Source organism: Sinorhizobium sp. 22678, assembly GCF_052044265.1.
In the GTDB taxonomy this organism is placed as follows: Bacteria; Pseudomonadota; Alphaproteobacteria; order Rhizobiales; family Rhizobiaceae; genus Sinorhizobium; species Sinorhizobium meliloti_A.
Window position 1 is genome coordinate 21,708 of the sequence record NZ_JBQEMS010000006.1, and the last position, 41,754, is coordinate 63,461.

A 41,754-nucleotide genomic window follows, 5' to 3' on the forward strand; every position below is an offset into this window, starting at 1 on the left:
CGCGTCGCCTCAGTTCGTTATTCGGCGATGCTCAGGAACTTGCTCAGATGCGCATTCGGCGCATTGTCCTGCCAGCCCTTGACCCGTTCCGAAACGAGCCAGAGGTCCGCCTGGGTCAGGAACGGCGCGATCGGCTGCTCCTTCATCAGCAGAGTTTCAGCCTCGTGCATGATCTTCGATCGTGCCGCCGGATCCTGTTCCTCATAGGACTTCTTCATCAGCGCATCGAATTCGGCGTTTTCGAAATGGCCGTAGTTGAAGGTCTTGTTGGTGCTGAGGCTCAGTGCCAGGAAGTTCTCGGCATCGGCGTAATCGGCGACCCAGCCGGCACGCGCGACGTTGAACTTGCCGCCCTCCTGCAGGTAGGCATAGTGCGACGACACGTCGAGATTCACCAGCGAGACCTTGGCGCCGAAGGTGTTCTTCCACATGTCGGCGACCGCCGTCGCGACACGCTCATGATTGGGATTGGTGTTGTAGCGGATTTCGATGTTGAGCGGCTTGCCGCCCTCGCCGTAACCGGCTTCCTTCATCAACTCGATCGCCTTGTCCTCGCGGTCGAGTTGCGACATGTCGGCAAAGTCGGCCTTGGCGGGATCGCCGTAGCTCTCGATGCCCGGCGGGACCATCGAATAGGACGGCAGCTGCGAACCGCTGTAGATTTCCTTGGCAAGGAAGTCGCGGTCGACCGCCATCGAAAGTGCCCGGCGGACGCGGACATCGCTATAGGGCTCCTGGCGGGTGTCGAAAGCGTAGTAGTAGGTGGCAAGCGTCGGGGAAACGTGCACCTGCTCTCCATAGGACGTGCGCAGGCGCTCGATCTGGTCGGCGGAGAAGTTGTAGGCGAGATCCATTTCCTTCGCTTCGAAACGACGGACAGAGGCCGCCTGATCGTCGATCGGATAGAAGATCACCTTGTCGAGCTTGACATTGGCGGCATCCCAATAATTGGTGTTCTTCTCCACCGTCAGGCTGTCGTTCGGCACATGCGCCGTCAGCTTGAATGCGCCATTCGAAACCATCACACCCGGTTTGACGAAGTCCGCGCCGTTCTTTTCGACGCTCGCCTTGCTGACCGGAAGCGCCGTCTGGTGTGCGAGCAGTTCCAGGAAGAAGGGCGTCGGCCGTTCGAGGGTAACCTCCAGGGTCTTTTCGTCGACGGCCTTCACGCCGAGCTGGTCGACCGGCACTTCGCCCTTGTTGACCTTTTCGGCGTTCTTGATCGGGAAGAGGATGTTGGCGTATTCGGCCGCGGTCTTCGGATCCTCCACGCGGCGGAAGGAGAAGGCGAAATCCTCTGCCGTCACCGGCGATCCGTCCGACCACTTGGCATCGGCACGCAGTTTGAACGTGTAGACGGTACCGTCGTCCGAAAGCTCCCAGGTTTCGGCGGCGCCCGGAACGATCTTGCCCGCGGCATCGTAGATCGTCAGGCCTTCATAGAGGTCCTTGAGGATGAACTCCTCGATGTTGATGGAGGTGTGGGCCTGGTCGAGCGTCTGCGGTTCGCCGGCATTGCCGCGGTGAAGTACCGCCTCGGCGAGCGCGGGGCTTGCCCCGATGAGCAGCGAGCCTATGAGCGCAGCGGCCCTGAGATTGAGTTTCAGTGAAGCCATTTTTCTTCTCCTTCCCCTCGTTTTGGGTTCATTGATCGCAGGAGAGAAGTGCAAATTTTCAGCGAACGCAAGCGATCTGCCCGGAAAATTGCAGCCTTCTCTTTAAAACGCGAACGCCGATAATCGCTCAGGTTGTATAGGCGTTTCCGACGAATTTCCTCCCTTTCACGACGCAGGTCTGCCGGCCGGCCCCGGCGCGTGGAGATCCACCTGCAACGTTGTAGATCGCTTCGGCATGTTGCGCTTCGTTACGGAAGAATGCTCCGAAAGAGCAGTCATGCAACCTTCATGAATTGTAGCGGCACTTTACGTAATATGCATAAAAAATTGCCCCAATCGCTGCAATCTTTTTGCACATCGGCTCCCCCTCACGCGGACGCCGAACGCCGCCACGTTCCGGACCGAACCTGCCGCCGGCCGCGAAAACCCGCGGCTGCTCTGCGGGCACAACTGAGATTGGCAACACCACCAGAGGGCGAAAGTAGCGATTTCTGGCAGGGGGATTTCTCATCCACAGCAATTTGTCTGACGCACGTCCATCAAGCGACCGGCACGACCGCCGGCCCGGTTGCCAAACGCCCCGCATGAATTATTGTGCGCTTGAACTGGCGCCTGGAGTGGCGCGGAGCATCAGGGAGTTAAGAATGGCATTGATCACATTGCGGCAACTGCTCGACCACGCGGCAGAGAACAATTACGCACTGCCGGCCTTCAATGTGAACAATCTCGAATATATCCAGGCCGTCATGAGGGCCGCGGATGCGACCGACTCTCCTGTCATCCTGCAGGCAAGCCGCGGCGCGCGGGCCTATGCCGGCGATGCGTTTCTGCGCCATCTGATCCTCGGCGCTGCGGAAGAATATCCGCATATCCCCGTCTGCCTCCACCTCGACCATGGCGACCAGCCGTCGACCTGCATCTCGGCGATTACCAACGGCTTCACCTCCGTGATGATGGACGGCTCGCTGGAGAAGGACGGCAAGAGCGTCGCGAGCTACGAATATAATGTCGCCGTCACCGCGGAAGTCGTGAAGATCGCCCATGCTGCCGGCGTTTCCGTCGAAGGGGAACTCGGCTGCCTCGGCAATCTGGAAACGGGTGCCGGCGACAAGGAGGACGGCCATGGATTTGAAGGCAAGCTCTCACGCGAGGAACTGCTGACCGACCCCGAGCAGGCCCTCGACTTCGTTTCGAAGACCGGCGTCGACGCTCTTGCGGTCGCCATCGGCACCAGCCACGGCGCCTACAAGTTCACCCGCGAACCCGACGGCGAGATCCTCTCGATCGAGACGATCGCCAAGATCAACAAGCGTCTGCCGAACACCCACCTCGTCATGCACGGTTCCTCGAGCGTCCCCGCCGATCTCCAGGAACTCTTCAACGCCTATGGCGGCAAGATGAAGAAGACCTGGGGCGTTCCGGTGTCCGAGATTCAGAAGGCCATTCCGCTCGGCGTGCGCAAGGTCAATATCGACACGGATCTCCGCCTCGCCTTCACCGGCGAGATCCGCAAGCACCATATCGAGCATCCGGATAATTTCGATCCGCGCAACTATCTGAAGCCGGCAATTGCCCACATGACCGAGGTCTGCAAGGAGCGCTTCGAGGCCTTCCACGCCGCCGGCCAGGCATCGAAGATCCGGGTGCTGCGGTTGCCGGAGATGGCCAAGCGCTACGCCGCCGCATAATTTTCAGATCAGAGGCCCCTATCCGCCTGCCGGCCCCTTCTCCCCGTCCAAACGGGGAGGTCGCGGCAGCGGGTAGAGGGGCCGCGCGTCTGCGCCCGCAACCAGGGTCGATGGACAAGCAGCCGGGGTCCTCGCGCGCCCTGCATCCGGCAGTCTGCGCCGGTGCCGCAAACCTCTACCCTCCGCCCCCCGTGCCGGTCTCATGCTCGTAGAGCTGGTCCATGCTGAGCGACGCGACGTCCGCCAGCGCGGCCTGGCCCTTGACGCGCCCGGAGCCGAGGACCACGACGTCGTCGCAAAAAGAGATCGTGCTCCGGTGATGGCTGATCACGATCGTCGTGCGCCTGCCGGCCCTCGATCTCAACGTCTCGACGATCGCCGCCTCCGACAGGCCGTCCACCGCATTCGTCGCCTCGTCGAGGATCAGGATCGCCGGATCGCGCACCAGCGCTCTGGCAAGCGCGATGCGCTGGCGTTGGCCTGCCGAGAGGCTTGCACCCCTGTAGCCGACGAGCGTCTCATAGCCTTGCGGCAGCTGCTCGATGAAACCGTGCGCTTCGGCAAGCTTCGCGGCGCGTTCCGCTTCTGCAGGTGTGGCGCTTTGACCGTAGGTGATGTTTTCCAGGATGGTGCCGTCCACCAGTTCGAGGTCCTGGCTGGCGACCGCGATCTGGCGCCGCCACTGAACGGGATCGAGCTCGTCGAGCGGCACGCCATCGACGAGGATGCGTCCTTCATCCGGCTCGACGAAACGGCAGAGGAGATTGACGATCGTCGTCTTTCCGGCGCCGGAACGGCCGATGATTGCGGTGGAACGGCCGCTGCGGATTTCGAAGCTTGCGGAATGCAGCACCAGGGGACGCACCTCGGAACCGGGATACCTGAAGGTCACCCGGTCGAATTTCATGCCCTCGTGCAGGCCGTCGACCGGGGCATTGCCCTGAGGAGGCTTCGGCTTGTCGGAGGAGTCGAGAAGCCAACGCACCTCTTCGAGCGATCCGCTCCAGCCCTGAATCTGGCTCCAGGACATCTGCAGGGCGCGCATATGCGGCTGCAGTCGATATAGCAGCACGACGAAGGCGACGATCACCGGAAAGCTGACGCCGACGGACCAGGCGCTTACCACCACGGCCAGAAACAACGCCGAGTGGAGCACCTCGGTCAGCGGCGGCAGCGCCCCCTGTCGTGACTGGAGCGCAAAGCCGGCACGGCGAACGGCGTCGGACGCGGAATCGAATGCATCCTTCTCGCGTGTTTCCTGGCCGAACACGCGGATCAGCCTTCCGGCATGAACGAGATGCAGCATTCTGGCGGCAAGCTCGCTGTTGAAGGAGGTCACATGGCGGCTTGGGCCCTTGAGCGTCGCGGAGAGCGCTGCATGCGCAAGCTGGACAAGGACGAGGCCGAGCGCCACGAACAGCGTCATCTGCCAGGACATGAGCAAGAGAAAGGCGAGCAGGATGACCGCCGCCGAGCCGTGCACGATAGACGAAAGGACCGTCTGGATCGCGTCGGACGCGCGCCATGACTCGTTGGAGATGATGTTGAGCAGCCGGCCGGGACTTTGCTGCATGAAGAACGGATATCCAATCCGCAGGAGCTGATCCGAAAGCGCGCTGCGGATGGCGTGGCTGGCCTTGCCGTAGATGAAGGTCGTGAGCAGCGTGTTAGCGAAGGCGAGGATATTCTTGAGCACGATCAGCGCGAGCACGGCGGCCGCAATGACCAGCAGGCGTTCGCCGTCTCCCAAGCCCGCTCCTACCGCCTGAAAGTAAGCGGAAATGCCGCTCAAGCCGTTGGCTTGTCCATCTCCTGCGATGATGCCCAGCATCGGAATGATGAGGCCGATGCCGGCGCCTTCGAGCGCGGCGCTGGCAAGGCCGAGAATGACGACGACCGGCAGCAGGCGTAGTTGCCGCCCCAGCGCGCCGCGCAGGACCTCCAGTCCCGGCAATAGGAATCTACGCATATGCGGTCCTCACCTGAGCTTCGGTGCTGCTTGTTCGGGCTGGCGCCGTTCGGTCGGCTGCGCCGCGTTTGCCATGGCAATCCGCGCGAAGCGCGCGGCGCCGACAATGTTCATCGAAACGATCGGCCAATGTGACAGTTGCAGCTTTGGGTCGAAGCGGGCGCCTCCGAAAACTTCGCCGCATGCGGACCTGACGGTCCAGCCGAAATGCTTGAGGAGCCAGGGCGCGCCGAGCAGGTGCTTCAGACAGAGCCCGCCATTGCCGAGGCTGTAATTACGATGCAGTTCTTCGATCGCCGCACGAAAACGGCGCCCGTGATGATGATGGACGATCATGTCCGGCACGTATTCGACCGGAATGCCGAGCCGAAATGCCCGGACCAGGTAATCCGTATCTTCCGCGGCCTTCAGCGGCGCGCCTGCGCCGAAGCGCTCGTCGAAAGGACCGATGCGTGCCGCGACGTCGCGATGCATGGTCATGTTGCAGCCGAGCACGAAGCCGCCGGGGTGGACGTCGCGGGTCAGACGTGCCGCGACTTTCGACCGCTTGATGGTGAACGGCAGGTCGGCAGGGTCGCCGAGTTCCACGCGTCCTCCGCGGATGACCCGCGCGTCGCCACTGGCGTAGTGCCGTTGGAGGTCGGCGAGATAGTTCCTGTCCACCTCGCAGTCGTCGTCGATGAAGACGAAAATCCGGCCCCGCGCGCGCGCCATCCCTGTATTGCGTGCCGCGGCGAGGCCCGGGCGAGGCTCGGTGGCGAGCGTGATCGGCATTGTCGAGGCTGCTGCCATGCGTGCGAGTTCTTCCGGGGTGCCGTCCGTGGAGCCGTTGTCGACGACGACGAGTTCGCTCCTGTTCGCCGCATGGGCATGGCATGCGGCCTCGATCGATCGGATCGAGGCGCCAAGCGCCCGGACGCGGTTGCGCGTGCAGACGATGAAACTGACGAACGGCTCCGACGCTTCGGACAATGAAGCGACCACCGAGTGCCGAGCAGCCGGTGCTCTTGGAGGTTTCTGCGCTTTTGCAGGCAGTTCGACGGCCATGTCAGGTCCAGCCATGTCCGGAAAGCACGCTGGCGGCGGGCACCGACTGCAGGTGGCGCGCGAGCCGATCCACCCGCTTGCTCGCGGCGAGCGAAATCCGGCTGCACCAGGGTGCGCGAGCGGCCGCAAGCAGCCCGTATCGCTCGCGGCGGCGGATGAGGCCCCATTTCCCGGTCCGCGTCAGGAACTCATGGGTCAGTCGCGGCTGCTCCTCGTCGGCGATGAGCTGGTAGAGGAAGTAGAAGAAGCAAAGGGCGCCGTCCTCATAGGCACACCGAACCTCGCCCGGCTGGGCCGAAATCTCACCCTCTAGCGCCAGGACCCAGTCGGCAAGACGTGCCACCGTCTCGCTCGTCACCGCGGCGCCGATCGCTTCGAGGGCTGCGGATTCTCCGAGAAGGGCATCCCGCGCCAGGTTCTCGGCGACGATGGTCAAATGGGTTCGGCGCATCTGCCGCTTGTGCTTGCTGGTCACGCTATCCTCATGGATGCGATAGGCGACCAGCGCCTCGTCGATCATGTGGACTGGGAAACGATCCGCGATCCGCCTGAAGAGATCGAAATCTTCCGCATGCACATAGTTCGGGTCGTAGCGGAGCATCTCTTCCGGGATGACGTTACGGTTATAGACGACGGTCGAGTGCATGAAGATGGTGAAGAACATCGACAGGATTCGCAGGCTTCCCGGGCGGTATATGGGATTGGGCTTGCCGCGGATGATCCGATTGCCAATCAGCATGTCGATGCCCGTGCCGGAAAGGGCGAGCCGGGGCTCTGCGGAAAACAATGCGACCTGACGCGACAGGCGCGACGGATAGGCGATGTCGTCGGCATCCATTCGCGCGACAAGCTCGCCCTTTGCAAGCGCGAGGCCTTCATTCAGTGTCGCTATGAGGCCGCGGTTCTCGCGGGAAATGATGGAAACGCGAGAATCGCTCTTGCGATAGCGTTCGAGAATGTCCCGCGACCGATCCGTCGACCCGTCGTCGATCGCGATTACCTCCAGACGCTCGTAGTCCTGGCGCAACACGCTCTCGATAGCTGCGGCGATGTACGGCTCCGCATTGTAGACAGGCAGGACGATGGAGACGAGGGGCGTCGGCATGGTTCGGCTCGTGAGCTTATCGAAGGTTCTGGGGCTGCAGGGCTTCGTCACGACCGGCGCCAGGGATCGCGACTGCCGCCCCGGCTCCGCCGTCGGAACGAATATACGGAAAGTGCCGCTTCAGCCCGTTGAGCGGCTTTTCGAAGAACAGCCAGGAAACCGAGGCGAGCATCAGGGTCAGGGAGCCCGCAACGACGAACCGCCCTGCCCCCTGATCCGAGACATTGACCGGGATGAAAGGCTGCGCTTGAACGACCAGGGCCAGCACGACCGCGTGGAAAAGATAGACGCCATAGCTGATCCGGCCGAGCGCCGCCAAAGGCGAAAGCGCGACGAGCCGACCGGCAAGCCCGCCGATCCCCTTCGAACAGCCGCCGACCAGCATGGCGAGCGGCAGGAGCGGGAGGACCTCCAGGCAAATCCAGGCGAACCACGCGACGACCGGTGACATGGCAACGGGCTTCGACCACACGAGGACGAGCGAAGCGAGCGAAGCGAGCGAAAACGGCATCCAGCTCAGTTTTGCCCATGCCGGCCAACAGACTCGCCAGGATGGGCGGGCGGCGAGCAGCGCGCCCACGGCCAGCGCATCCATCGACGCCGGCGGCAAAAGATCCCGCGCGAGTGATGGAGTACCGGTGAGCGGCCAGTAAAAGCGGTAGGCGAGCGAGCAAACGATAACGCCGATGCAAACCCCGGCAACCGACCGGCGCGGCACGAGCAGCACGATCAATGGCCATACGAGGTAGAACTGCTCCTCGATGCTCAGACTCCACGTATGACAGAGAACCCACGGCGTCCATTCGTTCTGCAGCGCGTACCAGAAATTGGACAGATAGAGGGCGTGCCACGCCATGACCTCCTTCGATCGTTCCAGATCAAGGAAAAAGACGGCGGCGAGGACGGCGAAGTAAGGGGGGAAGATGCGAAGTGCGCGGCGCGCGTAGAAGGATTTGAGTGCCGTCGCCGGCTCGAAACGGGCAGTGTCGCGCGCATCGAGCAGCAGCCGCGTTATCAGGAAGCCACTCAATACGAAAAACAGCCGAACGCCGAGATGGCCCCAATGGGATCCATCAGCCGCGAAGAAATGCGCGTAGAGCACCATTGTGACCGCTACGGCTCTCAGGCCGTCCAGCTGCTGGTCGCGCACCATCTGCATCAACACTCCCTCTCCGTTCGAGCTTTCTTCCGTCGAATCGCGAACAGGTGCATCGTCTGCAATCAGGTTCGTTGAACGCTTGGCGACGGAAGCAAGCAGTCGGGCAGGCTAAAGAACTGTTCGAGGCTGAACGGGGGAATCGGGCCAAACTTTGTTCCGCCCTTCATCAACATAGTCGGCCGATCCCAAAGACGCCGGGAGTGTGTCTTGCGCGCAATATTCAGCGTCGGCGCGATCGAGTAGGCGTTGTGGTTGGCAGCGGCCCGACTCATTACGTCGGAATACATCTGTCAGCACATAAACATCTAAATTATTTTCAAGCTCTAAGTGCCGATGTTTTCTATCAAAACGTCGGCGGCGTGTTGATCCACAACAACACGGTTTCGCCGTCGTGCCTGTTCGACCAGGCATGGCGGCGGCGGCTCTCGAAATAAAGGGAGTCGCCCGGGTGGAGATCGTAGAACTGATCCGAATCCAGCACGAACTCCACGCGTCCGGAAAGGACGTAGACGAATTCCTCCCCCTCATGCCGGTAGGCGCCCTCGCTCGAGGCGCCTGGTGCCAGAACGAAGCGATGGCAATCCATCTGGTTCTTGCCTTCGGCCAGCAACTGCACCGTCACCCCCGGTGTCGTGCGCGGCCAGTTGCGCCATTCGCCGGCCCGCACGAGCGCGCGCGCTCTTGTCTCCCCTTCGCCGGAGAGGCTCGATACGGTGGTTCCGAAATATTCGGCGAGGTTGTGCAGAACGGCGACGGAGACGCCCTGCGACGTCCGCTCCAGGGTCGAGAGCACGGATGCCGCGATGCCGATGTCGCCGGCCACCTGCTCCAGCGTCTTGCCTGCGGCATGTCTCAGACTGCGCAGCTTCCGCCCGACCTGCAGGTCGCCATTGTCGTCGGTCGGCGTGGCGGAGCCATTTTCGTCTTCGGTAAAGGGGCTTTCAGCCTCCAGAGCCTCCCTGATCGCTGCGGGGTTGAGGCCGCGTTCGGAGCGGAACCAGGAAATGCGCTTCAGCCGGGCGAGATCGGCAGCTGTATATTGTCTATGCCCCGTCACCGAACGCTCCGGCACGACGAGACCTTGCGTTTCCCAAAGCCTGAGCGTCGATGCGGACACGCCCGCTAGCCTTGCCGCCTCGGCAACCTTGTAGCGAATGGTGCCAATACCGCCCATCAATTCATATCCTCATCACCGTGCCGGATCCGTGCCGCCGATCGCTGGCGGCTATCTAGCCGCGAGCGCGGCGGCTGCACAAGAAGCGCCCATCAATCCGGGTGTTGTCTCGATCAGCAAATTTGATTTGCAATCCATCCTGAAAAATGTACCTCTTCCTGAGAAAAGTTGCAGAAAAAATGCAATATATTCCCTCTCGACCAGGACGACAACGATGACGAGCCTCACAGATCGCAAGAATGCAGCCATCTCCCGCGGTGTCGGAATGACCACGCAGGTCTATGCCGAGCGCGCGGAAAACGCGGAGATCTTCGACAAGGAAGGCAACCGCTACATCGACTTTGCCGCCGGCATCGCCGTGGTCAATACCGGCCACCGCCACCCGAAGGTGATCGCTGCCGTCAAGGCGCAGCTCGATCGCTTCACCCACACCTGCCACCAGGTGGTGCCCTATGAAAACTACGTGCATCTGGCGGAGCGCCTGAACGCGATCGTGCCAGGCGAGTTCGCGAAGAAGACCATCTTCGTCACGACCGGCGCGGAAGCCGTCGAGAACGCCGTCAAGATCGCGCGCGCCGCGACGGGCCGCCAGGCGGTTGTCGCCTTCGGGGGCGGTTTCCACGGCCGCACCTTCATGGGCATGGCGCTGACGGGCAAGGTCGTTCCGTACAAGGTCGGTTTCGGCGCGATGCCGGCAGACGTCTTTCACGCCCCCTTCCCGATCGAGCTTCACGGCGTGACTGTCGAGCAGTCGCTTTCGGCGCTGAAGAAGCTCTTCGCGGCCGATGTCGATCCGGCCCGTGTCGCGGCGATCATCATCGAGCCGGTTCAGGGAGAAGGCGGCTTCTACCCGGTCCCGACCGCCTTCATGAAGGCGCTTCGCGAGATCTGCGACCAGCACCGCATCCTGCTGATCGCCGACGAGGTGCAGACCGGCTTTGCCCGCACCGGCAAGCTCTTCGCCATGGAACATCACGGTGTCGCGCCGGATCTGACGACGATGGCGAAGAGCCTCGCCGGCGGCTTCCCGCTTGCGGCCGTCACCGGCCGAGCCGAGATCATGGACGCGCCCGGGCCGGGCGGCCTCGGCGGCACCTATGGCGGCAATCCGCTCGGCATCGCCGCCGCGCATGCGGTCCTCGACGTGATTGCCGAGGAGAACCTCTGCGAGCGGGCGAACCAGCTCGGCAACCGGCTGAAGCAGCGCCTTGCGGCCATCCGCGAGAAAGCACCGGAAATCGTCGACATCCGCGGACCCGGCTTCATGAACGCCGTCGAATTCAACGACGTGAGGACGAACCTGCCGAGCGCCGAATTCGCAAACAAGGTCCGCCTCCTTGCCCTCGAAAAGGGGCTGATCCTGCTGACCTGCGGCGTCCATGGCAATGTCATCCGCTTCCTGGCGCCGATAACGATCCAGGACGAGGTCTTCGCAGAAGCCCTCGACATTATCGAGGCATCGATCCTCGAAGCACGCGGTTGACGGCTGCCGGACCGGCCGCTATCGCGCTCGTCCAAGCCGGGGCGCATGATCCGCGCCCTCACAAGGAATAGAAGCGAAGCCTGCGGTCGCCGCAGGCATCGCGGGAGGACGCCCATGGCCCTGACGCCCGCACTTACCAGACACATCCGGCGACCGAAGGTCTTCGCCTCCCTCGGCGAAGTCACGCGGTCTTCCGGACAGCCGGCCGGCCCCACCTTCGATGTTTCCAACCCATCGACCGGCGAACTGCTCGCGACGCTTCCGGACATGGGAATCGATGACGCACGCGCGGCTATCGACGCGGCCGCCCTCGCCCAGCCTCTGTGGGCCGGCAAGCCGGCCAAGGATCGCAGCATCATCCTGCGCCGCTGGCACGACCTGCTCGTCGAGCATGCCGACGACCTCGCCTCTATCCTGACTGCCGAAATGGGCAAGCCCGTCGGCGAGGCAAAGGGCGAAGTGCTGCACGCCGCATCCTATGTCGAATGGTACGCGGAGGAAGCCAAGCGCGTCTACGGAGAGACCTTCCCGGCACCCGCCAACGATCGGCGTATGCTCGTGATCAAGCAGCCGGTCGGCGTGGTCGGCACGATCACGCCCTGGAATTTCCCGGCTTCGATGGTCGCGCGCAAGATTTCCCCGGCGCTTGCCGCCGGCTGCACGATCGTCCTGAAGCCCGCCGAACAGACGCCGCTGGTAGCCGGCGCGATGTTCGCGCTTGCCGAGAAGGCGGGCTTTCCCGAAGGCGTGCTCAATCTTCTCTACGCCTCCGAAGGCGCCCCGATCGGGCGCGAACTCTGCAGCAATCCCAAAGTTCGCAAGATCAGCTTCACCGGATCGACGGAGGTCGGAAGGCTCCTGATGCGGCAATGCTCCGACCAGATCAAGAAGGTAAGCCTCGAGCTCGGCGGCAACGCCCCGTTCATCGTCTTCGACGACGCCGATATCGACGAGGCGGTGGACGGCGCGCTCCAGGCGAAATTCCGCAATGCCGGCCAGACCTGCGTTTCGGCGAACCGCATCTATGTGCAATCCGCGGTGCATGACGCGTTTGCCGACAAGTTCGTCGCGCGCGTGCGCGAACTCACGGTCGGTGACGGTTTTGCTCCCGACGTCGCCATCGGTCCGATGATCGACGTCCACGCGATCGACAAGATCGAAGCGCATGTGGCCGACGCGGTAGCCAAGGGAGCGCAAGTGCGCTCGGGCGGCAGCCGGATCGGAACGACCGGCACCTTCTTCGAACCGACGGTGCTTACCGGCATCTCGCACGACATGCGCATCGCCCAGGAAGAGACATTCGGGCCGATCGCCCCGATTATCCGCTTCGAGACCGCCGAACAGGTGGTGGCCGAGGCGAACGATACGATCTACGGTCTTGCTGCCTATTTCTACGCCGAGAACCTCAAGCGGGTCTGGCATGTCGCCGAGGCTCTGGAGTACGGCATGGTCGGCATCAATACGGGCCGCATGTCTTCTGAGGCCGCTCCCTTCGGCGGCATCAAGCAATCCGGCATCGGCCGGGAAGGCTCTCGCCACGGTCTCGAGGACTATCTCGAGATGAAATATCTCTGCATGGGCAACATCTGACCGGGCGCCTGCCGACCGCCAGGACGCCCCCTCTGGCCTGCAGGCCATCTCCCCACAAGGGGGAGACGATTTGCGGCACGGGTCACGCTTCAGCCGAAGCTGCCACATGTAGAGGCGTTCCGTATTGCGAGGGGAACTGTCGGAACGACAAGATTTCGGGCCGGCTCTTCAAGGAGCACGGATGATCGCAAGCGTATGGCGGGCGATCATCAGCTCCTCGTCGGTGGGCATGACGTGGAGCGCGACGCGGCTTCCTGCCTTCGAGATGATCGAGGCATCTGCATCGTTTGCGGCCGGATCGAGCTGCGCGCCGAGCCAGGCCAGGCCTTCGGAAATACGGGCCCGGATCGGCGCCGCGTTTTCGCCGATACCGGCGGTAAACACAAAAGCGTCGAGGCCTCCCAAGGCTGCGGCCAGCATGCCGGCGTTGAGCGCGCAGCGGTGCACGAAATGGTCTATCGCGAAGGAAGCGCGCGGGTCCTCGCTCTCCAGAAGCTCGCGCATGTCGTTCGATATGCCGGAGAGACCTTTCAGGCCGGACTGGTGGTAGAGCAGGTCCGACACAGCTTGTGCACTCATGTCCTGGAGCAGGTGGAGAACGACGCCGGGATCCAATTGGCCCGGCCGCGTGCCCATCGGCAGCCCGTCAAGTGCGGTAAAGCCCATCGTCGTTTCGACGCTGCGTCCGTCGTTCAGCGCGCACATCGACGCGCCGCTGCCGAGATGGGCGACGATCACCCGGCCGCGGGCGACCTCCGGCGCCACCTCGCGCAGTCGACCGGCGATATATTCATAGGAAATCCCGTGAAAGCCATAGCGCCGCACACCCTGCTCATAGAAGGCGCGCGGCAGGGCATAGCAATCGGTATGCTCGGCGCGCCCTCGATGGAAGGCCGTGTCGAAACAGGCGACCTGCGGCACGTCGGGTTTGATTTCCATAGCGAGCCGGATCGGCGCGAGATTGTTGGGCTGGTGCAGCGGTGCGAGGTCCTGATAGCTTGACAGACGGTCGAGCACCGTCGGGTCGATCAGCACCGGCCGGACGTAATCCGGACCGCCATGCACCACCCTATGGCCGATCGCCCGGAGGTCGAAGCCGCGAAGCGTCGCCAGCCAGTCGCGTGCGACCGACAGGGCCGCGGGAAGGTCGCGAACGTCGGTCCTGTCCAAGCTTCGATCGATGAGCTCGGTGCCGTCGGCTGCCGTCGCCTTCAGGCGCGGCCGGGTTCCGATGCCGTCCAGTTTCGCACGAACCTGCCGCTCGAGCCCCGCCGTGGCGATCCCGAATATCTGGAACTTCAGGCTGGACGAGCCGGCATTGATGACGAGCAGCGCTTCCATCTGACAGGAGCTTCGCACCGAAGCGGGGCTGCCGCAAGACGACCCTTGAAATTCAGGCCGCGGCTTGCCAATTGGGAGCAAACGTCAACGAGGTCCGAAAACGCAATGAGTGAAGTCGAAACGTCCGTAGAGAAACATGTCTTCGAAGCCGACGTGGCGAAGCTGCTGCACCTGATGGTGCACTCCGTCTATTCCGATAAGAACGTCTTTCTCCGCGAGCTGATTTCGAATGCGGCCGACGCCTGCGAGAAGCTGCGCTACGAAGCGATCGTCGCCCCCGAGCTCCTCGGCAGCGATCCCGCCTCGCGCATCACTCTGACGCTCGACGAGGAGAATGCCCGCCTGGTCATCGAGGACAACGGCATCGGCATGGGCCGCGACGAGCTTGTCGAATCGCTGGGCACGATTGCACGCTCCGGCACGCGTGCCTTCATGGAGCGGGTTGAAGCAGCGCAGAACAAGGACGGCGCCCAGCTCATCGGCCAGTTCGGTGTCGGCTTCTATTCGGCCTTCATGGTCGCCGACAACGTCGATGTCGTTTCCCGCCGCGCCGGCACCGACAAGGCCTGGCACTGGGCATCCGACGGCAAGGGCAGCTACACGGTTTCGGCGGTCAATCTCGCGGACGCGCCGTCGCGCGGTACGCGCATCACGCTGCATCTGATGGACGACGCCAAGACCTACACCTCGCGCTGGACGGTCGAGCGCATCATCAAGGAGCAGTCCGGTCACGTGCCGGTTCCGATCTCGATCGTCGAGAAGCCCGGTGCAGAACCGGCACAGGTAGCAGACGGCACGGCGCTCTGGACGAAGCAGAAAAGCGAGATCAGCAAGGACGATTATACCGATTTCTACCGCGGCGTTGCCGGGCAGTACGACGATCCGGCGCTGACGGTTCATTTCCGCGCCGAGGGGCGCCACGAATATACCGCGCTTGCCTTCGTGCCCGGCTCGAAGCCGTTCGATCTTTTCGACCCCGATCGCAAGGGCCGGATGAAGCTCTACGTCAAGCGCGTCTTCATCACCGACGAGGCGGAACTGCTGCCGCGATACCTGCGCTTCGTGCGCGGCCTCGTCGACACGGCGGACCTGCCGCTCAACGTCTCGCGGGAAATGATTCAGGAAAGTCCTCTTCTCGCAAATATCCGCAAGGGGCTGACGAACCGCGTGCTGACCAGCATCGAAAAGCTTGCGGAAAGCGATCCCGAGGCCTTCGCCAAGATCTGGGAAAACTTCGGCAGCGTGATCAAGGAGGGCATTTACGAGGATTTCGAGCGGCGGGGCCAGCTCCTGGCGCTGTCGCGCTTCCGCACGACCGCGGATGACGACAAGCCGCGCGGTTTGAGCGACTACGTCAAGGAGATGAAGGACGGCCAGTCGGCCATCTACTACCTGACCGGCGACAACCTCGCCCAGCTGAAGGCGTCGCCCCAGCTCGAAGGTTTTCGCGCCCGCGGCATCGAGGTGCTGCTCCTGACATGCCCCGTCGACAGCTTCTGGGTGACGACCGCTCCCGATTTCGAAGGAAAGCCGTTCAAGTCGATCACCCAGGGTGCGGCCGATCTCGCCGCCATCGCCAAAAAGGACGATGCGGCCGGCGCTTCGACGGAAGCGGGCGCCGCCGTCACCGACTTCGTGGCCTTCGCGAGGGAGACGCTCGGCGAGGTGGTTTCGGACGTCCGAACCTCCGACCGCCTCACGGAAAGCGCCGTCTGCCTTGTTGCGCCCGAACAGGGGCCTGACCTTCAGCTCCAGAAAATGCTCCAAGGCGCCGGACGCATGGAGGGGGCTCCCAAGCCAGTCCTCGAGATCAATCCCGGCCATAACCTGATCGCCGCGCTTGCCGCCTGCTCCGCGGAGGACAAGGGCTTCCGGGAGGACGCGGTCAGACTTCTCCTCGACCAGGCCCGCGTTCTCGACGGCGACAAGCCCGAAAATCCCCGCGCCTTTGCAGAGCGGCTTTCCCGCGTGTTCGATCGGGCCTTGAAGGTTTAGGCTCAAGAGAAAGGCTCCTTCGTCCCGCAGGCGGGGCGAAGGAGATTGAGGCCGACCTGACTTACCGGTCTTTCGACAAGACCATTCCGATCTCCGCCAGCACCTCATCCGTATGTTCCCCGAGCCGGGGCACGCCGCGCTCGAGCGAAAGCGTTGCACCGGAGAAGCGGATCGGCGTGCGGACGCCCGGCGACGTTCCTGCCGCCGCGCCGGTATGGGGTGTCTCCACCCGCATCTGCCGGTGGACGACCTGCGGATCGGCGAAAACGTCGGCGACGGAGTTGATCGGGCCACCGGGGACGCCTGCGGCTTCGAGCCGGGCGAGCAACGTATCCCGCTCGAACTTCGCTGTTTCCGCCGCGAGCTCCGGTGTCAGGCTCTCGCGGTGCTGCACGCGGTCTGCATTCGTGTGGTAGCGGGCATCCGAGGCGAGATCCGGCCGGCCGAGGAGTTCGCAGAATTTCACGAATTGGCGGTCGTTGCCGACTGCGACGATCAGATGCCCGTCGGCGGTCGGAAACACCTGATAGGGTGCGATATTCGGATGGGCATTGCCGAGCCGCCGCGGTGCCTTGCCGGAAACGAGAAAGTTCAGCGCCTGGTTGGCGAGCACGCCCGTCATGCAGTCGAGCAACGCCATGTCGATCTGCTGGCCATCGCCCGTGCGTTCCCGCTGTGCCAGGGCCGCCTGCACCGCGATAACACCATAGAGCCCGGTGAAAATATCTGCGAAGGCAACGCCGATCTTTTGCGGTTCACGATCCGGCTCGCCCGTCAGGTCCATGATGCCGCTCATGCCCTGGACGATGTAGTCGTAGCCGGCGCGGTGAGCATAGGGCCCGTCCTGCCCGAAGCCGGTGACCGAGCAATAGATGAGCCGCGGATTGACTTTCCTCAGGCTTTCATAATCGAGACCGTATTTGGCGAGGCCGCCGACCTTGAAGTTCTCGAGCAAGACGTCGGATTGCGCGGCAAGCCGGCGCACCGCCTCCTGCCCCTCTGCGGTCGTAAAGTCGAGAACGACAGACCTCTTGCCGCGGTTGCACGCGTGAAAATAGGCGGCATCCAGCCTTTCGTCGTCTTCGCCTTTCACGAAGGGAGGTCCCCAGGTCCGGGTGTCGTCTCCGGCCGGGCTCTCGACCTTGACGACGTCGGCGCCGAGATCGGCAAGGGTCTGCCCGATCCAGGGGCCCGCCAGTATGCGGGCAAGTTCGAGCACCCGGATGCCCTTGAGCGGCGCTTCCATGGCGGCGCTCAGAAGAAGGCCTGCAGCCCGGTCTGGGCGCGGCCGAGGATCAGCGCATGCACGTCGTGCGTGCCCTCATAGGTGTTGACGGTCTCGAGGTTCATCATGTGGCGCATGACCTGATATTCCTCGGAAATGCCGTTGCCGCCATGCATGTCGCGGGCCATGCGCGCAATATCGAGTGCCTTGCCGCAATTGTTGCGCTTGACGATCGAGATCATCTCCGGGGCCATGCGGCCCTCGTCCATCAGCCGTCCGACCCTGAGCGAGCCCTGCAGCCCGAGCGCGATCTCGGTCTGCATGTCGGCGAGCTTCTTCTGGAAAAGCTGGGTCTGGGCGAGCGGTCGGTTGAACTGCTTGCGGTCGAGACCGTACTGACGGGCCGCATGCCAGCAGAATTCGGCCGCGCCGAGCGCCCCCCAGGAAATTCCGTAGCGAGCACGGTTGAGGCAGCCGAATGGTCCCTTCAGCCCCTCGACATTCGGCAGCAGCGCGTCGTCTGCGACCTCGACATTGTCGAGGACGATTTCGCCGGTGATCGAGGCGCGCAGCGAGAGCTTGCCTGCGATCTTCGGTGCGGAAAGGCCTTTCGCGCCTTTTTCCAGCACGAAGCCCCGGATGGCATTGTCATGCGCTTCCGACTTCGCCCAGACGACGAAGACATCGGCGAGCGGCGCATTGGAGATCCACATCTTGGAGCCGACGAGACGGTAGCCGCCTTCGGTCTTGATCGCCCGGGTCTTCATGCCCGCCGGATCGGAGCCGGCGTCCGGCTCGGTCAGCCCGAAGCAGCCGATCCACTCACCGCTGATAAGCTTCGGAAGGAACTTCCGCTTCTGCTCTTCCGAGCCGTAGGCGAAAATCGGATAGATGACGAGCGACGATTGCACGCTCATCATCGAGCGATAGCCGGAATCGACGCGCTCCACCTCGCGTGCGACGAGACCGTAGGCGACGTAGGACGCGCCGACACCGCCATAGGTGTCGGGAACGGTCACGCCGAGCAGGCCGAGGTCGCCCATCTCGCGGAAGATCGCCGGGTCCGTCGTCTCCTCGCGGTAAGCTTCGATCACGCGCGGCTGCAGCTTTTCCTGGGCATAGGCGCGCGCCGTATCGCGGATCATCCGCTCGTCTTCGCTCAGTTGATCTTCGAGGAGGAACGGATCGTCCCACTGGAATTGGCTTTTGCCGGCCATCTCTATCTCCCGTCGCATTGTCGCGCCTGTGTTATGACAAGCCGGGTCAAGGCTTTCAAACGAAATTGAGACACTGGCTCATGCGCCTGCTGCATGATTCATCTGATCGGCCCCGTGGCGATTGGCCTTGTGCAAGCGACCATTCTTCTGAATATGCATAAAGTACATCATCGCTCCGCCGGCCACCATGACCAACAACCGCCTTGAACGTTTCGCCCACAATCTCGATTGGAACCTGTTGCGCACCTTCGTCGTGGTCGTCGAGGAAGGCAGCATCACGGCGGCCGCAAACCGGCTGCTCCTGCAGCAGCCCGCCGTCAGCATGGCCCTCAAACGGCTCGAGCAGACCATCGGGCAGAAACTGATCGACCGTCGCCCGGGGCGTTTCGATCTGACGGAAGCAGGTGAGAAACTGCACCTCCAGTGCCGCGATATCTTCGCGGCCGTCATTCGCCTGCCCCATGTTCTGGAAACGGCGGGCGAGGAGATCACCGGTCATCTCAACATCCATGCGGTGAGCCACGCCCACAATCCCGCCTGGGACCGGAAACTCGGCAGCTTCTTTCGCATGCATCCGAAGGTGACGATATCGATGACCGTGGCAACGACCGTCGACGTGTTGAGCGCCGTCGAACGCAACATTGCGACGATGGGCCTCTGCGACGGCATCATACCGGAGGGCTTGAACAAGAGCTTCCACATACGCGAGCGCTACGCGCTCTACTGCGGCCGCGGCCACCGGCTTTTCGGCGTCGAGGGCGTTGATTTCCACGATCTGCGCGGCGATCCTTACATCGCCTTCATAGCCGATGTACTCGGCGGTCAGCACATGAATTCCGTGACCGCAGTCCGCGCCGTAGGCTCCTTCGGCCAGCAGGTTCGGGGCGTCTCCTGCAATGTCGAGGAGGTCATGCGGCTGATCGCCGCCGATGTCGGCATCGGCATGCTGCCCGATCATATCGCCCGCGAGGCCGTCGCGGCGGGTGATTTGTGGCAGTTGCCCCCCTATCGCGACCTGCCGACGACCGACGTGTTCCGCATTTCCAATCCGAATTCCATCCTCAATCCGGCCGAAGCCGCCTTCCTCGCCCACGTCGCCGACACCGAAGCGCTGGATCATTGCGACCATCAGCAGGATTGATAGCGACATTTACCACTATAAATTTGAGCGGCACCCGCACCGTCCCTATTCTCCGCCGTCAAGTTGCGGGAGCGGTACATGCCAGACTACGACGTTGTGATTATCGGGGGCGGGATCGCCGGCTTGTCGCTCGCCTATTTCCTGAGCCCGCATCGTTCGGTCGCCGTCCTGGAACGGGAGGAGGCGCTCGGCTATCACAGCACCGGCCGCTCGGCCGCCGAGTTCGTGCTCAGATACAACGCGCCGGAAATCTGCAAACTTGCGACGATATCGAAGGCCTTTTTCGATCGGCCGCCGGAAGGCTTCAGCGACGTGCCGCTGTTAAGGCAACGCGGCGGCGTGATGATCGCGGGTGCCGGGAAACTCGACCGATTTGAAAAGCTGCTCGCCGAAGAACGCGAATTCACGCCTGAAATCGAACGGCTCACGAAAGACGAGGCGCTTGCCCGCGTTCCGATCCTCAAGCCCGACTATGTCGCAGCCGCCTTCCACGACCCGAATTTCTGGGACATCGAGGTTGAGAACCTGCTCCAGGGCTACGTCAAGGGCGCCCGCCGCAACGGCTGCGACATCCTCGAGCGCCATGAAATCCTCACCGCTCGGCATCATGGATCGGGCTGGCTGCTGGGCACGGCGGCCGGTGAGATCGGAGCCAGGATCGTCGTCAACGCGGCCGGTGCCTGGGCGGACCCGGTTGCTGCGGTCTTCGGCGTAAGGCCGAGCGGCATCGTCCCGCATCGGCGCACCGCCATCACCGTTGACCTTCCGGCAGGCATCGATGCAGCAAAGCTTCCTGAAATCAACGAGATAGATGAAGATTTTTACATGAAGCCCGAGGGAGGGAGGCTGCTCGCCTCGCCCGCCGACGCGACGCCGTGCGAAGCATCGGACGTTCAGCCGGAGGAGATCGACGTCGCCTGGGCCGCACACTACGTCGAAGAGGCGACGACGGTCCCGGTAAGAAGAATCTTCAAGAGCTGGGCGGGTCTGCGCAGCTTTTCCCCTGACCGGCTGCCGGTCATCGGTTTTGCGCCAGGCTGCCCGGATTTCTTCTGGCTGGCCGCCCAGGGAGGCTATGGAATTCTCACCTCGCCTGCGCTGGGCGCTCTGGCGGCTGCCCTTCTGAGCGACACCGCACCGCCCGCAGCCTTCCGGGCCGAGGAGCTCGATCCCCGACAGTTCGACCCGCGTCGCCTGCCGAGCTGAAGCAATTTTGCGAGCCTGGCCGCAATCGCGACAAATTCCAAAACCACAGGCCACAACTCCATTTATCGTCGTCGAACAGCCGTCACGCGACTGAGGAGCCGTTCCTGACATCGATCAGGCTGCCCACGTTCGCATCGTTCGCGAAGTGCCGATCCTTTCGGTGTTCAAGCTCTCAACGAAATCACCCCGGAAAGGCGCGTAGCGAGGAGGGTTCCTGCTGTGCAACGGCCACAAAAGATCTGCGTCTGCGCGCGCAATGTTGAACTCCGTTAAATCCGAGCTCTTAGGCGGCGCCATGGGCGAAGCTCCGGGGGCGATCAGCCGCTGATCGGACAATGGAAACGTGTGGCAGTTCAATTTTCGATTGACAGCCACCGCTTATCCAATATTCTTTTATAAGAACACATATAACATAATAGTGGAACAAGGGGAACTTCAACGTGAGAAAAGTGACTGCACTTCTGCTGGGAACTGCACTGACAATCCTTCCTTCCGGCCTTTTCGCTCAAGAAAAGGGCGGCATTGTCAATGTCGCCACGATCGGTGAGCCGCCGACGCTTGATCCGATGTCATCGACGGCCGATCTCGTCGGTATCGTTACGCAGCATATTTTCGAGACCCTCTACACATTCGACAAGAACTGGAACGTCACGCCGCTTCTGGCCGATAGCCTGCCGGACATCAGCGCCGACGGTAAAACCTACACAATCAAGCTGCGTACCGGCATCAAATTCCACGATGATACGGACATGACATCCGAGGATGTTGTCGCCTCTCTTGCCCGCTGGGAAAAGATTGCCTCGCGGGGCAAGCAGGCAGCAGGCTTCATTGCTTCCATCGAAGCTGCCGATCCGGCAACGGTGAAGATCACCCTGACGCAGCCCTACGCGCCGCTGGCGTCCCTGCTCGCCTTCAACAATTCGGCAGCCATCATCATCCCGTCGGAAAAGCAGGATGACGTGATGAAGGACTTCATCGGTACAGGTCCCTACATGCTCAAGGAGCGCAAGGCCGACCAATATATCCAGCTGACCCGTTTCGAGGGCTACAAGTCCCGGGCCGGCGAGAGCGATGGCTACGGCGGCGCGCGACACCAGTATCTCGACGAAATCCGCTTTGTCCCCGTTCCTGATCCCAACACGCGCGTCGAAGCGGCAGTATCCGGCCAGTATGACTATGTGGATTCCATCCCGGTCGAATCTTTCGACAAGGTCAAGGCTTCGGCCTCGACGCAGCCGATCATGCTCAAGCCATTCGGCTATCCGGTTTTTGTCTTCAATACGGCCGAGGGGCTGAACAAGGACGTCGCCGTGCGCAAGGCCATCCGCCAGGCGCTCAGCATGGAAGACATGATGGCTGCGGCCTTCGGCAGCCCGGACTTCTTTTCCCTCGATGGCGCGATCTACCCGGAGGCCTATTCCTGGCATACCGAAGCGGGCACTGACGGAGCCTACAATGTGGCGGACCCGGAAGGCGCGGCGGCAGCGCTGAAGTCCGCCGGTTACAATGGCGAGCCACTGCGGATTCTCACCAGCCGCCAATATGAATTTCATTACAAGATGGCCCAGGTCGCGGCGGAATATCTCAAGCTTGCCGGCTTTACCGTCGATATGCAGGTGGTCGACTGGGCAACGCTGACGCAGCGCCGGGCCGATCCCAAGCTTTGGGACGTCTATATCACCCACAGCCCGTTCCTGCCGGAGCCGGCTCTGATCGGCTCGCTTTCGACCAGTTCGCCGGGCTGGTGGAACACCCCCGCCCGCAAGGCAGCCGTGGATGCATTCACTTCTGAGGTCGATCCAAACAGGCGTGTTGCGCTCTTCGCCGATGTCCAAAAGGCGATCTATGACGACGCGGCCTTCATGAAGATCGGTAATTTCAACGCGGTGGCTGCCAAGTCGACAAAACTGGAAGGCGTCGATCCGGCCCCTTGGCCATTTTTCTGGAACGCGTCGATTACGAAATGATCATTCCTCGGTCGGAGACATCGGCTCGCTCGAGCCGGTGTCCTTTGCAGACCTGCGCGCTCTCCGGAGCATGAGGATCAGGCTTTCATGATACGGTATATTCTCCAGCGCCTCTTCGGCATGATCGTCGTGATGTTCCTTGTCGTCACGATCGTCTTCGTGATCGTACGGGTGACGCCCGGCGATCCGGCAGCGGTCATGCTCGGGCCGGACGCCAGCGCCCAGGATATCGCGGAGCTGCGCATGCGGCTGGGCCTCGACCGTTCGCTGGGCGTTCAATACATCTATTATATGGGGCAACTGCTGAAGGGCGATCTCGGCCAATCGATCTTCCTCAACATGCCGGTCGCATCGGCCCTGCTCGAGCGGGCCGAGCCGACCTTTTTCCTTACGTTGTTCTCGCTCCTCATCGCCAGCGCCATCGCCTTGCCGATCGGGATCTATGCGGCCTATCGGCGTGGTTCGCTCTTCGACCAGGCAGCAACAGCGCTGGCGATGCTGGCTGCCAGCATTCCGAGCTTCTGGCTTGGCCTGATCATGATGCAGGTCTTTGCCGTCCGTCTCGATCTGTTCCCCGTGTCGGGCTACGGCGGACCGGGATCGACGTTTGCTGAGCGGATGTATCATCTGACGCTGCCGGCGTTTGCGCTCGGCATCGTCTCCTCGGCGCTGGTCCTGCGCTTCACCCGCGCCTCGATGCTCGATGTGCTCGGAGATGACTATATCCGGACTGCCCGCGCCAAGGGTCTGATCGAGCGGCGTGTCATCCTCAAGCATGCGTTGAAGAATGCGCTGGTTCCGATCCTCACGGTGATCGGCCTGACTGCGGCGGTTCTCGTCTCAGGCGCCGTCGTGACCGAGACCGTGTTCGGCCTGCCCGGCGTCGGCAACCTGGTGGTATCCGCCGTGCTCAGGCGCGATTATCCGGTCATCCAGGGGGCGTTGCTGGTCATTGCCGCACTCTATGTCCTGATCAATTTTGCCATCGACATGCTCTACCTGCTGGTCGATCCGAGGGTGCGTTACTGATGACAGCAATCGTCTCGAAACCGGCGCTCAGTGAGCGCAACAAATTCATCCGGCGCCTGCTGAAGCGCAAGACCGTGGCCTTCGGACTGATCGTTCTGACGATCTTCGTGCTGCTTGCCATCTTTGCCCCGCTGATCGCGCCTTATGCGCCGTCAAAACTGTCCATCGTCAACCGGTTGAAACCGCCGGGCGGCACGTTCATCTTCGGTACCGATGAGTTCGGCCGCGACGTGTTTTCGCGGACCATCTATTCGGCGCGGCTGTCATTATTGGTCGGCGCCGCCGTCGTGACATTGTCCGCGATCATCGGTGTGACGCTCGGGCTGATCGCCGGATTCTTCAAGCAATTCGATGCGCCGATCGCCCGGCTGATCGACGCGATGATGGCCTTTCCGGACATTCTTCTTGCCATCGCGCTTGTGGCCGCGCTGGGGCCATCGCTGACCACCGTCATCATCGCCCTCAGCATCGTCTACGCGCCGCGCCTGGCGCGTATCGTCCGTGCGTCGACCCTGGTGATCCGCGAGCTTCCCTATATCGAGGCCGCCCGGGCGCTTGGCATTTCGACGCGCCACATCATTACGCGGCATGTGCTGCGCAACCTGCTGTCGCCGATCCTCGTGCAGGGGACATTTCTCTTTGCCAGCGCCATGCTGGCCGAAGCGGGACTTTCGTTTCTCGGGCTTGGCGTCAGCCCGGAAATCCCGACCTGGGGCACGATGATCTCCGCCGGGCGGCAATATATCGGCCAAGCCGACTGGATGACGCTGTTTCCTGGCTTCGCCATCATTCTCTCCGTGCTGTCGCTGCAGATGGTCGGCGACGGATTGCGCGATCTTCTCGATCCAAGGCTTCGAAAGGACTTATGAAACATGTCTTATCGATATGAGGCGAAGGGGCCTGTGCTCCTCGCCAATGTCAAACCCATTGCCTTCGGCGCCAGCACACCAAACGGCCCGATCGATATCCTGATCAATGCTGACGGCCGCATCGCCGAAGTCGGCCCGTCGCTTGCCGTATCCACTGAGGTGCAGCGCATCGATGGCAACGGCGCGTGGATCTCGCCCGGCTGGATCGATCTGCACGTGCACATCTGGCACGGCGGCACGGATATTTCCCTGCGCCCGTCCGAATGCGGCGCGGAGCGTGGCGTCACGACCCTGGTGGATGCCGGCTCTGCCGGCGAAGCCAATTTCCATGGTTTTCGCGAATATATCATCGAGCCGTCACGCGAGCGTATCAAGGCTTTCATCAATCTCGGCTCCATCGGTCTTGTCGCCTGCAACCGTGTGCCGGAACTCAGAAGCATTCAGGACATCAATCTCGACCGCATTCTTGAGGTCTACGCCGAAAACAGCGAGCATATTGTCGGCATCAAGGTCCGAGCGAGCCACGTCATCACCGGATCCTGGGGCGTGACGCCGGTCAAGCTCGGAAAGAAAATCGCCAAGATCCTCAAGATACCGATGATGGTGCATGTCGGTGAACCTCCGGCGCTCTATGACGAAGTGCTGGAAATCCTCGGCCCAGGCGACATCGTCACCCATTGCTTCAACGGCAAGGCCGGCTCGAGCATCATGGAAGACGAGGATCTGTTCGATCTCGCCGAGCGATGTGCCGGCGACGGTATCCGGCTGGATATCGGCCATGGCGGGGCGTCCTTCTCGTTCAAGGTTGCCGAGGCGGCAATCAAGCGGGGTCTTCTGCCATTCTCTATCTCGACCGATCTGCACGACCACTCGATGAACTTCCCGGTCTGGGATCTGGCGACGACCATGTCAAAACTGCTGGTGGTCGGCATGCCGTTCGACAAGGTCGTGGAGGCAGTTACTCAGGCGCCGGCGTCCGTTATCAAGCTGCCGATGGAAAACCGCCTCGCCGTTGGCGAGCGGGCCGACTTCACCGTTTTCGATCTGGTCGATGCCGATATCGAGGCGACCGATTCGAATGGTGACGTCTCGGTGCTCACCCGCATTTTCGAACCGCGCTACGCCATCATCGGCGCGGAAGCTGTGTCAGCCAGCCGCTATATCCCGCGCGCGCGAAAACTCGTGCGTCACAGCCACGGCTATTCATACCGTTAAGCCGGGGCCACTCTCATTTTTACAGGACACAGGAGTTCGCGTGAACAGTTCCACGGCAACCGCCGCCGACAGGACGGGTTCGCCTGCCGAGCGGCTGACGTCGCTCGGCATCGTGTTGCCGCCCCCCCCGCCGCCGATAGCCAATTTCGTGACGCATGTGCGCGAAGGCAATCTGATCTATCTTTCCGGCCAGGGCCCGCGTGAGGCCGATGGTTTCATGCATACCGGCAAGGTGGGATCGGGCGGCGTCGATGTCGCCGATGCCTATAGCCACGCGCGACTGACAGGCATCAACCTGCTGGCCGTCCTGCAGGAGGCACTGGGAGACCTTTCTCGGGTACGGCGCGTCGTCAAGCTGCTCGGCATGGTCAATGCGACACCAGACTTCGAGGATCATCCCGGCGTCATCAATGGGTGCTCGGATCTTTTTGTCGAGGTCTTCGGCGATGCCGGGCAGCATGCCCGGTCCGCCGTCGGCTTCGGGTCGTTGCCCGGCAATATCACCGTCGAGATCGAAGCGATCGTCGCCCTGCACGGTTAAGAAAAAGCATGTCAGTGACCGCGCCAGCCCATCAGTTTTTCGATCCTGTCCGCGGAAGCGCGCGCATGCGAAGTGTAATGCGTTTCGTCGGAAAAGGCCTTCTGCTCCGGCAGAACGATCGAGATGGTCGCGACGCACCGGCCATCGCGGTCGCAGATCGGCGACGCGATGCAGGCAACGGCATAGTCGGATTCGCCCGCCTGAATGGAAAGTCGCGCCTTCATCGCATCCACGGCCGCGGCAGACAGCTTGGCCGGATCGACATCGGCGCGTCCGGTCGGCGAGGAGCGGGCGCATCGCCTGAAGAGCTCGAGCCGTTCATCGTCCGGCAGATGACCCACCAGAAGCCGGCCGGACGCGGTCCAGTTCAGCGGCACACGGGTTCCAACGCGCGAGGCGACCTGGAAATGGCTTGGACCTTCCGCCATCGCAAGCACAAGCATATGGTCGCCGTCACGGCCACAAAGCTGGACGGTTTCACCGACCTGGCGACAGAGATCGTGCATTTCATGGGTGGCGACACTCATGAAATCCAGCGAGCGGGCATAGGCAAGACCGAAGTGGTAAAGCCGCGCTCCAAGCCAGATCAAGCCATCGGCACCGCGCGTCAAAAGGTTCTTTTCCACCAGATCATCGACGATCACGTAGACCGTGGAAAGCGGCGCGCCAATTGCCTTGGCAATAGCATAGGCACTACAGGGCGCGCCGGTCTCGTAGAGGTGATCAAGAACCTGCAGGGCCCGGTCTATGCCGCTGACCCGAGAGCGTTTTCCGCTTTTCACGCTGTCCTCATCGATCACGGAAATGGGGTGGATTTTGGCGTTCAAGACACGAACTCACATGATGATTTTGGACTGTTATTACATTGTAATGGCATAGCTGTCGATGATCGGAAGGCAATCCCCTCCGTTTTCGGCCGCAATAATTTCGGAGAGCACAATGCCCAGTGAAGACATTCGCACATCCCTCGGACTGCGTCCGGTCATCAATGTTTCAGGCACGATGACAAGCCTGGGGGCATCGATCGTGGTTCCGGAAGCGATTGCCGCTATGACATCCATCCTGCCGCAATTCGTCGAGATGAATGACCTGCAGCGAAAAGCAAGTGCCGTGATCGCGCGGCTGACCGGCGGCGAAGCCGGTTTCGTGACGGCATCGTGCGCGGCAGGCATCACCCTTGCCATTGCCGGAACGATCACCGGCAGCGATCTGCTCGCCATCGAGAAACTGCCCGGCGTCAGCACAGAAAAAAATGAGGTCCTTGTGCAGATGGGCCATATCGTCAGTTACGGCGCGCCGGTCGATCAGTCCATTCGTCTGGCGGGCGCCAAGACCGTGATGATCGGGCAGGCGACCTCGACCCATCGGCACCACATGGAGAACGCGATCACGGAAAAGACGGCTGCGGCCCTTTACGTCGTCTCGCATCACGTCGTCGACTACGGCCTGCTGAAGCTGACGGAATTCGTGGAAATCGCCCGCGCGAAATCAGTGCCCGTCATCGTTGATGCGGCATCGGAATACGATCTGCGTAGCTTTCTCGAGCAGGGAGCGGACATCGTGCTTTATTCCGGTCACAAATTTCTGGGCGGCCCGACTTCCGGCATCGTGGCTGGCAGGAAGGACCTCGTGCGCAACGCCTTCCTTCAGAATATGGGGATTGGGCGGGGCATGAAAGTCGGCAAGGAGAGCGTCTTCGGCCTCATGGCGGCCCTGGAAGCCTGGGAAAAGCGCGATCATGACGGTATCCGCGCCCGCGAGACCAGCTATCTCCATCTCTGGCGCGACACGCTGGAGAACCGACCAGGCATCACAGCGCTGATCGAGCCCGATCCGACCGGCAATCCACTCGACAGGCTGCGGGTGATCGTGAGCGCGCACGAAGCCCATATCACGGCGTGGGATCTTGCCGATGCGCTGGCGCGCGGTACGCCGCCTGTCATCGTGCGCGACCACGAGGTCGAGCATCACTATTTCTACCTCGATCCCTGCAACCTGCATCCGGGTCAGGAGACCATCGTTGCCAACCGTCTGGCCGAGGAACTCGACAAGGCCAGCGCCTCGAACGACATCATCGCCACACCGCTGGAAAACCGCAGCAAGCACCGTTTCGATGGCGCACTGCGCTGGCCGGATTGAACCCGACGGCTGAAACCGAAGAAGGATCCCGACATGGCAACCCTCCCCGCCCTACAAACAGAACCCGTGCCGCCGATCCTGTCCGTGGAGAACCTGACGACGTCGTTCATCGTCGACGGGGAGTGGAGGTCCGTTGTGCGGGATATGTCGTTCACGGTGGCCCCTGGCGAGACCGTGGCGATCGTCGGAGAATCCGGCTCCGGCAAGAGCGTCACCTCGCTGTCGATCATGCGACTGCTCCCGGCCGATACCAGCCGTATCGCGGGAAGGGTCGCGCTCGACGGCCGCGATATTCTGCAACTGCCTGAGACCACGATGCGGCAGGTGCGCGGAAACGATGTTGCGATGATCTTTCAGGAGCCTATGACAAGCCTCAATCCGCTCTTCACTATCGGCGACCAGATCTCCGAAGCGCTTCTCTGCCACTCGCAGATGAGCAAGCGGGATGCCAGGGCCGAGACCATCCGGTTGTTGGAAAAGGTGCGCATTCCATCCGCCGCCTCCCGTTTCGATGAATATCCGCACCGGTTTTCGGGTGGTATGCGCCAGCGCGTAATGATTGCCATGGCACTTGCCTCACGACCAAAGCTGCTGATTGCCGACGAGCCGACGACAGCACTTGACGTCACCATCCAGGGACAGATCCTCGATCTCATCAAAACGCTGCAGGAGGAAGAGGGAACCTCCGTGCTCTTCATCACGCACGATATGGGCGTCGTTGCCGAAATTGCCGACCGGACGGTGGTAATGTACCGCGGCGAGCAGGTGGAATCAGGCCCAACGAGCGATATCTTCTTCCGCGCCAAACACCCGTATACGCGTGCGCTTCTGTCCGCCGTTCCTGTCCTTGGCTCGATGGGCGGCAGGGATCGGCCCATGCGCTTTCCTGTCGTCGATACGGCGACCGGGCTCTCCGATATTCCGGTCGAGACGGCAGATACGGTTGCACTCGGGAAACGCCCGGTGCTCGAAGTCAGGAACCTCACTAAGCATTTCGATATCCATTCCGGCCTGTTCAGCCGCTTGAGTGGCCGCGTCCATGCGGTCGAAAACGTTTCCTTCGACCTCCATGCCGGAGAGACTCTATCTCTGGTCGGTGAATCCGGTTGCGGCAAGTCGACGACCGGTCGTGCGATTATGCGCCTGATCGAGCCGCAGGCCGGCTCCGTTCTGGTGGATGGAACCGAGATCTTGACGCTTGATGCAAGCGGAATGCGCGAGATGCGCAAGACCGTCCAGATGATCTTCCAGGATCCCTTCGCGAGCCTCAACCCACGCATGCGGATAGGTGCTGCAATCGCCGAACCCTATCTCGAACACGAGATGGGAACCGCCAAACAGGCACGTGATCTGGTGGCCGATCTCCTGGTCAAGGTCGGACTGACAGCCGACATGGCTTCGCGCTACCCGCATGAGTTTTCCGGAGGCCAGCGTCAGCGCATCTGTATCGCCCGGGCGCTGGCGCTCGATCCGAAGGTGATCGTCGCCGACGAGAGCGTCTCGGCTCTCGACGTTTCGATCAAGGCGCAGGTGATCAATCTGCTGCTGGATTTGCAACAGAGCCTCAATCTTGCTTTCCTCTTCATTTCCCACGATATGGCCGTCGTCGAGCGCGTCAGCCATCGCGTTGCAGTCATGTACCTTGGTGAAATCGTTGAGGTGGGCCCTCGCGCTGCGGTCTTCGGCAATCCGCAGCACGCTTATACGAAGAAACTGATTTCCGCGGTGCCGATCCCCGACCCGGATCGCCGCCGGGGAAAGGGCCAAATCGGCAATGAGGAGATAAAAAGCCCGATCCGTCCGGTCGATTACAAGACTGTACCAATCCAGTACCACGAGGTTTCGCCAGGGCACTTCGTCGCCGCGTGATCTCAACGCGTTGATTGGGCCTCTCCTCGCATCAGGCTGTTTCCCGAGGCTTCGTCTATGACGTGCCCAGCTCGGAGTTCGAATGAGGACCTTTGGTGCACGTCGGAAAGCTACGGCTTCGGCACCGACCATTCCGCACTTCCGCTGCCGTTCGATCCGCGGCTGGAAGCCGACCTGCGCTGCTGGCTGCGGGGGTGACGGGTGTCACCTGTCACGATGACTTCGGCCGGTGCGTTCGAGGTTGATGAACCGCACCTGTGCACTGTTACAGAACCTACACGAAACTGACACTGCGCCTTCATGTAGCGCGGATATGGCAGGGTCATACCGATGACCGGTCTCCCCGAAAGAGGAACTGCTGCCCATGTTTCAGTTGAAGAACGTAACCCGCCAGTTCGGCAAGAAGACAGCCGTCAGCTCGGTTACCTTCGACATTCCGCAGGGCCAGATGGTTGGCATTATCGGCCGCTCCGGCGCCGGCAAGTCGACACTCCTGCGCATGATAAACCGTCTGGTGGACCCCTCCTCCGGCTCGATCGAATTCGCGGGCGTACAGGTCTCCTCGATCAAGGGGGCGGCCCTGCGCGAGTGGCAGCGCGACTGCGCCATGATCTTCCAGCAGTTCAATCTGGTGCCTCGCCTCGACGTGCTGACCAATGTTCTCCTCGGGCGGCTCAACCATCGATCCACCGTACTGAGCGTCCTCAACATGTTCAGCCGCGAAGAGCGCATCATGGCGATCGGTGCACTGGAGCGGCTGGGGATCGAACAGACCGCCCTTCAGCCGGCCGGCACGCTCTCGGGTGGGCAGCAGCAGCGCGTCGCAATCGCCCGCGCGCTGATGCAGCAGCCGAAGATGCTGCTCGCCGATGAGCCGATCGCGTCGCTCGACCCGCTCAACGCCAAGATCGTGATGGACGCGATGCGCGACATCAACGAGCGCGACGGCATCACCGTGATCACCAACCTGCATACGCTCGATACCGCGCGGAACTATTGCGAGCGGATTATCGGCATGGCGCATGGACGAGTCGTCTTCGACGGACAGCCGAAGGATCTGACGGCCGCCGCAGTCGCGGCGATCTACGGCGCGGAAACGGCGATCGAAGAGTCGATGACCTCGACCAGCATCAACATCCCCGCGGAAGCACCGCAGGAAACAGCATCGGCCGGCTTGAAGCCGCTGGCACTGGCCGGCCCTTAAGGTCCGCCGCGATCGAATGCCCGCGTCAAGGGCGCCTTTTCGAAACCGAGAAAGACCCGGCGCGTCCGGGAAACGGGAGAACGAACCCAATGCTTAAAAAAGCTCTTCTGAGCGCGGTCGCGCTTTTCGCCCTCGTCGGCCACGCACAGGCCGAAGACCTGAAGGAATTCCGCGTCGGCATCATCGGCGGCGAAAACGAAGCCGACCGCCTGCGCAACTACCAGTGCCTCGTCGATCAGCTCCCGGCAGCCATCGGCGTCGAGAAGGTCTCCCTCTTTCCGGCGGCCGACTATGACGGCGTGATCCAGGGCCTTCTCGGCGGCACGCTCGATTACGCCGAACTCGGCGCCTCCGGCTATGCCAAGATCTATCTCGCCAAGGCTGACGCCGTCGAGCCGATCCTGACGACCGTCCAGACCGACGGCTCCACGGGCTATCATTCGATCATGGTCGCCCGCAAGGACTCCGGCATCACAAAGCTCGAAGACCTGAAGGGCAAGAAGCTCGGCTTCGCCGATCCGGACTCGACCTCGGGCTATCTCGTTCCCCTCGTCACGCTGCCGGAAGTGATCGGCGCGCCGATCAAGGAATATTTCGGTGAAACCGGCTTCGGCGGCGGCCACGAGAACCTCGTGCTTGAAGTCGTTAAGGGCACCTTCGATGCCGGCACGACCTTCGGCTCTGGCGTCGGCGAGTTCAAGGACGGCTACACCTCGGGCAACCTGCGCAAGATGGTCGACAAGGGTATCGTCGACATGAACGATCTCGTCGAACTGTGGAAGTCGCCGCTGATCCCGAACGGCCCGATCGTCGTGCGTACCGCATTGAACGACGACATGAAGGCCAAATTCAAGCAATTCATGATGGATCTGCCGAAGACCGACGCCGCCTGCTTCTCCGCCATCCAGGGCGGCGACTTCACCGGTTTCGTCGAGGTCAATAGCGATTTCTACAAGCCGATCATCGACGCCCGCAAGGCGACGATCGGCGGCTGATCGCCGAACGCGTCATCCTGCGCCGGCCGCCAAGCTGCGGCCGGCGTTCGACTATCGGGCAGCTGCAGCCGCCCGCTCCCGGATCGTCTCGATCAAGCGATCCTACTTTTCGAAACGACGCACTTCCTCTTCCCGGAAGCGCTCTAGAGGCCGGCCCCTGGCCGGAAACCCAATGGCCACTTCCGTGTCAACACGACACCTCAGCGAGAACGGCGCCCTTATCGAGCGTCACTGGCAGGAGCTCAACAATCGCCGGCGTCTCTATACCTGGCTCGGTCTCGCATTTCTCGCGTTGACGCTTGTCGGTTCGCTCTGGTTCGCGAACGAGTCGAACGCGGGCAAGTTCTTCGACCGGCTGCCGCACTTCTTCGATTTCGTCGGCCATCTCATGCCGCGCGATCCGATAGAGATCGTTCGCGCCCTCTTCGATCTGCCTTCGCCCTATGACGACGGCAGCTTCAAATACAATTACCCGGATGGGCGCCTCTACGTGACGGAGAGCTTCTACATCCCGGAATATGTTCACAAGATGCTGGAGACCGTGAACATTGCCATCTTTTCGACTGTTATCGGCGTCTTCTTCGGCTTCATCCTGTGCTTCCTCGCCGCGCGAAATCTGATGCCCAATCCCTGGATCAGGGGCATCGTACGCCGGCTGATGGAAATCCTGCGCGCCTTTCCGGAAGTCGTCATCGCCGGCTTTTTCCTGGCAATCCTTTCGCTTGGGCCTATTCCCGCCATCGCTGCGGTCTCGATCCACACGATCGGCGCGCTCGGCAAGCTGTTCTTCGAAGTGGTCGAGAATGCCGACATGAAACCGGAGGAAGGTCTGCGTGCCGTCGGCGCCAACTGGATCGAGCGGGTCTGGTTCGGCATGGTCCCCCAGGTGCTGCCCAACTTCACCAGCTATTTTCTGCTCCGGCTCGAAATCAACGTGCGCGCCTCGACGATCATCGGTGCCGTCGGCGGAGGCGGCATCGGCGAACTCCTGCGCCTGTCGATCGGCCAGGGCCATGAAGCAAAGACGCTCGCGATCGTCCTCCTGCTCTTCGCCACGATCTTCGCAGTCGATCAGTTCTCCGCCTGGCTTCGCCGCCGCCTCGTCGGCGACCAGGCCTTTCAGCTTGCGCAATAGGACCGCATCATGATTGCCTCGACCAACCTCGACGCGCGCGAAATGGAAGCTATCGCAGCGCGCCATCCGCATCTTCTGCAGTCGTCGGCCGCCAAGCGGCGCAGCAAGGCACTGATAACGGCGGGCGTCGTTCTTTACATGATCTTCAGCTGGTGGTTCTTCTCGATCGGGCACGTGCTCGCCAATGCCAATTGGGGGATTGCCGGTACCTATCTCGCCGACTGGGTATCCTACGAAGTGCGGCCGGAGATCGCCGTCGCGCCCGATGGAACGATGAGCATCTCATACGGACGCAATTCGCCGCTTGGAGACAATCCGAGCCCCGAATGGGTCACGCTCGAAAAGCAAACGGTCACGCGCACCGTTGAAACGTCGACGGCCCCGACGCAGGCCCCGAAGCCGAAGACCGCCTCCTCTTTCAGCTTTATGGCGCCGAACGCGGCGCGCGGCGGCGACACGAACGAGACGCCGCAGAAAGATCTCGCCACGACCCGCACCGAAGAAGTCGTCACGCACGCCGTGGTGAACTTCGATAGCTCGACGCGTATCGACGTCGCCGAAAAGCTGGTCACAGTCACACATTCCGGCGAGACGCTCCTGCTTCAGGTCGACGGCGCCGACAATGTAACGCCGGAGGGACCCCTTCCCTCCTGGGCGCTCCAGAAGCGGCCGGGCGAGAAGGTGACGCTGTCCTTCGGCGCCACCGGCTGGGCCGAGGTGGAGGGCGACGAGGTCTCCATCCGCAACCGCTTCTTCGGCTGGGCGAATTTCCTCTTCGACACCAACTCGCCCTTCTTCGGGAAGTCCTACAGCGACGTCGCCTCCTTGATCGTTTCCGGAGAGCGGATCGATCCGGCGCGCTCAAACCTCTCGCTTGCCTGGAACAACGTCCTCTACAATGCGGAATGGCAGCATCTGGATGTTTGGACCAAGCTCCTGCAGACGATCGTCATGGCTTTCGTCGGAACGCTCTTCGCATCCTTCATCGCCTTCCCGCTTTGCTTCCTCGCGGCGCGCAACATCACGCCGAGCCGCCTCACCAATCAGTTCGTGAAGCGCTTCTTCGACTTCCTGCGGTCGGTCGACATGTTCATCTGGGCGCTGTTCTTCACCCGCGCCTTCGGGCCCGGACCGCTCGCGGGCATCTCGGCGATCTTCTTCACCGACACGGGCACGCTCGGCAAGCTCTACTCCGAAGCCCTCGAGAACATCGACGACAAGCAGCGTGAGGGCGTCAAGTCGGTCGGCGCCGCGCCGGTCGCCGTGCAGCGCTTCGGCGTGCTCCCGCAGGTCCTGCCGGTCTTTGCCAGCCAGGCTCTCTACTTCTGGGAGTCGAACACGCGTTCGGCCACCATTATCGGCGCCGTCGGCGCCGGCGGGATCGGCCTGAAGCTGTGGGAGGCGATGCGCACAAATTCGGATTGGGAAAATGTCGCCTATATGGTGCTGCTGATCTTGATGGTCGTCTTCGTTTTCGACAGCATCTCCAATCTTTGCCGATCGCGTCTCATGGGCCGCACACGCTAACGCGCGTTGAGATTCATTTCGAATTTTTGACGGCTGCTGCGAGATGGATGATGCCGTTGAAGCTCTGGTCGGTCTTGTCGGCGCATGGCGATGCGCTTGAATTCCTTGAGTACCGAGCGTGCGCCCATTGCATGTTTCGATTGGTCGTAGCCGATCAATGGACAAAAACATGCAGCAGATCGTCTCATAAGACGCGCGGCGCTGTAGGAAACGTATCGGAGGACTGCAATCTCTCCTTCTGCCTCATCCCTGTGCTCGTCACAGGGATCCAGCAGCGCCGCGTCTGCGGCGCGGAAAGAGCTCTTTCAGCCCAAGGACTTGGTCTGGCTGGATTCCTGTGACAAGCACAGGAATGAGGAACCGGGGATGATGAGGAAAAGTGTGTGCGGTTTTTCCTCCGCTCATGATTTCAGGTTGATCCGACCTAAAATCATCATGGTCTAGAAACGGACCGGTCGATTCGGATAATGATGACTGATTCCGATCACTGGCGCGGGAGCAGGCGAAGCTGCAAACAAATCCATCCCGCCCCGAACCGATTTGCGTTCTGGGCCGATGTCATCATGATGTTGTCATGCAAATCGGCTAGCTGCGCATTTCATCCCGGAAACCGTCGACTCGGGGCAACTGCGTCGAAGCGACTGATGAAGAAAGTGTGAATTCGTGCGCTATGCAATCTACTTCGCGCCGCCGTCCGATGACCGGCTGTCGCAGACCGCTTCCCGTTGGCTGGGACGCGACGCGTTCACCGGCGGCGCCCTGGACTGCCCGGAAAATCCGGCAGTAGGACGTGAAGAGCAGATGGCATTGACGACCGAGCCCCGCCGTTACGGCTTCCACGGGACCCTGAAAGCACCGTTCGAGCTTACCTCCGGCCGCGGTGAAGCCGACTTGATCGCGGCTTTCGACGAGTTCGCCGCGGAGATCGAGCCGTTCGAAGTGCCGGAGATCGCCTTGCATCAGATCGGCCCCTTCTTCGCGCTCGTCTCGGCCGACCCTTGCCCGCCTCTGCAGCGCCTTGCGGAGCAGGCGGTTCGTCGTTTCGAGCCATTCCGGGCGCCGCTTTCGGAAGCCGATCTCGCCCGCCGCAATCCGGACAGGCTTACGCAGCGTCAGCGCGAGTACCTGGCGGCATGGGGCTACCCATACGTCTTCGAGGAGTTCCAGTTCCATCTGACGCTGACTGGGCCGGTGCCGGAAGACATGCAGCGGCCCATGAGAAAGGCGCTCGAAACGGTCTTCGCCGAATTCATCGGCAAGCCGCTTGCCGTCTCGACGATTGCCCTTTTCGCCGAAGAGCGCCGCGGCGCTCCTTTCACCGTCCATTCCCTGCTGCCGCTTGGCGGCGCATCCGAACGAAAGATTGCATGACATGCCCAAAGAACAGGTTTTGACCAACGCCCGCATCGTTCTGGAGGACCGGATCCTCGACGGTTCGGTGCTGATCCGCGACGGCAGGATCGCCGACATCTCCGAAGGGGCGAGCGCCACGGGCGAGGATTTCGAGGGTGACTACCTGCTGCCCGGGCTCGTCGAACTGCACACCGACCATCTCGAGGCGCACTATTCTCCGCGCCCCGGGGTTCGCTGGCTGAAGATCGCGGCGATCCAGGCTCATGACGCCCAGGTCGTCACCTCCGGCATCACAACTGTCTTCGATTGTCTGCGCCTGGGCTCGGACGAGGACAGCGGCTTTCCGAAGGGCGAGATGCGCAGCATGGCCGATGCGCTCGCCCAGGCCAAGCAGGAGGGCCGTTTGCGGGCCGATCACCTGATCCACCTGCGTTGCGAAGTGTCGACCGCCGACGTGCTGGAGCACTATGAGGATTTCCGGAACGATCCGCAGGTTCGTCTCGTCTCTCTGATGGACCACGCTCCCGGGCAGCGCCAGTTCCAGACCATGGACCAGTACATAATCTACTACAAAGTCAAACGCGGCCTTACCGACGAAGCCTTTGCCGCCTTCATCGACCGCCAGCAAGCACTATCGGCGCGCTATGCGACCCCTCATCGCATCGCGCTCGCGAAAGCCTGCGCCGAGCGGGGGATTACGGTCGCCAGCCATGATGATGCGACGCTCGAGCATGTGGACGAGTCTATCGGCTACGGCATCCGGCTCGCGGAGTTCCCGACGAGCTTCGAGGCGGCCGAAGCCTCCCATCGCGCCGGTCTCAGCGTATTGATGGGGGCGCCCAATATCGTGCGCGGCAAATCGCATTCCGGCAACATCGCCGCGCGCGATCTCGCCGAGCGCGGCGTTCTCGACGTGCTTTCTTCGGATTACGTACCTTTCAGCCTCATCCATGCGCCGTTCATTCTCGCAGATGAGGTCGACTCGATCGACCTCCCCCAGGCCATCGCGATGGTAACGGCGACGCCGGCGCGCACTGTCGGGCTCGAAGATCGCGGCCGGATCGCCGTTGGGCTCCGCGCCGACATCGCGCGCGTCCGCCGGCCGGAGGGAATACCGGTCGTCCGCTCGGTCTGGCGCGAAGGACGGCGTGTCGCATGACCGCCGATCGGGGATCCGGAACGCTCATCGTCGTCGTCGGCCCGAGCGGTGCGGGCAAAGACAGCGTCATGGGCTTTGCCGCCCGCCATTTCGCGCAGCGGCCCGATATTCTCTTCGTCCGGCGGGCGATCACACGCCCCTCGGATGCAGGCGGCGAGGTGCACGAAAGCGTGTCCGACGCCGAATTCGAGGAGATGAGCCGGAGCGGCGCTTTCGCCGTTTCGTGGCAGGCGCATGGCTTGAGCTACGGCATCCCGGCGGAGATCGCCGAAAAGATCGCCAGAGGCATGACCGCGATCGTAAACGGCAGCCGTGCCGCCCTCCCTGCCGTTCGCCAGGCGTTCGGTACGATCGCCGTTGCGGTGATTACCGCCGAGCCGCCGGTGCTGGCGAAGCGGCTGGCGGAGCGCGGCCGCGAGAGCGAGGAAGACGTGCTGCGCCGCCTGACGCGGCAGGCACCCGACGTCATCGCCGATCCCGACGTAACGGTCATCGACAACAGCGGCAGGCTTGATGTGGCCGGCCGGCAATTCGTCGCGCTGGTCGAGCGCCACTCGGCCAAGAGCCATCACCCTGCCTGAAGAAGGGGCGAGCGGTTAGGTAATCCTTTATCGCGCCTCGCCCTGTGCCAGAGCTTCCTCTGCATCCTCGATCTTCTTGACCATGGGCAGGTCCACTGCGGCGGCGATAATGGAATCGAGGAGGCCGGGAAAGCGGGTGTCGAGATCGTCCCGCCGCAGCGTGATCAACCGGCTGGTGCCGGAGACTTCGGTACGCGTGATGCCCGCCTCGCGCAGCTTGGCCAGATGATAGCTGATATTGGTCTTGGAGCCGAAATCCGTGAAGTTCAGGCACATGGTCGGCCGTCCGTCGCGGCGGGCGAGATAGCCCACGATCGCCAGGCGAGTCGGATCGCCGAGGGCCGCGAGGACATTGGACAGAGTGATCTGGTCGGCGGTGGGATGCGGTAGGGTCATTGGATCAACAATTAGCAGTTTCGGCATATTGACACGGCGAGCCACCAAGTTCAATAGTTCAATATCTTTTGAACAAGCGAGGTTTCCCGATGGACAGGCGCATCATCTGGCTCGCCGTTGGCTCTTTCACGATGAGCACGGTCGGCTTCGTCTTTTCCAGCCTTCTGCCGTCGATCGCTGCCGACACGCACACGACCATTCCCCATGCGGGGCACCTGATCACGCTGTTCTCGCTTTCCTATGCCATCGGTGCGCCGCTGCTTTCGGCCCTGGCCGGCGCGGCGGACCGGCGTCGATTGCTGGTGGCTGCAATGCTCGTCTTCGTCGTCGGCAACTGCATCGCGGCGATGAGCGTCTCCTTCACCACGCTGCTGCTCGCCCAGATCGTGATGGGAATGGCAAGCGGACTGTTCGCCGCCACGGCGCAAGCGACGGCGGTTTCACTGGCCGGACCGGAGCACCGCGCATTGGCGATTTCAATCGTGGTGGGCGGCACCACATTCGCGGTGGCGCTCGGCGCGCCCCTCGGCGCGCTGATTGCCGCCTTCTGGGGATGGCGCGGCACGTTCGGGGCGGTCGCGCTGCTCGGGCTCACCTGCGCTGCCGTGCTCTGGCTGCGCCTGCCGCGGGGCCTCAACGGAACGAAGCTGACAATGTCCGAGCGCTTCGGCGCCATCGGCCGTCCGGGCGTGGCCTCGTCGCTCATGGTGACGTTTCTCTATCTTACCGGCGGCTTCATAATCATCTCCTATCTCGCGCCGCTGGCGATCGACGGAGCCGGGCTTTCGCAGTTGGCGCTGCCGGGGCTGCTGCTCGCCTTCGGGGTCGGCGCGGTGATCGGCAATCTCTCCAGCGGCTATCTGGCCGACCGGCTCGGCGCCACGCGCGTGGTGACAGCTTCGCTCATTGCCGCGCTCGCGGTCTCGCTGATGATCGCCCTCGGCCTGCATTTCCTCACGCGCGATCTCGCCGGCCTGCTGCTGATCGGCATAATGGTGCCATGGGGGATCGTAGGATGGGCGTTCCCGCCGGCCCAGGCGAGCCGCATCGTCGGCTTCGCGCCGGAGGTTGCCCATCTGACCCTGTCGCTCAACGCCTCGGCGATCTATCTCGGCATCGCGACCGGCACGGCGATCGGCGGACGGGTGCTCGAGAATACCGCTGCCGCCGATCTCGGCTTCTTCGCGGCGCTCTTTCCGGTGGCTTCGCTCGCCGTCCTTTATGCAGGGCTGAGATCCCATCGGCGGCGCCTGGCGACTGCGGCGGCGGAATAGACGCAACATGGTACGCGGGCCCGCCGCGAAACAGCTTCCCGCTTCCGCATAGTCGCCGACGCAGGCCAGACCTCAGTTCTCTCGATAAGCCCCGGACGGAAGTTTCGGGGCTTTTCTGCGCTTCTCTCCGTGCTTCTGGCCGGCAGCTCCCACCGCGTTATCTCACGGATCATATTTCCCACTTGTCATCGCCGGCATTATGTATATACATTAACAGCGAGGAAAGGGCGGTATAGATGGACGGAAACGACAACCCAAATTCTGCCGGAACCAGTCTCTGGCGCAATGCACGCCTTGCCACACTTCGCGAGGACCTGGGGCCACTCGGGGTCATCGAAAACGGCGTAGTCGCCGTGCGCGGCGAGCGGATCGTCTATGCCGGCCCAGAAGCCGGTCTGCCATCGGAGCTTGCGCGCGCCGACCAGGTCTCTGATTGCGAAGGCCGCTGGGTCACCCCGGCGCTGATCGACTGCCACACGCATATCGTTCATGGCGGCAACCGCGCTCGGGAGTTCCAGCTCCGCCTTGAAGGCGCGACCTATGAGGAGATCGCGCGTGCCGGAGGCGGAATCGCTTCGACCGTCGAGGCAACCAACGCCCTTTCCGTCGACGCACTCGTGGAGGCCGCACTTCCACGGCTCGACGCCCTTCTCGCGGAAGGCGTGTCCACCGTCGAGGTCAAGTCGGGCTATGGCCTCAACGTCGAGGCCGAACTCAAGATGCTGCGCGCCGCCCGCCGGCTGGAAAGCCTGCGCCCGGTGCGCATCGTCACCACCTATCTCGCAGCCCATGCGACCCCGCCGGAGTATCGCGGGCGCAACGGCGACTACATCGCCGAGGTCGTCCTGCCGGGCCTGATTGCGGCTCACGCCGAAGGGCTAGCCGACGCCGTCGACGGCTTCTGCGAAGGCATAGCCTTTTCGCCGGCGGAGATCGCTTCGGTCTTCGATAAGGCGCAGTCGCTCGGCCTGCCCGTGAAGCTTCACGCCGAACAGCTTTCGGATCTCGGCGGCGCGAAGCTCGCTGCTTCCTACGGCGCTCTGTCGGCCGACCACCTCGAATATCTCGACGCTGCGGGAGCCGCCGCCATGGCAAAGGCCGGCACGGTCGCCGTCCTCCTGCCCGGGGCTTTCTACACCCTCCGGGAAAAACAGCTTCCGCCTGTCGAAGCACTCCGAGAAAACGGAACGCGCATCGCCATCGCCACCGATTGCAATCCCGGCACCTCGCCGCTGACCTCGCTGCTCCTCACCTTGAATATGTCAGCGACCCTTTTCCGCCTGACGCTGGAGGAATGCCTCGCTGGCGTTACCCGCGAAGCCGCCCGTGCGCTCGGCATCCTCGGAGAGACCGGCACGATTGAATCCGGCAAGTCTGCGGATCTTGCCATCTGGAACATCGATCAGCCGGCGGAATTGATCTACCGCATCGGTTTCAATCCTCTTCGGGAGCGGATCTTCAAGGGTGAAAGGATTCTCCGATGACCGTTATTCTCAGTCCCGGCTCCGTTTCGCTCAGTGACCTCGAAACGATCTACTGGACCGG

Annotated in this window: 33 protein-coding genes; 22 read left to right on the forward strand and 11 right to left on the reverse strand. The window is 62.3% G+C overall.

Features of this window, described 5'->3' with window-relative positions:
- Positions 1 to 17: 17 nt before the first annotated feature.
- Entirely contained in the window at positions 18 to 1,616 is a 1,599-nt protein-coding gene (locus ACTJKL_RS10905; RefSeq protein ID WP_100670192.1) for a peptide ABC transporter substrate-binding protein, read from the reverse strand.
- Between the two features lie 644 nt (positions 1,617 to 2,260).
- On the opposite strand from ACTJKL_RS10905, the gene fba reads away from it, so the two are divergent.
- Positions 2,261 to 3,304: a class II fructose-bisphosphate aldolase gene (fba, locus tag ACTJKL_RS10910; protein WP_100670191.1), complete on the forward strand. Its 1,044-nt coding sequence runs from the start codon at positions 2,261 to 2,263 to the stop codon at positions 3,302 to 3,304.
- Between the two features lie 175 nt (positions 3,305 to 3,479).
- On the opposite strand, the gene ACTJKL_RS10915 is transcribed toward fba, so the two are convergent.
- The 5 genes from ACTJKL_RS10915 to ACTJKL_RS10935 all read right to left on the reverse strand — a co-directional run bounded on the left by ACTJKL_RS10915 (position 3,480) and on the right by ACTJKL_RS10935 (position 9,758).
- Positions 3,480 to 5,273 (reverse strand): ABC transporter ATP-binding protein, encoded by a 1,794-nt coding sequence (locus ACTJKL_RS10915; protein ID WP_440852875.1) that lies wholly within the window; start codon positions 5,271 to 5,273, stop codon positions 3,480 to 3,482.
- Between the two features lie 9 nt (positions 5,274 to 5,282).
- Complete coding sequence (locus tag ACTJKL_RS10920) at positions 5,283 to 6,320, reverse strand: glycosyltransferase family 2 protein (protein ID WP_440852876.1); 1,038 nt, start codon at positions 6,318 to 6,320, stop codon at positions 5,283 to 5,285.
- A 1-nt stretch (position 6,321) separates the two neighbouring features.
- The gene (locus ACTJKL_RS10925; RefSeq protein WP_440852877.1) at positions 6,322 to 7,425 is read right to left on the reverse strand and encodes a glycosyltransferase family 2 protein; all 1,104 of its coding nucleotides are present in this window, start codon (positions 7,423 to 7,425) and stop codon (positions 6,322 to 6,324) included.
- A 16-nt stretch (positions 7,426 to 7,441) separates the two neighbouring features.
- Positions 7,442 to 8,584: an acyltransferase family protein gene (locus tag ACTJKL_RS10930; RefSeq protein WP_440852971.1), complete on the reverse strand. Its 1,143-nt coding sequence runs from the start codon at positions 8,582 to 8,584 to the stop codon at positions 7,442 to 7,444.
- Positions 8,585 to 8,927: 343 nt separating this feature from the next.
- Positions 8,928 to 9,758 (reverse strand): MerR family transcriptional regulator, encoded by an 831-nt coding sequence (locus ACTJKL_RS10935; protein ID WP_100670186.1) that lies wholly within the window; start codon positions 9,756 to 9,758, stop codon positions 8,928 to 8,930.
- A gap of 214 nt (positions 9,759 to 9,972) precedes the next feature.
- On the opposite strand from ACTJKL_RS10935, the gene ACTJKL_RS10940 reads away from it, so the two are divergent.
- Both ACTJKL_RS10940 and ACTJKL_RS10945 read left to right on the forward strand, forming a co-directional pair.
- On the forward strand, positions 9,973 to 11,241 hold the full coding sequence (locus ACTJKL_RS10940) for a 4-aminobutyrate--2-oxoglutarate transaminase (protein ID WP_440852878.1): 1,269 nt from the start codon (positions 9,973 to 9,975) through the stop codon (positions 11,239 to 11,241).
- A 114-nt stretch (positions 11,242 to 11,355) separates the two neighbouring features.
- Positions 11,356 to 12,831: an NAD-dependent succinate-semialdehyde dehydrogenase gene (locus ACTJKL_RS10945; protein WP_411922835.1), complete on the forward strand. Its 1,476-nt coding sequence runs from the start codon at positions 11,356 to 11,358 to the stop codon at positions 12,829 to 12,831.
- A gap of 168 nt (positions 12,832 to 12,999) precedes the next feature.
- Here ACTJKL_RS10945 and ACTJKL_RS10950 read toward each other — a convergent pair whose 3' ends face one another.
- Positions 13,000 to 14,172, reverse strand: a complete 1,173-nt coding sequence (locus ACTJKL_RS10950; RefSeq protein WP_411926642.1) for an acetate/propionate family kinase — start codon at positions 14,170 to 14,172, stop codon at positions 13,000 to 13,002.
- Between the two features lie 105 nt (positions 14,173 to 14,277).
- On the opposite strand from ACTJKL_RS10950, the gene htpG reads away from it, so the two are divergent.
- Positions 14,278 to 16,167 (forward strand): molecular chaperone HtpG, encoded by a 1,890-nt coding sequence (gene htpG / locus ACTJKL_RS10955; RefSeq protein WP_100670182.1) that lies wholly within the window; start codon positions 14,278 to 14,280, stop codon positions 16,165 to 16,167.
- 61 nt (positions 16,168 to 16,228) lie between these two features.
- Here the strand turns inward: htpG and ACTJKL_RS10960 are convergent, their stop codons facing one another.
- Together ACTJKL_RS10960 and ACTJKL_RS10965 are read right to left on the reverse strand one after the other, a co-directional pair.
- Positions 16,229 to 17,413, reverse strand: a complete 1,185-nt coding sequence (locus ACTJKL_RS10960) for a CaiB/BaiF CoA transferase family protein (protein ID WP_100670181.1) — start codon at positions 17,411 to 17,413, stop codon at positions 16,229 to 16,231.
- An 8-nt stretch (positions 17,414 to 17,421) separates the two neighbouring features.
- A complete protein-coding gene (locus tag ACTJKL_RS10965; RefSeq protein WP_018098414.1) occupies positions 17,422 to 18,609 on the reverse strand; it encodes an acyl-CoA dehydrogenase in 1,188 nt (395 codons plus the stop codon).
- A gap of 187 nt (positions 18,610 to 18,796) precedes the next feature.
- Here ACTJKL_RS10965 and ACTJKL_RS10970 point away from each other — a divergent pair, with 187 nt between their 5' ends.
- The 7 genes from ACTJKL_RS10970 (at position 18,797) to ACTJKL_RS11000 (ending at position 26,577) form a co-directional block, all read left to right on the forward strand.
- Positions 18,797 to 19,750 (forward strand): LysR family transcriptional regulator, encoded by a 954-nt coding sequence (locus ACTJKL_RS10970; RefSeq protein WP_018098412.1) that lies wholly within the window; start codon positions 18,797 to 18,799, stop codon positions 19,748 to 19,750.
- Between the two features lie 78 nt (positions 19,751 to 19,828).
- On the forward strand, positions 19,829 to 20,956 hold the full coding sequence (locus tag ACTJKL_RS10975; RefSeq protein ID WP_440852879.1) for an NAD(P)/FAD-dependent oxidoreductase: 1,128 nt from the start codon (positions 19,829 to 19,831) through the stop codon (positions 20,954 to 20,956).
- Positions 20,957 to 21,405: 449 nt separating this feature from the next.
- Positions 21,406 to 22,923, forward strand: coding sequence for an ABC transporter substrate-binding protein (locus ACTJKL_RS10980; RefSeq protein ID WP_379939397.1), 1,518 nt, complete (start codon positions 21,406 to 21,408; stop codon positions 22,921 to 22,923).
- An 87-nt stretch (positions 22,924 to 23,010) separates the two neighbouring features.
- Entirely contained in the window at positions 23,011 to 23,952 is a 942-nt protein-coding gene (locus tag ACTJKL_RS10985) for an ABC transporter permease (protein ID WP_180980792.1), read from the forward strand.
- Positions 23,952 to 24,821 carry an ABC transporter permease gene (locus ACTJKL_RS10990; protein WP_018098408.1) on the forward strand — a complete coding sequence of 290 codons (870 nt, stop codon included), beginning with the start codon at positions 23,952 to 23,954 and terminating at the stop codon, positions 24,819 to 24,821. The genes ACTJKL_RS10985 and ACTJKL_RS10990 overlap by 1 nt, the downstream gene beginning before the upstream one ends.
- 3 nt (positions 24,822 to 24,824) lie before the next feature.
- The gene (locus tag ACTJKL_RS10995; RefSeq protein ID WP_102762536.1) at positions 24,825 to 26,036 is read left to right on the forward strand and encodes an amidohydrolase/deacetylase family metallohydrolase; all 1,212 of its coding nucleotides are present in this window, start codon (positions 24,825 to 24,827) and stop codon (positions 26,034 to 26,036) included.
- Positions 26,037 to 26,076: 40 nt separating this feature from the next.
- Complete coding sequence (locus ACTJKL_RS11000) at positions 26,077 to 26,577, forward strand: RidA family protein (RefSeq protein WP_018098406.1); 501 nt, start codon at positions 26,077 to 26,079, stop codon at positions 26,575 to 26,577.
- Between the two features lie 11 nt (positions 26,578 to 26,588).
- Here the strand turns inward: ACTJKL_RS11000 and ACTJKL_RS11005 are convergent, their stop codons facing one another.
- Positions 26,589 to 27,404 carry an IclR family transcriptional regulator gene (locus ACTJKL_RS11005; protein ID WP_100670173.1) on the reverse strand — a complete coding sequence of 272 codons (816 nt, stop codon included), beginning with the start codon at positions 27,402 to 27,404 and terminating at the stop codon, positions 26,589 to 26,591.
- Between the two features lie 112 nt (positions 27,405 to 27,516).
- Between ACTJKL_RS11005 and ACTJKL_RS11010 the strand changes: the two genes are divergently transcribed.
- From ACTJKL_RS11010 to phnN, 9 genes are all read left to right on the forward strand, one after another.
- Entirely contained in the window at positions 27,517 to 28,716 is a 1,200-nt protein-coding gene (locus tag ACTJKL_RS11010) for an aminotransferase class V-fold PLP-dependent enzyme (protein ID WP_440852880.1), read from the forward strand.
- 33 nt (positions 28,717 to 28,749) lie between these two features.
- Positions 28,750 to 30,585, forward strand: coding sequence for an ABC transporter ATP-binding protein (locus ACTJKL_RS11015; RefSeq protein WP_440852881.1), 1,836 nt, complete (start codon positions 28,750 to 28,752; stop codon positions 30,583 to 30,585).
- A 364-nt stretch (positions 30,586 to 30,949) separates the two neighbouring features.
- A complete protein-coding gene (gene phnC, locus ACTJKL_RS11020) occupies positions 30,950 to 31,789 on the forward strand; it encodes a phosphonate ABC transporter ATP-binding protein (RefSeq protein ID WP_440852882.1) in 840 nt (279 codons plus the stop codon).
- A gap of 89 nt (positions 31,790 to 31,878) precedes the next feature.
- The gene (phnD, locus tag ACTJKL_RS11025; RefSeq protein ID WP_440852883.1) at positions 31,879 to 32,784 is read left to right on the forward strand and encodes a phosphonate ABC transporter substrate-binding protein; all 906 of its coding nucleotides are present in this window, start codon (positions 31,879 to 31,881) and stop codon (positions 32,782 to 32,784) included.
- Between the two features lie 172 nt (positions 32,785 to 32,956).
- Positions 32,957 to 33,919 (forward strand): phosphonate ABC transporter, permease protein PhnE, encoded by a 963-nt coding sequence (phnE, locus tag ACTJKL_RS11030; RefSeq protein ID WP_440852884.1) that lies wholly within the window; start codon positions 32,957 to 32,959, stop codon positions 33,917 to 33,919.
- 9 nt (positions 33,920 to 33,928) lie between these two features.
- Entirely contained in the window at positions 33,929 to 35,446 is a 1,518-nt protein-coding gene (gene phnE / locus ACTJKL_RS11035; RefSeq protein ID WP_440852885.1) for a phosphonate ABC transporter, permease protein PhnE, read from the forward strand.
- A 663-nt stretch (positions 35,447 to 36,109) separates the two neighbouring features.
- Complete coding sequence (locus tag ACTJKL_RS11040; RefSeq protein WP_102762528.1) at positions 36,110 to 36,817, forward strand: DUF1045 domain-containing protein; 708 nt, start codon at positions 36,110 to 36,112, stop codon at positions 36,815 to 36,817.
- A 1-nt stretch (position 36,818) separates the two neighbouring features.
- The gene (locus tag ACTJKL_RS11045) at positions 36,819 to 37,958 is read left to right on the forward strand and encodes an alpha-D-ribose 1-methylphosphonate 5-triphosphate diphosphatase (RefSeq protein ID WP_018098396.1); all 1,140 of its coding nucleotides are present in this window, start codon (positions 36,819 to 36,821) and stop codon (positions 37,956 to 37,958) included.
- Positions 37,955 to 38,539 carry a phosphonate metabolism protein/1,5-bisphosphokinase (PRPP-forming) PhnN gene (gene phnN / locus ACTJKL_RS11050; protein WP_440852886.1) on the forward strand — a complete coding sequence of 195 codons (585 nt, stop codon included), beginning with the start codon at positions 37,955 to 37,957 and terminating at the stop codon, positions 38,537 to 38,539. Before ACTJKL_RS11045 ends, phnN begins: the two co-directional genes overlap by 4 nt.
- A 27-nt stretch (positions 38,540 to 38,566) precedes the next feature.
- Here phnN and ACTJKL_RS11055 read toward each other — a convergent pair whose 3' ends face one another.
- Entirely contained in the window at positions 38,567 to 38,935 is a 369-nt protein-coding gene (locus ACTJKL_RS11055) for an ArsR/SmtB family transcription factor (protein ID WP_018098394.1), read from the reverse strand.
- Between the two features lie 89 nt (positions 38,936 to 39,024).
- Here ACTJKL_RS11055 and ACTJKL_RS11060 point away from each other — a divergent pair, with 89 nt between their 5' ends.
- Positions 39,025 to 40,209 carry an MFS transporter gene (locus ACTJKL_RS11060; RefSeq protein ID WP_440852887.1) on the forward strand — a complete coding sequence of 395 codons (1,185 nt, stop codon included), beginning with the start codon at positions 39,025 to 39,027 and terminating at the stop codon, positions 40,207 to 40,209.
- A gap of 236 nt (positions 40,210 to 40,445) precedes the next feature.
- A complete protein-coding gene (gene hutI, locus ACTJKL_RS11065; protein WP_440852888.1) occupies positions 40,446 to 41,693 on the forward strand; it encodes an imidazolonepropionase in 1,248 nt (415 codons plus the stop codon).
- Positions 41,694 to 41,754 lie beyond the last annotated feature (61 nt).

Bases quoted from the DNA above. Each gene is read 5' to 3' on its own strand.
- ACTJKL_RS10970 (WP_018098412.1), top strand. From the start codon at position 18,797: ATGACCAACAACCGCCTTGAACGTTTCGCCCACAATCTCGATTGGAAC.
- ACTJKL_RS10995 (WP_102762536.1), top strand. From the start codon at position 24,825: ATGTCTTATCGATATGAGGCGAAGGGGCCTGTGCTCCTCGCCAATGTC.
- ACTJKL_RS10945 (WP_411922835.1), top strand. From the start codon at position 11,356: ATGGCCCTGACGCCCGCACTTACCAGACACATCCGGCGACCGAAGGTC.
- ACTJKL_RS10940 (WP_440852878.1), top strand. From the start codon at position 9,973: ATGACGAGCCTCACAGATCGCAAGAATGCAGCCATCTCCCGCGGTGTC.
- ACTJKL_RS10990 (WP_018098408.1), top strand. From the start codon at position 23,952: ATGACAGCAATCGTCTCGAAACCGGCGCTCAGTGAGCGCAACAAATTC.
- phnD (WP_440852883.1), top strand. From the start codon at position 31,879: ATGCTTAAAAAAGCTCTTCTGAGCGCGGTCGCGCTTTTCGCCCTCGTC.
- ACTJKL_RS10905 (WP_100670192.1), bottom strand. From the start codon at position 1,616: ATGGCTTCACTGAAACTCAATCTCAGGGCCGCTGCGCTCATAGGCTCG.
- ACTJKL_RS10975 (WP_440852879.1), top strand. From the start codon at position 19,829: ATGCCAGACTACGACGTTGTGATTATCGGGGGCGGGATCGCCGGCTTG.
- ACTJKL_RS10930 (WP_440852971.1), bottom strand. From the start codon at position 8,584: ATGCAGATGGTGCGCGACCAGCAGCTGGACGGCCTGAGAGCCGTAGCG.
- htpG (WP_100670182.1), top strand. From the start codon at position 14,278: ATGAGTGAAGTCGAAACGTCCGTAGAGAAACATGTCTTCGAAGCCGAC.
- ACTJKL_RS10960 (WP_100670181.1), bottom strand. From the start codon at position 17,413: ATGGAAGCGCCGCTCAAGGGCATCCGGGTGCTCGAACTTGCCCGCATA.
- ACTJKL_RS10915 (WP_440852875.1), bottom strand. From the start codon at position 5,273: ATGCGTAGATTCCTATTGCCGGGACTGGAGGTCCTGCGCGGCGCGCTG.
- phnE (WP_440852884.1), top strand. From the start codon at position 32,957: ATGGCCACTTCCGTGTCAACACGACACCTCAGCGAGAACGGCGCCCTT.
- ACTJKL_RS10935 (WP_100670186.1), bottom strand. From the start codon at position 9,758: ATGGGCGGTATTGGCACCATTCGCTACAAGGTTGCCGAGGCGGCAAGG.
- ACTJKL_RS10925 (WP_440852877.1), bottom strand. From the start codon at position 7,425: ATGCCGACGCCCCTCGTCTCCATCGTCCTGCCTGTCTACAATGCGGAG.
- ACTJKL_RS11015 (WP_440852881.1), top strand. From the start codon at position 28,750: ATGGCAACCCTCCCCGCCCTACAAACAGAACCCGTGCCGCCGATCCTG.
- ACTJKL_RS10965 (WP_018098414.1), bottom strand. From the start codon at position 18,609: ATGGCCGGCAAAAGCCAATTCCAGTGGGACGATCCGTTCCTCCTCGAA.
- ACTJKL_RS11045 (WP_018098396.1), top strand. From the start codon at position 36,819: ATGCCCAAAGAACAGGTTTTGACCAACGCCCGCATCGTTCTGGAGGAC.
- ACTJKL_RS10920 (WP_440852876.1), bottom strand. From the start codon at position 6,320: ATGGCCGTCGAACTGCCTGCAAAAGCGCAGAAACCTCCAAGAGCACCG.
- ACTJKL_RS11010 (WP_440852880.1), top strand. From the start codon at position 27,517: ATGCCCAGTGAAGACATTCGCACATCCCTCGGACTGCGTCCGGTCATC.
- fba (WP_100670191.1), top strand. From the start codon at position 2,261: ATGGCATTGATCACATTGCGGCAACTGCTCGACCACGCGGCAGAGAAC.
- ACTJKL_RS10985 (WP_180980792.1), top strand. From the start codon at position 23,011: ATGATACGGTATATTCTCCAGCGCCTCTTCGGCATGATCGTCGTGATG.
- phnC (WP_440852882.1), top strand. From the start codon at position 30,950: ATGTTTCAGTTGAAGAACGTAACCCGCCAGTTCGGCAAGAAGACAGCC.
- ACTJKL_RS11055 (WP_018098394.1), bottom strand. From the start codon at position 38,935: ATGACCCTACCGCATCCCACCGCCGACCAGATCACTCTGTCCAATGTC.
- ACTJKL_RS10950 (WP_411926642.1), bottom strand. From the start codon at position 14,172: ATGGAAGCGCTGCTCGTCATCAATGCCGGCTCGTCCAGCCTGAAGTTC.
- phnN (WP_440852886.1), top strand. From the start codon at position 37,955: ATGACCGCCGATCGGGGATCCGGAACGCTCATCGTCGTCGTCGGCCCG.
- ACTJKL_RS11060 (WP_440852887.1), top strand. From the start codon at position 39,025: ATGGACAGGCGCATCATCTGGCTCGCCGTTGGCTCTTTCACGATGAGC.
- phnE (WP_440852885.1), top strand. From the start codon at position 33,929: ATGATTGCCTCGACCAACCTCGACGCGCGCGAAATGGAAGCTATCGCA.
- hutI (WP_440852888.1), top strand. From the start codon at position 40,446: ATGGACGGAAACGACAACCCAAATTCTGCCGGAACCAGTCTCTGGCGC.